The sequence below is a fragment of the Bacteroidota bacterium genome (assembly GCA_016720935.1).
In the GTDB taxonomy this organism is placed as follows: domain Bacteria; phylum Bacteroidota; class Bacteroidia; order AKYH767-A; family 2013-40CM-41-45; genus JADKJP01.
Map to the genome: position 1 here is coordinate 1 of JADKJP010000004.1, position 57671 is coordinate 57671.

Annotated in this window: 45 protein-coding genes; 29 read left to right on the forward strand and 16 right to left on the reverse strand. The window is 39.4% G+C overall.

Annotated features, from left to right (window positions below; genetic code table 11):
* Nucleotides 1-547 precede the first annotated feature (547 nt).
* Together IPP86_04260 and IPP86_04265 are read right to left on the reverse strand one after the other, a co-directional pair.
* On the reverse strand, nucleotides 548-805 hold the full coding sequence (locus IPP86_04260) for a T9SS type A sorting domain-containing protein (GenBank protein ID MBL0137728.1): 258 nt from the start codon (nucleotides 803-805) through the stop codon (nucleotides 548-550).
* A gap of 326 nt (nucleotides 806-1131) precedes the next feature.
* Nucleotides 1132-1302, reverse strand: a complete 171-nt coding sequence (locus tag IPP86_04265) for a hypothetical protein (protein ID MBL0137729.1) — start codon at nucleotides 1300-1302, stop codon at nucleotides 1132-1134.
* Between the two features lie 2046 nt (nucleotides 1303-3348).
* On the opposite strand from IPP86_04265, the gene IPP86_04270 reads away from it, so the two are divergent.
* The 8 genes from IPP86_04270 to IPP86_04305 all read left to right on the forward strand — a co-directional run bounded on the left by IPP86_04270 (nucleotide 3349) and on the right by IPP86_04305 (nucleotide 9186).
* A complete protein-coding gene (locus IPP86_04270) occupies nucleotides 3349-3588 on the forward strand; it encodes a hypothetical protein (protein ID MBL0137730.1) in 240 nt (79 codons plus the stop codon).
* A gap of 185 nt (nucleotides 3589-3773) precedes the next feature.
* Entirely contained in the window at nucleotides 3774-4100 is a 327-nt protein-coding gene (locus IPP86_04275; GenBank protein MBL0137731.1) for a hypothetical protein, read from the forward strand.
* Complete coding sequence (locus IPP86_04280; protein MBL0137732.1) at nucleotides 4097-4276, forward strand: hypothetical protein; 180 nt, start codon at nucleotides 4097-4099, stop codon at nucleotides 4274-4276. Before IPP86_04275 ends, IPP86_04280 begins: the two co-directional genes overlap by 4 nt.
* 563 nt (nucleotides 4277-4839) lie before the next feature.
* Nucleotides 4840-5232, forward strand: a complete 393-nt coding sequence (locus tag IPP86_04285; GenBank protein MBL0137733.1) for a hypothetical protein — start codon at nucleotides 4840-4842, stop codon at nucleotides 5230-5232.
* Nucleotides 5233-6684: 1452 nt separating this feature from the next.
* Complete coding sequence (locus IPP86_04290) at nucleotides 6685-7578, forward strand: delta-60 repeat domain-containing protein (GenBank protein ID MBL0137734.1); 894 nt, start codon at nucleotides 6685-6687, stop codon at nucleotides 7576-7578.
* 16 nt (nucleotides 7579-7594) lie between these two features.
* Nucleotides 7595-8353, forward strand: a complete 759-nt coding sequence (locus IPP86_04295; protein ID MBL0137735.1) for a delta-60 repeat domain-containing protein — start codon at nucleotides 7595-7597, stop codon at nucleotides 8351-8353.
* A 4-nt stretch (nucleotides 8354-8357) separates the two neighbouring features.
* Nucleotides 8358-8753, forward strand: coding sequence for a delta-60 repeat domain-containing protein (locus tag IPP86_04300; GenBank protein MBL0137736.1), 396 nt, complete (start codon nucleotides 8358-8360; stop codon nucleotides 8751-8753).
* Nucleotides 8695-9186, forward strand: a complete 492-nt coding sequence (locus IPP86_04305; GenBank protein ID MBL0137737.1) for a T9SS type A sorting domain-containing protein — start codon at nucleotides 8695-8697, stop codon at nucleotides 9184-9186. The genes IPP86_04300 and IPP86_04305 overlap by 59 nt, the downstream gene beginning before the upstream one ends.
* Nucleotides 9187-9577: 391 nt before the next feature.
* On the opposite strand, the gene IPP86_04310 is transcribed toward IPP86_04305, so the two are convergent.
* Nucleotides 9578-11149 (reverse strand): T9SS type A sorting domain-containing protein, encoded by a 1572-nt coding sequence (locus tag IPP86_04310; protein ID MBL0137738.1) that lies wholly within the window; start codon nucleotides 11147-11149, stop codon nucleotides 9578-9580.
* 462 nt (nucleotides 11150-11611) lie between these two features.
* Here IPP86_04310 and IPP86_04315 point away from each other — a divergent pair, with 462 nt between their 5' ends.
* Nucleotides 11612-11977 carry a cupin domain-containing protein gene (locus tag IPP86_04315; protein ID MBL0137739.1) on the forward strand — a complete coding sequence of 122 codons (366 nt, stop codon included), beginning with the start codon at nucleotides 11612-11614 and terminating at the stop codon, nucleotides 11975-11977.
* An 821-nt stretch (nucleotides 11978-12798) separates the two neighbouring features.
* Nucleotides 12799-13131, forward strand: a complete 333-nt coding sequence (locus IPP86_04320; protein MBL0137740.1) for a hypothetical protein — start codon at nucleotides 12799-12801, stop codon at nucleotides 13129-13131.
* A gap of 644 nt (nucleotides 13132-13775) precedes the next feature.
* Here IPP86_04320 and IPP86_04325 read toward each other — a convergent pair.
* From IPP86_04325 to IPP86_04350, 6 genes are all read right to left on the reverse strand, one after another.
* Complete coding sequence (locus IPP86_04325) at nucleotides 13776-14672, reverse strand: hypothetical protein (protein ID MBL0137741.1); 897 nt, start codon at nucleotides 14670-14672, stop codon at nucleotides 13776-13778.
* A 172-nt stretch (nucleotides 14673-14844) separates the two neighbouring features.
* Nucleotides 14845-20118, reverse strand: coding sequence for a hypothetical protein (locus IPP86_04330; GenBank protein ID MBL0137742.1), 5274 nt, complete (start codon nucleotides 20116-20118; stop codon nucleotides 14845-14847).
* Between the two features lie 118 nt (nucleotides 20119-20236).
* A complete protein-coding gene (locus IPP86_04335) occupies nucleotides 20237-21316 on the reverse strand; it encodes a hypothetical protein (GenBank protein ID MBL0137743.1) in 1080 nt (359 codons plus the stop codon).
* Nucleotides 21317-21433: 117 nt separating this feature from the next.
* Nucleotides 21434-22480 (reverse strand): hypothetical protein, encoded by a 1047-nt coding sequence (locus IPP86_04340; protein MBL0137744.1) that lies wholly within the window; start codon nucleotides 22478-22480, stop codon nucleotides 21434-21436.
* A 1150-nt stretch (nucleotides 22481-23630) separates the two neighbouring features.
* Entirely contained in the window at nucleotides 23631-24944 is a 1314-nt protein-coding gene (locus tag IPP86_04345; protein MBL0137745.1) for an APC family permease, read from the reverse strand.
* Nucleotides 24945-25015: 71 nt separating this feature from the next.
* Complete coding sequence (locus tag IPP86_04350; protein ID MBL0137746.1) at nucleotides 25016-26101, reverse strand: aromatic ring-hydroxylating dioxygenase subunit alpha; 1086 nt, start codon at nucleotides 26099-26101, stop codon at nucleotides 25016-25018.
* Nucleotides 26102-26378: 277 nt separating this feature from the next.
* Here IPP86_04350 and IPP86_04355 point away from each other — a divergent pair, with 277 nt between their 5' ends.
* The 5 genes from IPP86_04355 to IPP86_04375 all read left to right on the forward strand — a co-directional run bounded on the left by IPP86_04355 (nucleotide 26379) and on the right by IPP86_04375 (nucleotide 32184).
* Nucleotides 26379-27593 carry a T9SS type A sorting domain-containing protein gene (locus tag IPP86_04355; protein ID MBL0137747.1) on the forward strand — a complete coding sequence of 405 codons (1215 nt, stop codon included), beginning with the start codon at nucleotides 26379-26381 and terminating at the stop codon, nucleotides 27591-27593.
* Between the two features lie 152 nt (nucleotides 27594-27745).
* Nucleotides 27746-28150 carry a hypothetical protein gene (locus IPP86_04360; GenBank protein MBL0137748.1) on the forward strand — a complete coding sequence of 135 codons (405 nt, stop codon included), beginning with the start codon at nucleotides 27746-27748 and terminating at the stop codon, nucleotides 28148-28150.
* A 297-nt stretch (nucleotides 28151-28447) separates the two neighbouring features.
* Nucleotides 28448-29551, forward strand: coding sequence for a Fic family protein (locus IPP86_04365; protein ID MBL0137749.1), 1104 nt, complete (start codon nucleotides 28448-28450; stop codon nucleotides 29549-29551).
* Nucleotides 29552-29773: 222 nt separating this feature from the next.
* Nucleotides 29774-30331: a BatD family protein gene (locus tag IPP86_04370; GenBank protein ID MBL0137750.1), complete on the forward strand. Its 558-nt coding sequence runs from the start codon at nucleotides 29774-29776 to the stop codon at nucleotides 30329-30331.
* A gap of 143 nt (nucleotides 30332-30474) precedes the next feature.
* The gene (locus IPP86_04375; GenBank protein ID MBL0137751.1) at nucleotides 30475-32184 is read left to right on the forward strand and encodes a glycosyltransferase family 39 protein; all 1710 of its coding nucleotides are present in this window, start codon (nucleotides 30475-30477) and stop codon (nucleotides 32182-32184) included.
* A gap of 161 nt (nucleotides 32185-32345) precedes the next feature.
* Here the strand turns inward: IPP86_04375 and IPP86_04380 are convergent, their stop codons facing one another.
* Complete coding sequence (locus IPP86_04380; GenBank protein MBL0137752.1) at nucleotides 32346-33242, reverse strand: alpha/beta fold hydrolase; 897 nt, start codon at nucleotides 33240-33242, stop codon at nucleotides 32346-32348.
* A gap of 52 nt (nucleotides 33243-33294) precedes the next feature.
* Nucleotides 33295-33954, reverse strand: coding sequence for a hypothetical protein (locus IPP86_04385; GenBank protein ID MBL0137753.1), 660 nt, complete (start codon nucleotides 33952-33954; stop codon nucleotides 33295-33297).
* Between the two features lie 376 nt (nucleotides 33955-34330).
* Between IPP86_04385 and IPP86_04390 the strand changes: the two genes are divergently transcribed.
* From IPP86_04390 to IPP86_04405, 4 genes are all read left to right on the forward strand, one after another.
* Complete coding sequence (locus tag IPP86_04390) at nucleotides 34331-35710, forward strand: T9SS type A sorting domain-containing protein (GenBank protein ID MBL0137754.1); 1380 nt, start codon at nucleotides 34331-34333, stop codon at nucleotides 35708-35710.
* Between the two features lie 62 nt (nucleotides 35711-35772).
* Nucleotides 35773-36921: a cytochrome-c peroxidase gene (locus IPP86_04395; protein ID MBL0137755.1), complete on the forward strand. Its 1149-nt coding sequence runs from the start codon at nucleotides 35773-35775 to the stop codon at nucleotides 36919-36921.
* The gene (locus IPP86_04400; GenBank protein MBL0137756.1) at nucleotides 36872-37189 is read left to right on the forward strand and encodes a T9SS type A sorting domain-containing protein; all 318 of its coding nucleotides are present in this window, start codon (nucleotides 36872-36874) and stop codon (nucleotides 37187-37189) included. The genes IPP86_04395 and IPP86_04400 overlap by 50 nt, the downstream gene beginning before the upstream one ends.
* A 312-nt stretch (nucleotides 37190-37501) precedes the next feature.
* A complete protein-coding gene (locus IPP86_04405) occupies nucleotides 37502-38848 on the forward strand; it encodes a T9SS type A sorting domain-containing protein (GenBank protein ID MBL0137757.1) in 1347 nt (448 codons plus the stop codon).
* A 98-nt stretch (nucleotides 38849-38946) separates the two neighbouring features.
* Here the strand turns inward: IPP86_04405 and IPP86_04410 are convergent, their stop codons facing one another.
* The 3 genes from IPP86_04410 to IPP86_04420 form a co-directional block, all read right to left on the reverse strand.
* Nucleotides 38947-40116, reverse strand: coding sequence for a hypothetical protein (locus IPP86_04410; protein MBL0137758.1), 1170 nt, complete (start codon nucleotides 40114-40116; stop codon nucleotides 38947-38949).
* Entirely contained in the window at nucleotides 40098-40484 is a 387-nt protein-coding gene (locus IPP86_04415; protein MBL0137759.1) for a hypothetical protein, read from the reverse strand. The genes IPP86_04410 and IPP86_04415 overlap by 19 nt, the downstream gene beginning before the upstream one ends.
* 416 nt (nucleotides 40485-40900) lie before the next feature.
* Nucleotides 40901-41515, reverse strand: coding sequence for a hypothetical protein (locus IPP86_04420; GenBank protein ID MBL0137760.1), 615 nt, complete (start codon nucleotides 41513-41515; stop codon nucleotides 40901-40903).
* A gap of 361 nt (nucleotides 41516-41876) precedes the next feature.
* Between IPP86_04420 and IPP86_04425 the strand changes: the two genes are divergently transcribed.
* The 9 genes from IPP86_04425 to IPP86_04465 all read left to right on the forward strand — a co-directional run bounded on the left by IPP86_04425 (nucleotide 41877) and on the right by IPP86_04465 (nucleotide 51855).
* The gene (locus tag IPP86_04425; GenBank protein MBL0137761.1) at nucleotides 41877-43490 is read left to right on the forward strand and encodes an exo-alpha-sialidase; all 1614 of its coding nucleotides are present in this window, start codon (nucleotides 41877-41879) and stop codon (nucleotides 43488-43490) included.
* Between the two features lie 17 nt (nucleotides 43491-43507).
* Nucleotides 43508-43825: a T9SS type A sorting domain-containing protein gene (locus IPP86_04430; GenBank protein ID MBL0137762.1), complete on the forward strand. Its 318-nt coding sequence runs from the start codon at nucleotides 43508-43510 to the stop codon at nucleotides 43823-43825.
* Nucleotides 43826-44024: 199 nt separating this feature from the next.
* The gene (locus tag IPP86_04435; protein MBL0137763.1) at nucleotides 44025-44609 is read left to right on the forward strand and encodes a hypothetical protein; all 585 of its coding nucleotides are present in this window, start codon (nucleotides 44025-44027) and stop codon (nucleotides 44607-44609) included.
* 216 nt (nucleotides 44610-44825) lie between these two features.
* Nucleotides 44826-44975 (forward strand): hypothetical protein, encoded by a 150-nt coding sequence (locus IPP86_04440; protein ID MBL0137764.1) that lies wholly within the window; start codon nucleotides 44826-44828, stop codon nucleotides 44973-44975.
* 295 nt (nucleotides 44976-45270) lie between these two features.
* Nucleotides 45271-46830, forward strand: a complete 1560-nt coding sequence (locus IPP86_04445) for a hypothetical protein (GenBank protein ID MBL0137765.1) — start codon at nucleotides 45271-45273, stop codon at nucleotides 46828-46830.
* A gap of 325 nt (nucleotides 46831-47155) precedes the next feature.
* On the forward strand, nucleotides 47156-48118 hold the full coding sequence (locus tag IPP86_04450) for a hypothetical protein (GenBank protein MBL0137766.1): 963 nt from the start codon (nucleotides 47156-47158) through the stop codon (nucleotides 48116-48118).
* Nucleotides 48119-48162: 44 nt separating this feature from the next.
* On the forward strand, nucleotides 48163-49431 hold the full coding sequence (locus tag IPP86_04455; GenBank protein MBL0137767.1) for a hypothetical protein: 1269 nt from the start codon (nucleotides 48163-48165) through the stop codon (nucleotides 49429-49431).
* 69 nt (nucleotides 49432-49500) lie between these two features.
* Nucleotides 49501-50478, forward strand: coding sequence for a hypothetical protein (locus IPP86_04460; GenBank protein MBL0137768.1), 978 nt, complete (start codon nucleotides 49501-49503; stop codon nucleotides 50476-50478).
* 156 nt (nucleotides 50479-50634) lie between these two features.
* Nucleotides 50635-51855: a hypothetical protein gene (locus IPP86_04465; GenBank protein ID MBL0137769.1), complete on the forward strand. Its 1221-nt coding sequence runs from the start codon at nucleotides 50635-50637 to the stop codon at nucleotides 51853-51855.
* 255 nt (nucleotides 51856-52110) lie between these two features.
* Here the strand turns inward: IPP86_04465 and IPP86_04470 are convergent, their stop codons facing one another.
* A complete protein-coding gene (locus IPP86_04470; protein ID MBL0137770.1) occupies nucleotides 52111-52917 on the reverse strand; it encodes a class I SAM-dependent methyltransferase in 807 nt (268 codons plus the stop codon).
* Nucleotides 52918-53012: 95 nt separating this feature from the next.
* A complete protein-coding gene (locus IPP86_04475; GenBank protein MBL0137771.1) occupies nucleotides 53013-53873 on the reverse strand; it encodes a helix-turn-helix domain-containing protein in 861 nt (286 codons plus the stop codon).
* Nucleotides 53874-54399: 526 nt separating this feature from the next.
* On the opposite strand from IPP86_04475, the gene IPP86_04480 reads away from it, so the two are divergent.
* Nucleotides 54400-57621 (forward strand): T9SS type A sorting domain-containing protein, encoded by a 3222-nt coding sequence (locus IPP86_04480; protein MBL0137772.1) that lies wholly within the window; start codon nucleotides 54400-54402, stop codon nucleotides 57619-57621.
* Nucleotides 57622-57671: the final 50 nt, after the last annotated feature.

Sequence of the window (57671 nt, forward strand, 5' to 3'; positions counted from 1 at the left end):
TCAATTTAAACCGGCGGTGTATCCTCTAACCATTTCCCGCACATCTTTTCTACAATACTTTCACTCCTCCGGAGTTTTCGAGCGAATGGATATCTGAGAAACAGGCGACCACAGCCAGCCATGTCTTTAACGAAAGCCAGTGCACTGGCTGAATACTTGCTCCTTATTTCAATGTACACTGTCGGACATCTCTGTCGGAATATTTCAATAAAACGATCTTTTCTCTGTTGATTGTCTTTTACCACCGGCAATTACATTAAACACACCCGTTTCTTTTTTCAATCCTCTAATCTGAAGTCTCCAAAATTCTAATCTGAAAGACTAGAAAAGAAAATAAATATCGAAAAGTATAAAGGTAAACTCTTACTCAAAATTGTCCAATTTCAAATATTGCTAAAAGCCATATTGGATAGCAAATAAACCCGGCAGACGGTTAACAAGATTCGCATTGCTCATTCCTTATTTATTGCTTCCATATCAGTAGCTTCAAAATATTCCATACTGCAGACAAACCCTGATTTGAATTATTAAGCACGAATTAAAACTGCTACAAAGGATTATCGAAAAAATATTCCTGTAGTTTCCTTCTTACATTTTGTAATTCGGAAATACGTTGGTATGTTGTAAGTTGCAAAATCACAACCCGCTTCACGACAGATTTTTCACCGAGAACGATGTGCACGAAATAAACGCCATCCGCCAAAGAATGCGTATCCGGTATCAATGAGAACGAATCTGAATGTTGTAATAAAATCGCTTGTCCGATCGCATCATACAATCCCAACTCCATTTTCATCCCCGCCACTACCGGCAAATCAGATGACCCCGTTGGCGGGATTCGGATAAAGAAAGTTCATATTGGTTTCAGCATTGTTTTTAAAACAGCTGTAATCACATGCGTTGAACTGTTGATGCAGCCCGATGCATTTAAGAAATTTCCACCGAATAAGACGCAACCTGAGTAGCAATATAAAACGAATCTGTAGCTCCCGGAATTATATGTCCATCCATAAACCATTGATAATTGCTCCCACCAGTTTAATGGCATATCTCCAGAACGGTAAGGATCGGTTGTGGCGGGACTAGCTTAAATCGTAATCGGTGAATCAATTTGTTAGTGTATCATTGCCGTTAGTACCGCTGGTGATCAGCGTAACCGGATATACTCCGGGTATACTGCTGAATATGAGCAGGATTTTGAGCAGTAGGCAAAGCCGGACTACCTCCCGGAAATGACCAGGACCATCCTGTAGGGTTATTGGTAGAAAGATCAGTAAAATCGGTACAATTCTCCGCGCACAAGACCTGTTCCGTTGTGCTGAAAGGAATCCCTGGTTACGGTTGCACAAAACCAATCTGAATCGTGTCGCTCTGTGCGCAGACCATTGCTGATTTGAAGCCAATATGTCCCCGGACTACTCACGAGTATCGCGTTTGAAGTTTGACCGTCGGACCACAAATGAGAGGAAGCACTGATGTTGCCCCCAGCTGAATGTATTGTCCGTGCAAAGCTGTGGTATCATTACCCAGATTGAGAGGAGTTGTTGAAAATGGCACAATTTGAGGGTGGCAATGCAAGATTAGCCAGAATATTTTCCATTAGGGAAGACAGATGTATATAGCTGGACCCGGTGCGATCTGATGTTCGTAATCAATCGGCCGTATCCGTTTAAGGGAGGACAAAAGATATGAATCCAGAAATAATCGCCCAAGTATTCGAGGAAAGGTTCCACATAATTGCATCCTGTAATACCCCTTGCATCCATACCAGAAATATGAAATGTTTGGAACCAAATTCGGGTAGTACCCATGGAGCCCAGTACACTTCAAAGGCGCGAGAGTACCGGAAATAATTCCAACTTGGCCAGAGGGTTCACCCATATCCGTGACCATTGCCTGATAAACGGAATCACTTTGGAATATGCTCACAATCGTATTCAGTTTGCGGGTAAACCACTTTTTCCTGTGGCTAAAAATTGTTTGATGTTATTTATCCTGTTGGCATTATACAAAACATCAAAACCAGACAAAGGAGAATATCCGTATTTGCAAAAAAGCCTGTATTATCAGAATTGTTTCAGGCTGAATACTCAATTCATACCCATTCCCCTGGCAACAGAATCCCAAACAATATCACAAGTGTAAAGTACACTGAGTAGTGGTAACATTTAATGGCTGAACGTTTAGTAAGCAGTCGAATAAAAATAAAGATAAAACAAATGGGTTTGTCAAGTTGGTATTTAAGACCAATATAATGAATTTACCGGACCTTCATAGAAAACCGTCAATCCATTCAAAAACCCTGAAAGCAATAAACATTTGGAAAGTCAATATCCCTTATTCACATTCAGCTTCATTCAGCATTACCAGACTGGCAATCACCCCTGCACTGAACACCCGCTGTGCAGGAAATAGCCTGTTTTAAAAGCTCACCGCTGCGAAGGACCCGACTGCTGCGAAGGATTTCTTCAAATCCTTTGCCCTTAAACTGTGCGATATTCATCCACCGATCTGTACTTTTCAGCTTTCAAATTTAGGTTGTCAATTACTGGAAGAGAAACGGATATACATGGCGTCACTTTGGAACCTGTCCACTGGAGTGTTTTGCTACCGACCTATTTTCTTTACCGAGGGCCTAAGTCATCTTGTGGCTTTACGAAGTACAGCTCTATATATCTTGTGTGTTTTCGATCAAATATACGGCCAACTTGCCGATATGATACTTTGTACGTTTGATACAGTCGTGTCCCGCTGGGCCCAGTCTTTAACGCAAGCCCCGTGCCACCGGGGGACTTGGCCCTCTATCAGCTAATAATACAATTGCATAAACCCTGCCGCTCAACGGGTTGTTTTTATTGATCAATTTTGGTTCACAACAACTTTACCCCTATTTACAGTAGATTCTTTGATATCTGTCAAACTCTTGTTTTACGTATTTGAAAAAGCGATACTTTGAGTCACCTTTCCTTATTAATGGCACCTCCTGAATATTCTCTAATCTAACCATAATTTTCTCTGATGGAAAAAAATTATACTCTTCCCTCTTTTCTGATTTCTACACGAACCCATGGACAACAAATTCCACACGCAATTGGATGGCGAAATACGATTGGCGGTTCGGTAGTGACTTTCTTTATTCATTACAACGAAAACTCAGGATGGAGGCTACATTCTTGGCGGCGGTTCTGTTTCCAACGAAGCTAGTGGCGATAAAACGAAAACAGCAGAGGAACCTCAGATTTCAGGTTGTAAGATCGATTCTTCCGGAACTATTACCACTCAAAAACCTTTGGCGGAGCAGGTACAGATGCACTTCGGGGTTAGACAACAAGTGATGGCGGATATATTTTGCGGGAGAATCTGATTCTGATATTTCAGGAGAAAAAACAGAAAATAGCATGGGAAGTACCGATAACTGGATCATCAAGACAGATTCCTTGTTCAACATTCAGTGGCAAACTACTAGGCGGCGCAGGTCTCGACTACATGCAAAACATAGAACAAACTGCTGATGGAATTATATCGTTTCAGGAACATCAAACTCTTCTCAGTCAGCAGATAAAAGTGAGAATAGCATGGGTGGATTAGATTTCTGGATCATACGATTGGATGAAAGTGGTAATGTGATTTGGGAAAATACAATCGGAGGAAAAGCGGTGATGAATATCATGCCTTCATAGAACCTACAAAGAGGGAGGATATATTCTTGGAGGAAGATCTGGTTCAGATATTTCAGGAGATAAAACAGATAGCTCTAATAGCAATTGGGACTATTGGATTTTGAAATTGGATTCATCAGAAGTATACAATGGCAAAATTCCATTGGCAGATCGAATTTAGAAGATTTGTACAATGTGTTTCAGACGTTTGATGGTGGATATATTCTTGGTGGAATGTCAAAATCTGGAATTTCAGGTGATAAAACAGAAGACCGTCATGGAAATTCCGATTACTGGATCGTAAAAACTGATTCATTAGGAAATATTGAATGGCAAATACAATTGGAGGAAAATAATGAAGAATGTTTGATTTCAATAAAACAAACTGCAGATAGCGGCTTTGTCATGGGTGGATTTTCGTCATCGCCAATATCCGGGTGACAAAACCGAGCACAGTAATTACCGCGACTTCTTTTGTGTTGAAAGTAGATAAGAATGGCATTGATGAATGGCAGAAGAATACGATATGGGCAAATGGAGAAAGATGGATACAGGAATTACAGCAGACTAATGTCGAGTTATATTCTCGAAGTGGATATTCGAGTGCAAATATTTAAGGAGACAAAACAGAAGATTGTGTCGGATGGTATGACCTACTGGGTGGTGAAATTAACAGAGATACCTATAATAGCATTACAGGAAAACTTTTTATTGACCTGAATAACAATGGTGTTTATGATTCAGGAGATCATAGTATTTCCAATAATCGTTTAAGTGAAACACAAACCAGGAGAACAACTTACTCTGATCGGTTTGGGAACTATCTTCTCCAGGTACTTAATGCCGGAAATTTTCTATCCTTCCACCCACGTTAAATTATTATTCGCCTGTTCCTGCTGTTCCGAAATGTATTATTTGCAAATGTTCATCTCACCGATACTGCAAACGACTTTGCTTATCAGCCTGCAGGTGTATTTAATGATCTTTGTGTAACTATTACACCACTTCAGAACTTTCGCCCTGGTTTTGATGCTTCCTATATGATAAGCTATGAAAATATCAGTACAACTACTATTTCTCCGACTGTTATTTTTATCCCGACAGCGGATTAACATTTGTATCATCATCTCCAATTGCATCGTCTGTTACTTTAGATTCTGTTGTATGGAACTTAGGCGCATTGTCACCTTATCAAACCGGAAATATTACGGTTACAGAAAATGTAGATCCATCAATTGCATTGGGCAATGTTATAACATCAACAGCAGTTATTGAACCCGTGCAGGGCGATGCAAATCCTTCATGCAATACTTCAATTTGTGAAGTGCTGGTAAGCGGCAAGTTTGATCCTAATAAAGTAATTGTAGATACACATATCATTTCTGTCCTGGATCTTGTTAATCCACCTACCTGGAATACACGATCTATTTTTCAGAATACAGGAACTGATACAGCATTTAATGTAATAGTATTGGATTCGATCGATGCGGCAAAACTGGATTTATCAACATTAGAATTTATCGCAAGTTCTGATCCGATGAACATGCAGTACAAAGACTGGAAAATAATTTAGAATTTAAATTTCAGAACATATTACTTCCTGATAGTGGTATCAATGAACCGGAATGCCATGGCTTTGTTAAATTCAGAATAAAACCAAGAACACTTTGGCAGTGGGTGATACCATATTAAATCTAGCATCTATTTATTTTGATTTTAACCAGCCGGTTCACACCAACATAAATTAACAAGTGTTGTTTGCCGGTAATGGTTGAAATGATTGATCCATCAATCAATTTAATGCTATATCCCAATCCGGTTGAAAGTGAATTAAATATTGTAATTCATTCTTCAATGAATATAATAACTTTAAGAATTGTAAACATGATTGGGTGAACATATATATTCAAATACGGTCACTAATAATTCAGATAAAGTGCCACTAAAATTGACGTGAATTCACTTCCTGAAGGTGTTTATATTCTGGAAGCAGACGATACTAAAGTAATCACTCATAAGAAATTTGTTAAGCATGGAAAATAAAAGGCAAAAAATCCAATAATTTCTGAAATAGAGTTTACTAGTCTCTTACACAGGATAGAGCCCATGTTAAAAGCTAATCACTGAGAAAGATGGAAACTGGTACAAAGGATCTGTCCCAAATTAAAAAATTACCTGCTTCCCCCGTTGGAGCAGTTATCCAACAAAACAATTCCTTTAAATGCCGGTGCGCCGGCTTGACAATTGGATCTGCCCGATCTTTCATTCCGGAATGTATGTGGGTCGATGCTCGGACAGAGCATGGAAACGCGACAAGGATTCAGTGGTGGAACCTGAGTTTATCCTCTGACCATAAAGCACACTTTTTTTCTACAATGCAACTCACCAAGCACAAAGTGATTGCCTAACAATATTTCGTTGGACAATCGCTTATTTTGAGAATTAAAATTCTGATGGAATTCATTTTGAATTCCCCTTGCATTTTATTCACCCTGCTTTACCAACAACACTTTTGCCGGAACAAGACCATGCGCTTCAGTATGGGTCTTGATGACATCGCTTGAATCAGCAGCTTCTGAAAGACATATGACCAATCCTACTTTTTCATCAACCAGTAATTGACGAAGTTAACGCCGAATTTCGATTGAGTTGCAAGATCCTTCGTATGAGCATTGGCCACATCTTTGACCGTTGATATTTATTCATTCCTATTCGATGAGAACAACCCGGAAATTATTATTACCAAGAATCCCTGGAAATCCATTATTTTCAATTTACTGTATGTTATCTGATAAAAGGCTATATTTCAAGGGATGCAGTATTTTTTTTTTTCCATTCAATAACAGTAAACCGGAATCTAAACATAATATGCCTGAAGAAAGATCCAATTTCGAAGGGTTCAAATGAAAAGCAATTTTCGATTTTTTCGCGTAAGAAACTAAAAATAGCTCTTGTATTACCAAATGAAGATATTTCTCATTACATTTAGTACAAGATTTCCTTTTATAAGAATACTCTAAAGATCATGAAATATTTCACGCTTTCTATTCTGCTATTCTTTCTTTTCAACTTCAAAGCAATCTCTCAACCGGCCGGCAGCATTGACCCATCATTTGGTTTTCCTCAAATAACGCAAGGCGATTCATCAAGATTTAATGCTGCTGTGAAATCAATACTTATTCAACCGGATCAAAAAATTATTGCCGGAGGAGCATTCACCAGCTATAATGGAGAAACCTACAATTATATTGTACGCTTGAATAATGACGGCACAATTGACACTTCATTTCATGTTGGAACGGGATTCGATGGTCAGTTAACCTACCTGGGCATGCAATCAACCGGGAAGATTATTGGCACAGGCGACTTCACGACTTATGATGGACAGTCCTGCAAAGGAATTACCAGATTAAATCCAAATGGTTCAATTGACAATTCATTTTCTGTTGGTAACGGATTCAATAATTCCGTATATGCTTTCTGCATACAACCCGATGACAAGGTAATTGTATGTGGAAATTTCACTGATTATAATGGAACCGCATTAAACAATATTGCCAGATTGAATCCGGATGGTCAGATTGACACTTCATTTCATATGGGAAGTGGTTTTGACGATTTCACCTACAGTGTATCATTTGATAGTATAAACAATAAAATTTATATCGGCGGAAATTTCATAAACTACAATGGTAGTTACTTCAGTAAATTAATTCGTTTAAACATTGACGGAACGGTTGATAACTCTTTCAATATATCCATCGGTTTTGATTATACAGTAGCAAAGATTCTAATTCAACCTGACAGTAAAATAATTGCCGGGGTACTTTATAAACTTTGGAGGTATCAGCAAAGAAAGAATAATCCGGCTCAGCTACAGTGGTGCTGCGGATGCCTCTTTCAATGTTCAGGGTTTTAATAATCCTGTTAAGGATATGGCATTGGACCACAATGGAAATATTTTGGTATGTGGTGAATTTACATTTTATGGAACAGTGAGACAAAACTATTTTACCCGCCTGACACCAAACGGGAATATTGACCCCACTTTCCAGAATGGAACATCAGCATTATCTGCTGTATACTCTATAAAAATACAATCTGACGATAAAATTGTTGCCGGTGGGAATTTTCAAAGGTACAATGGCTCCAAGCGTTCATTTATACTCCGCATATACGACAACGGGATTGTTGATAACAGCTTCAAAGTAGAAATCGGTTTTAACAGTGATGTAAGAGTAATTACTGTACAACCCGACGGGAAGATATTAATTGGAGGCAATTTTAATTATTTTAATAGTTCCTATTACAAAGGCTTAATCAGACTGGATCTAACCGGGGATGCAGACACTTCATTTCATTCTTATTCCACCGGCTCGGTATATGCAATAGCTTTGGATACAATTCGCGACAAGATGTACATAGGAGGTTATTTTTCATTATATCAGGGTTATTCCCGAAATAGGTTCGCAAGAATTAATATGGATGGCAGCCTTGATACAACGTATAGTATAGGAAGTGGTTTTGATGGAGACATTTATAACATAATTGTGCAGCCCAATGGATTTACAATTATTGCCGGTGCATTTACATCCTACAATGGAACCCTTGTGAAGTATCTTACTCGATTGGATAATCAGGGAGTGATCGACCCAACCTTTAACACTGGGAAGTGGATTCGGGGCATCCGTTGAGACAATGAGCTTACTGCCAAATGGTAAAATTGTAGTTGGCGGCGATTTTCAATCGATTGATGGGATTAGCAAAAATCATATTGTTCGTCTCAATGCAAATGGAACTATAGATTCAACATTTAATATTGGCACCGGCTTTTCAGGAAAAGTAACAACACTTTCCTTGCAACCCGACGGAAAGGCAATTGCTGGCGGGGCTTTTGCGAGTTACAATTCACTCAGCGCGAATAACATCATTCGATTAAATACAGATGGTTCCGTTGATAGCACGTTTAACTTTGGAAATGGATTTAACCAGCAAGTGAATGCTATAACTCTTCAACACAATGGAAAAATGGTAATTGGCGGCAACTTTACAACCTACAATACCACTAGTACCAATTTTTTTAATACGTATTAATAGTGACGGAAGCACTGACAATTCATTTTCCATTGGCAATGGATTTAACTCAAACATTTTTGCACTAGCCATACAAAATGATGGAAATATTCTCGCAGGAGGATCATTTAATCAATTTGAAAATTATCATATCCACAATCTCGTTCGGCTTTATGGAGATCTGATAACATCTGTTGGAACAATTTCCTCAGACGAAGTATTTTCAATATCCCCTAATCCTGCAAGTTCAAGTGCAACAATCATTCTGACAAACCCATATTCCGAACCGATATTGATTCTACTTTTTAACCTACAGGGACAAATAATCCAGAAACAAATATCTTACGGAAAGTTTGCTGAAATCAATTTTAGACAACCGGCAGGTGTATATATAGTAGGTATAAAAACAACCCACAGTTTTATCAGCAAAAAAATTGTAATTCTAAACGAATAATATAATCCGGATAGCAGCAATTTGAACTATTTAGCATAAATAAATTGCTATTAAAAAACATACGCCAAATTCTAAATGACATTTCTAACATTAAGTTGATCACGAATAATTCAATAAATGTTTCCATGACCCCACACTGGTAGCCTTGCTCAATGAACGAATACCTACGGTTAAAATAAAAGAATTTCACGTATTTTTTCATCTCGAGTGTTATCCATTGACTCTCTGTGAACTTTCCACAAAACCTTTGTGAACTTTACGTGAAACCAGGATGGAATGAATAGAACACCTTCACTCAAAACATCAAAAACAAAATTCCCGGCAGAGAGAGCCACAAAATATCTGCTCTCCATCAACTAATCAGTTCATTCTTATTTGAATCGTATTTCAGCTACTCCGCCTTCACCAATCGAATTAACTTATTATCGATCCGTAGAAAATAAATCCCTCTAGTCAATGCAGGCAATTTGATTTCACCTTTCGTTGCGAATTGCTCATGCACTAAACAACCCAAAACATCCAGGATTTCGACCTTGACTTCTCCCCTAAAACCATCCAGTACCAAACGATCACTAAATGGATTTGGATATGCAATGAATGATGCATCCTCCACAGAATGAACTCCTGTCGTACTGTTGTTGTCATCAAAATGAATAAGTGCTGCCGAGAGTGAGCCGGCAAGTCCCGTTGTCAAAGAATCAAAAATGGCTTCTCCTCCGATCGTTGCCTGAACATAGCCTTTTCCAATTCCACTTACCCGAAGGTCCTGAGGGTAGTTTGAATTCATCGCCCCGCCCAATTTTAGTGATACGACCTGTCCGCTGCCGTCCAGTTTTAAGATACCTAAATTATAAGTCGCAGGCAATCCGCTATTCACTACCAGTGTAGGTGTAAAATGAATAGTACCCTGAATAGTACCTGTTACATAAATATTATCGCTTGCATCCACATCAAAAAAATGACCGCTTCCAACAGAGTAATAACCTGTGTCATTCAACGGCAAACCATAACCCCAGAGAAAATTCGCGTTGCTGTCAACCCTGGTCAGGAAAAAATTCGTTCCAAAAAAATTATCCGGAAAAACAAGATTACCCCAACTGGTAGAGTCAAAATTATTACCACCAAGAATAGCATCACCATTTGGCAATGCCACCACCTGAGGTGTCTGAAAAGTAATGTCAATCCCAAAGCGAATCCAGGATGTCTGTCCAAAATTATTAATTCGTGAAACGAACATCATGTAGGATTCAGGAACGGTCTCACTCAGACCGTTGATATTGATTGTACCGCTTTCTGTTGCTCCCGCCAGATAGAGATTGTTCGCGGCATCAAAACTGATGCTGTTACACAAACGCGTCCGGGTAGTAGTATAAGTGAGCAATTCATTTCCAATATTATCCAACTGAATTATCTCATGGCTAAAAGACAATAAATGCTGGTAAACATACCATATATATCCATTGGCATCTTTTTCAAGAGTTGTTATTTGCTGAATGTCGTTATTGGTCAGGGACAAATTTTTCTTCCATCTCAAAACACCTTGAGGAGAAAAACTCATCAGAAAATAATTTTGATCAAATCCGGAACCGGTATTCGTCAAAGAATCAACTCCATTAATCAGTATGGTTTCAATATATTCACCACCAAGGTAAATATCCTCCGCGCCATCAACAGCCAATGCCGTAACCAACACTTTGCCTGATAAATCAACACTCCACAAAAGTGAACCGGAACTATCGAGACTGGCCACTGTGTAATCTCCTAAAATATCGCTCCCGAACAATTGATGAGAGGCACTGAGCTTTGCGACAACCACTCCCTGGTTTGTCACTGCCAGTTTATGCAAGGGAAACTGCGGGTTGGAGTTGTAGCCCATGGTATCACTTTGCAACCAGGAGATTTGTTGAGCTCCGGTAAAATGATGAATAAAAAGAAAAACAAGAAGTAGTATTGGTTTTTTCATTGACGGAAATATTTAATTGCTTAGTAAAGAAAGCAATTTCAGGTGAGTTCACAAAGCTGATTATCCGGATTAAACCAAGAACATGAAGGATGTTTACCAAATTTTAAAAGGACATCTAATGGCGCCTCAAAAAATCTCTTTCCGGTAGGGATAATTTATTTCATGGATTAGATCAATCATTTACAATTCTTGATCTTTTTGGTAATAATTCTTTATTCATCAGTCTGATACTTCGCTTCCGTATGCTCCTTCTCCACGCTTCATACAGCAAATAAAATCTCAGCGTACATCACCTAAAATGGGCTTTTAGAGAAACCCTCTAAATAATCTGTAAATCATGTAACTCTTTTCCGGTATTTTGTAATACTTCTCAGGTAAATATTTCTCAAATTTACATTCGGTTTAAACTGCACTAAAATTCAAAAGATAATGATCAACAATTCTGATTCCTCAAAACAAGATATGGATACACCAAAAAGTTCAGGCAGCACTGTTTCGGAAATGGAAAAATCCAAAACGCATATTATTGTCGAAATTATCGAATATGTTCCAAACTCTGTCGTGAGTAAAACAATTATAAAGAAAACAACCGGAAATGTAACAGTATCCTCATTTGACGAGGGTGAAGAATTGGCTGAAAAAAAATCACCATACGACAACTACATTCAAATAATTGACGGAGAAGCAGAAGTGATCATCAATGAAAAATCGTACAAGCTTAAATTAGGTGAAGGAATCGTTATTCCCGCGAATGCACCACATTGCTTCAATGCCAATGAACAATTTAAAATGATTTCAACTGTTATCAAAAGTGAAACGGAAGATTGAAAGAAGTCTGATTGATCAATCGCACTACATTAAGAACCTTTGAAGCTTTTCTCTATTATTAATTCTATAAGCGGCAATCAGATAAATTAGTCGCTACAGTTTTAATTTAAGAACTCGTCTTCTTAAACTTTTTTTCATGAACCATGGACTTGTTCATTTTTACATCTAATGTGTCCATTTGCATCAAACAAATAAAAGCCGTTCATAGGCTTTATAATTGATGCAGGTATGAATTATGTAACTCTTTTAGAAAATTGTGTAACGCAGCACTTTGAAAAAGTCGGGATCTTTGCAGCGTAATAATTCCGTTACAACTTAATTCTAAACAAAATGGCCGAAAATCAAAAAGACTCGCGCAATCAGCAATCTGACAGCAAGTCACACCAGGAAAAAACACAAGAAGGCAAAAAACGGAAGAAACCAATCCTAATAACCCTAAAGCGAACCAAAACAACAGTCAGGGTTCACAACAGGGAAATCCGAAACGTCAGGATGCTCCGAAATCCGAATCGACTACAGACGTTGAGGACAATGAAGAAGAAACTTCCGAAGAAACAGTAACTGCAAACAAATCGGAAGATTCCGGTTCTAAATCCAAAGAAAGTACTACAGGAAATCAATCCGGTAGAAAAGGAAGTTTGTAAAATCATCTTCCAGATATATTAAAAAAACGGGGAGCAAATGCTTCCCGTTTTTTTTTAATGCTTCCAATGAAAATAAAATTCATTTTACTTTTACTTTTAATTTCATTTCTAAGCTCGTGCTTGGTTCAGTCACCAAAATATACATCTATAGATCAGGTGATGTCATTGGAACCGGGAATGACAAAGGTCCAGGTAGAAGAACGATTGGGCGTCAAACCATATGATTTGAGGTTGCTAACAGATTCGAGTAAAGTATACATCTATGTATACAGAGTCAGTGACAGAAAAACGCTTTCCTTCAATACCAAGCCGGTGAACGGAAAAAAAACGACGGGAAAATATGTTCAGTTGGATGTCACTTATTCGATCCAGGATTCACTGATCAGCATTGAAACCTGCAGGATGTGTCCCGACAATCTTACCACAACAAGTAAGATAAACGTGGAGAAAATGGTTTTGTTTGTGACAGTAACATTACCTGTATTGCTGATTTATTTTGGATTAAAATAAACAAGAATTCATACAATTGATTATCATATCCATCATGAAATCAAATTCCCTGAATGATCTCCTGGCAAAATCAATTTTCATCAACTTTTAATTTTCTCATCACCCAGTAAATCACACACACAACACCCACAAACCCAAAGATTGATAATATTTCATTCCGGCTTAGATTCGAAAATACATACAGGATAGCAGCTATTGAAATACCCGGAATGAGTAAACCGGCGGGTGCTTTGAAAGGTTTTTCAGCGCCTTCCTCCTCCTTTTAAATCGAAGTTTGATTGTTGCCATGACTACAGCGAGATAAATCAACAGCAGTGCTCCGCTTGCAAGTACAGCCAGCTGCGAAGGATATGACTAAAACAACTGCGAAGATTTTCAAAAATAATTTCCTGCTGCGCAGAATATGAAAAAAACTGTTGCGAAGGAATTTTCAATCCCTCGCAGCCGATATTTAAGTGTCTTGAATTGATAAGGTCATAGTCTGATGATGCAAATAAACTCAATGAGAATTTCTGCGCCAGTCAACTGACTAGTGCAATCACGTCCCACTCCCGACATGTCATTGCCGTCAGGACTGAAACCAATAAAAAGTCCCTGTGACATCCTCTTGCAAAATAAGTTTTATTTTCCGAAAGTTTTTTTGGCTAAGGACTAACCGTGATAATAAAAAGCTGGCTATTGTTTTCAATTAAACCGTAGTCCGCTGATTCCACCAAGTTGTCACCTGTGAGATCCTCTGAAAAATAACCAAAAAGAAATTGCTGCGAAGCATTTTCGATGGCGCTGTAGTCGGAAGATTCGACAAATCCATCCTGGTTTACGTCACCGCTCCATATTGCAAAACTACCATCTCCCTGATCCACTTCGTTCAAACCATAAGCTTGAGTTGTGGCAGTTGTAAAATTGTAATCCGTGGACGCGGAAAATAAAACCGTAGCAGCACTCCATGTCTCCAGAGCATTACGTGTCCGAAGTACAACATAATAATGTCCCCCGGAAACATTGGTTGGGAATTCTGATGTAGGCGAAATGTCATACGTAATCGTTCCGTCTGTCTTCAACACAACCGTATCGAGCCTGACCAGAGACAGATCCGGTGCATCGCGCAATTCTACAATTACCGAATCACAATCTGTCGGATCCATACTGATACCTGCATTGTATAATACCGGCTGCATGAGACCTCCTCCAAGATAAAATCCCTGGATAAACGCATGCAGTTGAACATTGACGCCACATGATCCTGCATTTTGTGCGGTCACTATAGCACTGGTCATTGAACAGCCCAAAGCATTGGTTACAGTTACGGAATAATCATCCCCAACTTGCGCTCCAATAGCCGCTGTAATTTCAGAAGTCGACCATAGATAGGAACTGTAACTATTAATCGGCGCAGTGGACGGAACATTAAATTGCGGACCATTAAACAAGGTTCCATCATGTCCATTGGATGTTAAGTCGTGAATTACATTTCCTCCTGTTTCATCCAACTTGTAATAGGCAACCAAATGACGTGTGGACGCTGGGATTGAATATCCCATTGATTGCTGAATCTGCACTTGCGAGAGGGGAGAATCGAACATTCGTATTTCATCAAGCTCTCCATTCCAGTATCGGTCAGAATAATTCCCATACTTACTCAGGCGAAGCTCGGGGTTTAGGTAATTAATGACAAAATTAGCAGGTAAATTAAACGATGTTACCAAAACCCCATTAATATAAGCCTCTATTTTCGAGGGTGATTTTACCAGTGCGAGATGCTGCCAGACACCGGCAGTCAGCTGAATTCCTGATGTGGATTGACCACATATATAAAAAAAAGTACATATTCGTGTTGCCGGGCCATTGCTGCAAAACCCAGTTCGCACCATACGCATGGTTGTTTTCAATAATATCCGTGAAGGGTAATTGGGTCGCACCTGGTTTTACCCACATCTCAATCGTGAAATTCTGGTAGTTAAACCAATTTCCAAACTCCGCATATTGATCCGTACCATTCAGCTGCAAACTATTTCCAACGGTGGACAAGGTTGCCATGCCTGGCGTGCAGGGTGTATAATCAGTGGAAAATATTTCCGGCGTCGGAATGGCCGCGGGATTCAGTCCCGGGTTATCCGCTACAACCAGATCGCTGGTCATACTGCAGCCAATGACATTAGTTACTGTCACAGAATACGAAGTCCCTACCTGACCGGTTATTGTTGAAGTTGTTTCTCCGGTTGACCATAAGTACGAACTGAAATAGTTAATGGGAGCCGTGGAGGGAATGTTGAATACCGGGTCGTTATACAAGAGTCCATTGTGCGCATTGGAAGATATATCATGAATGGACATTCCATCCATTTCGTCCATGCGGTAATACGCCTTCAAATGAACATTGGAGGCAGGAACGGAATAGTACATCTCATATAGTATTTCACTTTGAGCCCGTGGATAATCATACATCCTGACTTCATCATACAAACCATTCCAAAAACGATCGGATGAAGAAGTCAAACGCCCCAGGTGTAGCAAAGGGTTCGAATAATTAATTGTGAAATTTGCAGGAAGCGCATAATCAATCGCTATAGATCCATTGATGTACACCCTGATCTTACTTTGTGATTTTACAATTGCAAGATGTTGCCATGTATTCGCCGCCAGTTGAAAGCCCGGAGTGTTTTGACCGCTCAGATAGAAATAATAATTATTCGCAGTCGTTCCGCTTTGCTGTAATACCCAGTTCTGGTTGAGCCCATGATTATTATCAAGGATATCAGCATAAGGCATCTGCGTACTTCCCGGTTTTACCCACATCTCTATGGTAAAATTTTGGTAATTGAACCAGTTTCCCAGATTCGCAAACTGGCTGGAGCCATTTAATTGCAAACTGTTTCCAACAGTCGTTAAGGATACCTGGGAGTTGTTACATGGTGCGGTAAGTGCGGTAAACAGCACGGGAGCGGGGATTTGAGCCATATCTATTTCCATATCCATGGAAGCTGATGCCGTGCAACCATTTCCACTGCTCACGGTCACACTATATGTACCCGTCACAGGAGTAATGATGCTGTTCATAGTTTCTCCGGTTGACCAAAGAATATTCGTGTAGGAATTCACCGGAGCTGTACTTGGAAATTCCATTTGCGTAACGACGCTAAACATAAGGTGATGACCAAATGGACCATCGTCACCCTGAACACTGGTACTTGTAAAATCCATTTTGTAATAAGCACGCATATCCGAAACATTAGGGTCAACGGAAGAATACATTTCACTCAAAATCCGTCCCGAAGAAATCGCTCCTTCATACACCCTCAGTTCATCCACCGCTCCGTTCCAATAAGAATTCGTGTTGTTGACAGGATCCAATCCAAGGATGAACTGACTGTCGTGATTCGGGTAATGAAAAGAATAATTGGACGGAACAGTTCCTGAAACAATTAATGTTCCATCAACAAAAATAGAAAGATCAGAATTATTTTTTGTCAACGCGATATGCTGCCAGACATTGGGAGTGAGCACAAAGGTATCCAACGTGAGCCCATCTACATTTATGAAATAGGTGTTAGCAGGAAGGATCCCGGTAGTGTTCTGTTGCAAAGACCATTTCAAGCCGGTAGGAGAATAAACTGAAACCAATGTAGCCAGGTCGGACTGAACAGTTTCCGGCTTTACCCACATCTCAACAGTGAAGTTGGAGAAATCAAACCAGTTCCCTGAAGTTCCACTCTGACCCGGTCCATGAAGAATTAATGCGGCTCCCTTGACGGTCATGCGGCCCAGATCATCCCTACAGTCAACAACTGTTCTGTCTTGAGAAATAGAAACAATGGGATTTTCATTCACCATAGTCGTTAAAACGGAGCTCGTGCCCGAACATCCATCAGAATTTGTGACCACTACAGAATAGGTTCCTGTTGCACTTACACTCAGCATAGCTTCAGTTGAGCCTGTACTCCAGAGATACGAATAACCAGTTCCGGATGCTCCTATCAAACCTGAAGGAATGGATAAATACTGCGGGCCATTTTGTATGGTCCCATTGATGCCATTTGGCGTAGCATCGATGGCGGTCGTCCCGGTGCCCGAAGCAAAATTGTAATACATCAGCAGGCCGGAACTTGTGGGGGAAACGTTGTGATTGTAATTAGAAGATATTTCAGACGCGCTTCTTGCCACACTCCACACTCTGAACTCCGCCAGATCCACTTGAGCGTATTCTCCATTTCCGCCCCATCGGCCTCCCAGGTTCCAATGCGGATTTAATGGAGTTTGGTTACAAGGAGCGGAGAAGACCTGAATGCCATTTTGGTAAACTGAGAAGACATTGCCATTCCTGACATAGGCCATGTGCGTCCATGTATTCGGACTGGCGGAAGCTACCGTAGTCCATCCAAACCCAAACTGTCCGCCGTATACTTTGAAATCTGTACCACTGGTTGCTGTTTCAAAAGCATCATTGTCTTCTGAAGTAATTCGTTCATAACCCGCCTGAGAAAAAGTCCGTACCCAGTACTCAAGTGTAAAATCCTGGAGGGCCAAGAGTGGATTGGATGGGATCGCAACATAATCATTCACCCCATCGAATGAAAGAGCATTAGAATTGCTGTAATTCGTATATAGATTCACATTGCCTCCTGCGCAAAACGTGGTTGACCCGGAAGGTGTAATTACCGGAGCAGGCACGACACCATCTTCTACAGTAACGGAAGCTGATGCGGAGCAACCCGCAGAAGTCATCACCTCCAGCGTATAAACACCGGAAACGGAAACTGTAGTGGTCGAAGTCGTATCTCCGGTAGACCATGAATAGGATGCGTATTCAATCGGCGCGGTGGAAGGAACAGACCAGCTTCCACTTCCAAATTGCAAATATCCGTTATACCCGTTCCCCGACACGTCATTCACATGCTGAGAAGCAAAACTCTCTGCATTGTAATACACTTTTAAATCGCTGCTGCTATAAGGGACAGCTTTGTTATAATTAGAGCTGATATCATTCGCTGTTCTCACATATTTCCAGAGACGGAATTCATCCATACGGCCATGAAAAGCAGTAACGTTATCGCCGTTACCTATAGCCTGCGATACAAATGAACCACTTGAATAGGTTCCCGTACGGACTGTCGAACTCTCCATAACTCCATTGACATACATCTTCATTTCACCGGTACTGTTCGCATACGTCACTGCCACATGATACCATGTACCGGCAGACCAGTTATTACGAACGGAGAGTAAGGCGGTACGGTCCAGAAAATTATTTTGAATTTTAAAAATCAAATGTCCTCCAGGATAGTTTTGATTATCAAAATAAATTTGAGTACCCGCACCTGAATTTTCGCTCCTTTCATACAGATACATTGCTGTGGTATTCGAAGCATTGTAATCGGCATCCGGATTAAACCAAAATTCAATGGTATATGAATTTATATTCGCAACATCCGGCATTGAAACATAACCCATACCGGAAAATGACAATGCGTTCCCCCCGTCATAACTTGATCCCAAAATTACAGTAGAACCGGAGCAAATTTTACCCTGACCCACAGCACTTATTTGTACCGTTGTATTGTCAATCAGTCCATCGCAATCATCATCAACGCCGTTTCCGCAGATTTCTGTTGCACCCGGGTGAGCATACGGATTCGTATCATAACAGTCCGTGTTGTTAGTTACATACCCTGAAGGAGGGGAACAGGCCAATACCGATGACAGCGGATTTCCGTAACCGTCACCGTCGACATCAGCGTAATAGGTCTGGGCAGTACCAGCAGCCATTGTTGCCGTGACAACAGAAGAGGTTAGCACTTCAATCCCGGAGGTTGCTGTTACTGAATAATCACCTGCTTGAGAAATCAACAAACTGGGTGACGTTTCTCCTGTTATTGGGCTACCATTCAAAAGCCATTGAAATGAGACGCCAACTTCCGGGACAACTGAAAGTGTAATTGATAAACCCTGGCAAAGCGTAAAAGGTCCTGCAGGAGTGATGACCGGTACGGAAATACTATTTTCAATGTTCAGGGAATTTCTTTCAATAATGCTCCATCTGCCCGCATTGTCCTTCGCCCGGATATAAACAATGTGTGAACCCTTGGTCAAACCTGTCGTCGACAGATTCGTCGTAATGTTAAGATCAGAAGAAGCAGTAACAGGAATATCCATACCATTTCCAACTCCCGGATCATTGTCGTAATAATACTCGAGTGCCACCACCTGTTGCGAAGTGTTGTTTTCTCCCACGTAAAACAAACTTCGTTCGATAATGCTCCAGTGACCTGTCCCATCCTGCGTGCGTACATACAGGTTGTGAAATCCTCCGGCAAGGGAATTAGGAATGAGAATGCTAATATTTTGTTCGTAGGAAGTCGTCGGACTAACAGAAACAACATTCCCGTTTCCAGCAATTCCTACTCCGGGATCTGTATCAAAATAATATTGATAGGCGACAATTGGATTTCCAGAACTCGTTGTGCGAACATAAAACAAACTTCGCTCTGTGATACTCCATTGACCATTGACATTTCTCGTTCGCATGTAGAGGTTATGATACCCATCCGTAAGCGTACCAGGAACTGAGATGGTCAAGGGCTGATTAAACACAGAGGCCGGATTCATCGAAACGACACTCCCGTTTCCGGAAACGCCTACACCCGGATCAGTATCAAAATAATACTGGTACGTGTCCATGTCAATCGCAAGTCCGGGTGTTGTAACATAAAACAAACTTCTTTCCGCAATGCTCCAGCGTCCAGACTGGTCTTTGGCACGTACATATAGGTTATTAAATCCGGAAAGCGATCCCGGCACCGGAATGGAAAGCGTAGCTGAATAATTCCGCACAGGGCCTACATTGAGTATACTTCCATTGCCTGCCACACCCACTCCCGGATCCGTATTAAAATAATATTGAACAGCTGTAATCTGAGTGGAATTTTGCGCATAGCTGAATTGATACAATACACTTAAAATAATCAGCCAAATAAAGTATCTTGAATTCATGATGTGTAAAATTTAATAAGCCCTTGGAATCGTGCGGGTTTTGCCGGTTGGCGAACAGCTGCCTGGCTCTTTATCCTATCTTCTCCAAACGACGTTGAATATTTTTTCTCTCTTCGAATCAATTGTCTTTGGGATTGGTCGCATTGATCTGAATATCCAAGGTGCCACTTGGAGTAACATTCGGATTGGAAATAATCAGCGATCGAACAATCGGATTGATCAGCACTTCTCCGGATTCATTGAAATGCGTAGTACTCCCGTGCGGCCCAAGGTCACCGCCATCCAACCCTGCACCTCTTGCATGAGAAATTGGCAACAGATGGTAGTCATCAGTTGGTGAATACAAATTACCGGCAGTATAGTTTGCAAGTTTGGGATCTACATTATCAATATTATTCATGACAATATTATTAAACTGTTGCAAATTTGAACTGCTCGACAACCTTGAAATGTTGTTGTAAAAGACTACGAAATAACAAGAGGAACATGGGCTGGAGGAATTCATAAATATTGAATTCTTAAAAATGCCATGGTGCACTAAATTGATAAAACTATTCGGACTTAGAAAAAGACAATGATCTACAGTAAATGCATTGTCATTGTTACCCGAAATAGTGCCGTTAAAGACGCAACTAACTATTGATATGTTTTCTATCAATACTGAATTACCGGAACCGGGAAGTATAATATTTCCCAATGAGCTTTCAAATATTGAATTTATAAAAGAGAAAGACTGAACCTCAGCACCCAGCTGGCCATTTATTTGAAAACGGGCATGGAAGAAACAATTATAAAATGACACATTGCTGTAATGAGCGCCCGTTAGCGTATTCGTTTCTACGTTAGTTTCAAAAGCCAATCCATAAAATCTCGACCCGCTCGCGTTGGGTCCCAAATAAAATGAAAACGAGCCACGGCCTTTAACAATTGATCTTTTTGAAACTCCGTTTTGAGGGTTAATCCCAATTCCAATTACTACCAGTGATTTATTCCAGGGATCTAAATCTCCTCCAAACTCATAAGGTATATCTGTTCCTTCCAACAGCAAGGTATCACCGATTGATGCATCACTATATGCCTGAACAAGCGTTGAATCCTGCGAACCCATCATCGGGTGATTGCTCACCGTAATGACCCGACCAAACGAGCAAAAGGTGAAAAGCAGAAATAGAACAGATAGTGTAAGTAATTTATTCATTGGATTATTTTTTATTAATTAATATTTTCAGTTTAACTTTTCTGCTTATGTCGAATTTATAAATTGCTTCGTAAATCTCTACTTGGGATTTCTCAATCTTCCATTAAAAAAATACTCTTAATGATCATTCGGATTGGTTGCATGAATCTCAATATTCAGAGTTCCACCGGGAGCAATATTCGGAGTGCTGTTAATCAAGGAACGAACAATGGGATTGATCAGAACTTCTCCGGTTTCACTGAAGTTAGTAGCACTTCCGTGCGGGCCAATATCTACACCGCCTACCCCTGCTCCTTTGGCGGGCGAGGTGGGGTAAATGTGGTAGTCGTCAGTAGGAGAATATAAATTTCCAGGTGTATAGTTTACGAAATTGGGGTTGGTGTTGTCAAGGTTACTTATTAACTGACAACCTGAACAATTGCTTGTTAGATTTACGGCTAACCTGAAAATATTATGGGAAATTGTATTCACATGTCCGGCGAACGGATCTGAACTATTCATGAATATTGAATTCTCAATAGTAGAATTAACCAATAAAGTAGAAACACACCTGCCAGAAAATAAAAACAAGCAACTTTCAATGGACCAAGGATGATCCTCAGGATAAAGATTATAATCCACAATGCTTCCATTAACAATACAACTTATTAATGATATCGGACTTTGCGCATCAGATACAACCTGAATATCATCATCAGTACTTTCAAATACGGAATTGACAAATGAACAATTCGGGCCAGGACTTTGAAAAACAACGGGCTGCTTGAACAGGCAATTATAGAAAGATAAATTAGAACTATTCCTTCCATCAATTACTGTTTCAAAAACAATTCCATAAAACCGAGACCCCAAACCCGATATTTTAAATGTTCCACTCCAGGTGCCATGAATAATGGACTTTTTGTAGTTGTCCTTTTGTGAATTTATTCCAATCCCAATTACAGTAAGATTTTTGGTCCAATACTGTGAGCCGCTTCCATACTCATAGGGAATATCCGTTCCCTCCAAAAGCAAGGTATCGCCATCTGCAGCAGCAGTGTATGCTGCAAGCAAAGTGGAATATTGTGAACCTAGAGCAGAATGATTACTCACCGTCCGAACGGTTCCGAATGTGTGAAGTGCAGAACAAAGAAACAAGAATGACAGTGTATAGAATTTTTTCATGGCTCCTTTTAAGATGATTCAATTACCAATTATAGATAACGTTAGTAGTGAAAACACAGTTGCAATACAGTGAGCTCCCTACGGAACAATTATATAAATTATACTAACCAGACGATATTTCAAAAATCAGAATACTTCAATTCGAAATTTTATCCAGTTTAGTGTATTAAACAGTGGTTTAATTAGCTTACCCTATTTTCAAAAAATAAAACAATTTGCTTTACCAAAAATCCGGTCTTAAATGGAAGACCACTGTACAACTCAGCAATGACGGGCTATTCAGCTTATATTCGATACAATACAAATATATAATAATTCGAATATGTACAAAACAATAATGCTTGAAATTTCACTTAAATCAGTTCATTTCTGATTAATTACCCGGTTGAAGGGGTAAATCAAATTCTACAAGGGGAATATTTCAAGTTATCAATAGTAAATTCCCATTAAGCTTAAAAGCACTTGCTCTTTTAGTCCGACATTTAACACTAGATAAAATTCGGAAATGTCCTAAGCATTAAAACAGCCACCCATCAGAACCTGATCTCTACAACGTCAGAGAACAAGCCCTTTTGGTGGTTTTTAGGCGTTTTTCTTTAGTCCGGACCTTTAACTCCCTCCGATCAACATGTGTTCTTCCTGTATTCGACCCTACAAGCCGACTTCGCCTCAACTGCCCCGCTGCGAAGGATATGACCAAAACCGGTACGAAGATTTTCAAAAATCATTTCCTGCTGCTCAGGATATGTTTCCTGTTAAAAGTTTATTTCTATGATGGTTGCTACCGCTTCGAAGAATTTCTCAAAAATACCTTACCCATAATCTGTGCGAATTAAAAGTTTCTGAACTTTTATTTAATTGATTTTCGGATTGCCCTGAAGTGGTAATGCAAACCAAAAGAAGGTGAAATTGGGCCTTCCATTACATCGGTATGAAAAAATATGATTATGAACATTAAGAATACAACAATATGTAAAATCAAAAAATCAGGTAAATCTCAGTTCAGACGATGTCATCTGAACTCTGATCTACCTGATTTGAGGATTACGTTGAACGGGCGATCGCTCGTGCTTTTTACCTGAGTTTTGCTTTCCAGGTAAGTGAATAACATTCTTTGTCGACTGGGATTTGAATTTTATATACTATTAATTCAAGTCGATTCCGGTTTGAATCTCCTCATCACCCAATAAATCACACACACAACACCCACAAACCCAAAGATTGACAATAATTCATTCCGGCTTAGATTAGAAAATACATACAGGATAGCAACTATTGCAATACCCGGAATGAGTAAACCGGCGGGTGCTTTGAAAGGTTTTTCAGCGCCTTCCTCCTCCTTCTTACCACGAAGTTTTATTGTTGCCAGGACTACAGCGAGATAAATCAACAGCAGTGCTCCGCTTGCAAGTACAGCCAGTTGTTTGAATCCACCGGAAACAGCGAAAACAAATATCAGGACAGCAAAAGTGATGACCGCCAGATGCGGCGTGGCAAATTTTGGGTGTACTTTTCCTAAGTACTTTGGAAATAAACCGTCTTTTGATCCTGCAAATAATAGTCGGGGTGTTGCCAATACATCACCATTTACAGCACCTAAACCGGACAGAGAAGCCGCAAAGAGCATAATGGTTACACCGGTTGTTCCTGCAATCCTGCCTGCGATACCGGCAAGAGGAGTGTCTTTGTAAGTGCTCATTTCAGCACCCAAAACTCCCTGTGTAATGATTTGAATCAGGACATAAATACTGAACATAGCTAATCCACCCAGCAAAATACCTCGCGGGACAGTTCGCTTCGGATCCTTGATTTCGCCGCTAACACTAAGTGAAGATTCAAATCCGGCCAATGCAAAAAACAAAATGAGTGCGGTATCATTAAATGCTTTTAATGAAGGAAAATGTTCCATGTGCAGATTACTCATTTGTATATGTGTAAAACCAAAAAGTATTATGGCCAGCAAGGGTAATAGTTTTATTACCATCACCAGTTCTACAAACCGAACGCTATTCTTCGCATCACGAACGTTCACGAAAATCATCAGTCCAAGTAGAACTGCGAACAATAATGCACGCATGAGACTTCCGGTAAAAACAGGAAATAGAACCGATAAAGAATCCGCGACAATATTCATTAAAGCAGCGTCTGATAAGATACTCCATCCAAAAAAGAAAAGCCAGTTCACAATAAAACCCGCGAAGGGACCAAATGCATTTTCTACGTATGCATAAGAGCCGCCGGAAGTTTTAACACGACTTCCGATTTCCACATAACAAAACATGATAGCGGCGAACATGATTCCGCAAAGTACATATCCCAGAACAGAAGCGATTCCTAATTGTAATCCTATTAGTGCGGGAAGAGCATAAATTCCGGCACCAATGGAAAAGTTAATGACAGTCGCTGCCAAACCGGGCACACCAATGACACGTTTTAATCCTTCATTGCTACTATCGTGGGACATAAATTCAAATTATAAAATAAAAATCAACAAAGAGGCAATCAAAAACTCATCACAAAATTCATTTCAAAAATTCATTTCAAAAATTCACCTAGTATTCGGTGAAAATGATGCGTTCCCAATTCTTTGCTCGCGGAATATCTTCCCTGCGTATAAAACCTTGACCGAACACCTTTCTGAACATTCTCTACAATTTCTTCGTCTTCCAGCTCAACCTTATCGAGAGCAGAGCCGGCACCGGTATTCAATTTTGAAGCATCCCAAACGAAACTAAGGAAGGTAACTTTACTTTCATTTACACTCAAAGGACTTACAATATTGACCGACAGCCCCCAGGGATAAAAATTAAACATCATGTTCGGGAAGACCCAAAAATAATAAGCCGCGACATGCTTTCCGTATTCAGGTGAAGTTGGTGGCAAATCAAAACATCCTTCACCTTTGCGGGCCAATCCGATTTGCAAACTGGAATAGGGGAAAAACAGTTCAGTTGTATACCCTTCGTAGTCGATCAATGCATTCAAAGCAGGATGAACGTATGGAATGTGAAAACCTTCGAGGTAGTTTTCACAATACAAAGCCCAGTTCGCCTTTACATGAAATTCACGGGTAAGATCGGGGCGATAAACAAAATCATCGACTGGCATCCAGCTGACACGCTTCATCATGTCTGCAAAAAACACTTCAGGAGAAAATTTATTCTCCAGGGATGTAAACAACCATTTGCCCCATTGAAACAAAGGCAGAGTTGGCAAATCATCTTCTTTTGAAGGGAAATTTTTTACTTCAGAAAATTCCGGCATAGACTGAAGTTTTCCATCAAGGGAAAATGTCCGGCCATGGTATCTGCATCTCAACTTAGGAACTGAACATGATTTTTCTGTTACCAGATTAGCACGATGTGTACAAACATTCGAAAGCAAGTGAACTTTATCCTCCTTATCGCGTGTCAGAGCCAGTGGTTCATCCAGGTAGCCCGGCAACAGAATGAAGGGATGCACATCGTTCGGACGGTTAACCAGCTCGGTGCTGCCAACAAACTGCCAGGAAGGAGCAAATATATTCTCCCGGCAGCGAGAAAACACTTTCTTACTTGTGTAAACATCTGAATGGATCGTTTTGGCCCTGGTGATATCGGGATCCACATTGAAATCGTGCATAAAACTTGCTTGAGGAGGGCAATTTAAGAAAGAAAATGAAAGTGCTACTGTTCCATTCCTTCAGAATCAATAATTTTGAACTCATCAGAATAAATCTTCCCCTACACTTCTTTTGTACAGCAACATGTTCATGCCGAAGGAATGTGCGTTTGGATTATAAAAACGGAAAAAGAATGTCAACTTTTAGCACAAACTCAATGAATTCCGGATAATTGGTTCGTCCAAATGAATTGTCTACATTAGTATTAGGATCACGAAGTACAACCTCATTTTTTATATGAAAAAATTATTAATCACACTTGTCATTACTTTCCTATACGTATTACCATGTATGGCCCAATGGATACCACAAAATTCCGGTGGTAATGGATTTTTAACACAAGTTTTCTTTCCATCACAAGATACCGGCTATGTAGTAGATTGGAATATGCCGGATTCACTATTGAAAACGACTAATGGAGGAAATGATTGGAATAGAATACCGTCAATATTTCCAATCGTATTCTTCTATTTTACATCGTCTGATACAGGTTATGCGATAACAGCAAATCAAGAAATCATTCAGACCACAAATGGCGGTTTGAACTGGTCCGTCCAAAAACATTTTACAAACTTCACGTTTCTTGGCGCCATTTCCTTTTCAGATAAAAATACAGGCTACACATGTGGATTTCATACTACTGAGAATGACACCTTGTTTTTTATCAGAACTACAGATGGCGGGATTACCTGGAATGAAGTTTCCTGGGTCTATGATCCATTTATGGGAGCCCCACACTCTTCATGTATTTCGTTTCCAGGCAGAGATGTTGGATTTATTGTCGGCTACGATGGACTGAATATTTACAGAACATCTAACGGATGTTCCACTGTTCAACAGTTGTGTTTTGGTGGCCCTTTCACTTCCATTCACTTTCCAACAAGGGCTGTTGGATATGCCGGAGCATATCCTGACAAACTCTATAAAACAACAGATTATGGAAATTCATGGGGAATAATTAGTCTTCCCACAACCGATGAAATAATTCAAAGTATGTATTTCACTTCAAAAGACACCGGTTATATTTCTACATTTCAAAGTTCATTTTCTCCGGGAAAAATACTGCATACAACAGACGGAGGAAGCAGCTGGATTACACAAGATGCAGGTGCAACAATCTATTCAATTCATTTCGCTAATGATACGGTAGGTTATGCTGTTGGGGCTGGAGGAAGAATATTAAAATATACAGGACGGAGTGGTGGTGGCATCATATCACCTGAAATGCTCATTACCTATCCTAATCCAACAAAGGGAGAACTTTCCTTTCATATGAATAAATTCATTCAGAACGGTGAAATAAATATGTTTAATACCATCGGACAAAAAGTATTTTCCACATCGTTTACAGGAACTGAGCACACATTTACTCCCTTGTTAAATGCAGGGATGTACTTTTTACTAGTGAATGAGGGCGAGGATTCATGGTCAACAAAAGTTTTGATTGAGTAATGTCGATACCGGAAATAAAATCCAATTCACAAGAAATTCAAGATTAACTATAAAATACTTTTAGTTCGTCACTGAGCGGCAGACCTTCAGGTACCTGTCTAATTTTTTTAATCGATAAGAAAGCACCAAAACAATTTCCAAACCTATTCAACATGAAACAAATATGGATTTTTCTTATGCTATTCGGCACATTGTGTTCTTCCAAAGCAGAGCTCCCGTATAAAATACAAAAAGCACTTATCACTTCCGACAAATTAATTACTAAGTCAGCGCTTACAAAAGATGAAGCCATCACAGCAAACGCCTTAGTAGTATTTGTTATTGACGAACATAAAAATATCATTGATGTCACTATCAATACATTTGAATTGTACATCGTTGAAAAGGGTGATACGATAAAGCATCTTTGTAAAGGCAACCTGATTACCCCTGAAATTAAGAGTAGAATTGCCGCATTAAGTCCGGGGAGCCAATTGTATTTTGCAAATATTTTGGGGACGGAATCAAGGGATAATACGAATTTACAATGCGGGTATGTGATTTATGGAATTGAGTAAATTATAGTACTGTATAGAATCCGCTCATTCTTAGTTGAAAGGAAAAAGAAATGGATTTCGCTAAATCACTGTTATCCCATCTTTCATATTCAGCTTTCAAATGAATCCGGAATTTAGTCTCCGGCAAAAACTCTAATCAAACGATTTCTACAACAAGAAAATATTGATATCGACTTTCCAATCAATTTTAAGCATTTGCGGAGATTAACCCTCCTAATCACCGCATATTATACGGTGATTAATTTGACAATGCGGAGAATATGACTTATATTCGCCGTATATTTTGCGGAGATTAATATGTATATCTACGAACGAAAAGGCTGGCCCAACTTTCAATGGGATCAGCTAAAAATTGCAGAACACCTCGCCCCTATCCGGTATCGTGCGGGCAGATTGATTGGCAAAATGGAAAGCCTCGGTTTTTCATTACAGTCGGAAGCGGTTCTTCAAACGATGATTGTTGAAGCTCTAAAAACGAGCGAGATCGAAGGTGAATTTCTTGACAAGGAGCAGGTGCGTTCATCAATAGCAAGACAGTTGGGTATGGATGTATCCGGATTGATTGCAAGCGACAGAAATGTCGACGGGTTGGTAGAAATTTTAATTGATGCGACAAAGAATTATAAAAGCCGGCTGACTAAAGAGCGGCTTTTCTCCTGGCATGCAGCTCTATTCCCAACAGGAAGAAATGGATTGAAAAAAATACGTGTCGGGCAATGGCGTACAAACGACAAAGAACCAATGCAGGTTGTATCCGGTGCGGTTGGCCGTGAGAAAATACATTTTGAAGCACCTATCTCAAAAGATGTCCCGAAAGAAATGCTCCTTTTTCTGAAGTGGTTCAACACCGAAAATGAAACCGACCCGGTGATAAAAGCAGCGATAGCCCATCTATGGTTTTTAACCATCCATCCTTTTGAAGATGGCAATGGTCGTTTGGCAAGAACGATTGCCGACCTGCAACTCTCCCGGGCGGATGGAATTTCCCAACGATTCTATGGCATGTCGGCGCAAATTCGATTCGAGCGCAAATCCTATTACAATGCTCTTGAAAAAACACAGAAAGGCTCCCTGGACATTTCAGATTGGATTGAATGGTTTCTTCTTTGCTATGACAAATCATTGACATCTGCCGAGATAACTCTAGCAGGTGTGATCAGGAAAGCACGTTATTGGGAATTTCTTGGTACAAAAATTCTGAACGAACGACAGAAGCTCCTACTCAATAAACTACTTGACAAATTTGAAGGAAAATTAAATACTTCCAAATGGGCGAAAATTGCTAAATGTTCGCAGGATACAGCACTGCGCGATATACAGAATCTCGTTGAGCAAGGTGTTTTATTGAAAAACGAAAGTGGTGGCAGGAGTACGAGTTACCTATTGAAAGAGTTGGAGTAATAAACTCATTGCAGTAAACAGGATAACCAGATATAAAGCATAACATTCATACTGCTATAGGTTAGGAACATCTGATGCTCTGGCATCGGGAGTATTCATAATCAAGACCCAGAGTCAGAATTTCCGCTACCCTGGGAAGATCATTAAATTATAAATTTGCCTCTTAACTATAAATTCTCTTTATCCGGACTGATTAGAATATCCATAAAATAAAACGATGACATGAATTCGAAGACTCTCTGCTCTTTAATTATTCTCGCCTTCTCTTTCACCATGGTTTATGGGCAAAAGGTAACTTCCTTTACTGAAAAGAAAGACTACAAAATCGAAGAAAAAATTACAGTCGAATTTGAAGTGAAGGCGGAAGTTGATTCCAACACAAATCTAATTTGCAATGGATTTACAATTATAAAAGGACCATCCAAAAGCACTTCTTATTCAATCAACAACGGGAAGATTGAAAACAGTTATCGTCTCACATATATACTCAAAGCGAACCGTGTTGGTGAAATCTGGGTTCCCTCACCTTATTTTTACATAAAGGGAAAACCGGAGATGGGACCAATCATTGTTTTGAAAATTTCCGGCGAAAATCTGAGTGAGGAAGAATTAAAGAAACTTCAGATCGACAGTTTCCGTGAGAGTTTTGTAAAACCAAGTGGCACACTCCGTTATGTTGTTGGTGACAGTCTGGGCTATATAGAAGTATACAATGTGCCCAATTGGGATTTTGTGAGGGGATTGACAAAGGAAGAGGTCACTCAATTGAAGTTGAAGTAATTAAAAAAACTCTGACAAAACTATTCAATCAAGGAAAAGAAATCACTTAACAGATACTGAGAAATAACAATAATCCCTACTTTCGAGAAAGAAACTCAGAAGGATTATTCAAATTCTTCGTTTTACCGGGTACAGAATATTCTATGACCAAACAAACTTCATCGGAAAAACGATCGGTTAAAAACAAAACTGCATCTCATTCAAAAATCAATACCACTTATGAAAAATGGGGACTTGCACTCATTCTTTTTGTCACATTCCTAATTTATTCAGGTTCACTTTCAAACGGATTTTGCTGGGACGATTCACAGAATATCATTAGTAATCCGGAATTGAGAGAACACAGTGGGTCTTCATTTCTAAAATTAATATCAACGCCTTATGTGAATGCTTACACACCCATTTCGCAAGTAACATATTGGTTGAACTACCAGATCACTCAGCTGAACCCTGCTTCTTATCATTTTACAGATCTGTTATTACATTTAATCGCCATCATACTATTTTACAGATTTGTTCAGCTTTTGACAAAAGATCGGATGTCAGCATTTTTTGCTGCGGCAATTTTTGCAATTCACCCGATTCAGGTTGAAACTGTCGCCTGGGTTTCAGCACGCAGTACAACATTCAGTATAATTTTCATCTTGTTGACACTTACAATGTATGTCCGTTATCTACGGAGTACCGAAATTAAAATGATCTGGCTGGCGTTTGCCTGGTTTCTTTTAGCTTGCTTTTCCAAACAAAGTGCAATTGTTCTCCCGATGCTTCTTTTTGTCATTGATTTTTTCGAAAAGCGAAAACTCACAACCCGAACAATTCTGGAGAAAATACCCTTCTTTGTTGTGTCGATTATTTTTGCCTGGCTGACCTTTCATTTTCGCAGAGAAGATGCATCAATTGCGAATTTACAGGATGCATACAGTGCTGGTCAAAAAATACTGATCAGCATCTTCAGTGCCGGCTACTACGTATATAATTTTATTTTTCCTTTCCGCCTGACTCCTGCCTATGGTATACCAAACCTGGAACGTGATTCATTTCCCGGAGAAATATATCCGGCAATCATCACGCTTTTGCTTTTACTCTTTTTCGCGATCAAGCCAGGGCCATATCGACGCTATTTTCTTTTCGCTCTGGCGTTTTATTTGATATCACTCAGCCCTGTATTACAAATTATCCCATTTGGGAGAGACCTGGTTGCAGATCGTTACGCCTACATGCCAATGATTGGACTGTGTTTATTGGCGGGCGTTTTAATCAAAGAACTGATTCACACTTTCAGGAGTAAATTTACTACCCTAATCGTTCTTATCTTTTTGGTTCTTGCATATTTGAGTCATTCCATGACCGAAATCTGGAAAAACGATTTATCATTATTCGAATACGCGATTTCAAAACGTCCGGAAAACTTTTTTTCATACTATTTTCTGGGAAGTTATTATACTGATGCAGGAGATACAAAAAAAGCAATGGAATATTTTGATGTATCCTTGAAATTAAAACCTGATTACGCCGATACATATATTAACCGTGCCAAAGCAATCAGTCAAAGCGGCAATTTTGATCTTGCATTGGCAGATCTTGAAAAAGCAAGAATTTTATCCCCGGGAAATGCACTGGTTTATTATAGTCGAGGCACATTAAAAGGAATGAAAGGTGATTTTGCAGGAGCTCATCAGGATCTGGATTCAGCAATCATCCTGAAACCGGACTATGCAGATGCAATGTTTAACCGTGGAATGTCAAGTATGAGTTTAAAGGATACAACCTCTGCCTGCGCCGACTGGAAAAATGCATTTTCATTGGGAAGCAAACCTGCCGGGCAAATGCTACAAGAATATTGTCGTTAAGTTGCTCAGAGGTTCGCATATTTATTTGAATTTAATTCTGTGCATAATCGAATTCAACAGCACGAAGTCACTTTCCTGATGAAGATTCATTAAGATCCTTTGGATCAACAATTTTTTTTTCAAATCAAAATTTCCTACGAATTGTGTCCTTCACCCCTCTTCTACCTTGTCACGAACGCTTTCACTGCTTCCAGATAGGAACTAAATCCCATTGTTGTTTCAATGGTACTGTGTCCGGCAGATGGAATGCGATGAGCTTCTTTGTAAGATCCATTGTAGTTTGCAAATACGATAGCTCCATGCGTATCGATGTTCAGAAAATCATCGTCTTCTCCATGGATCCAGAAAAAAGGTTGAGAGACATATTTAATTTCTTCCGCATTGTTGATTTGCAAATCTGTAACGGTAGAACCCGGCAAAGCCAGTCCTGAACCATCCTGAACCATTGTTTCAGCATTGGCGAAGGGAGCTTCAAGCATAAGCTTAGATGCACTCATACTGCGCGGCTCAGCAGTAAGTTTGGTCGCAGGTGCACTGCCCATACTGAAGCCATAAATAACAAGACGGTTGTTGCTTAGTCCGTTTGATTTCAACCATTGCAAGGCCGCATCTACATCAGCATATAGTCCATCTTCGGTTGGTTTACCTTCAGACATTCCGAAGCCTCTGTAATCAATCATCATGACTCCAAACCGGTTTTTCCCTCCGGTATTGGCAAGCAGTTTGGCGCGTGGCCAGTAGAAATCCATGTGATCTCTGTTACCATGACAATACATGATAACAGTATCAGTAGCAATTCGTGCAATTTCACCAATATATACAGCGTAGATAGCGGTGCCCTGGGACTCATCCGGACCTTTGGAATTCAACGTGAAAAGATGAACAAGACTATCGGGAATAGCATAATCTGACGAAAGCGTAAAGTCTACCTCACCGGTATATTTATCCAGATCATAATGAGACAATTTATTTTGATTAAAAAGATTATCATCCAGACGCAGACAAGAAGTCAGTCCAATTACGAGGAAAAGGAGACTGAACTGCAATAATCTTCTCATTACATTTATTTTCATCCTAAATCTCATTTATACACTGTTTCATTTTTCCGAATTAAAACTTTCTGCTACACCCAATGTATACACCGAATGCTCCATTATTTTTCAATGGAGTCTGATATTCCACCACTAATTTCTCATTCGATAAATTCGGAGCAAGGATTTTCGTCTCGAGAAGAATATCCCATTTCTTTCCTGTGAAACAATGACCAACCACAGGAAAGAACAGCCAGTGATTTTTTTGCTTTTCATCCAAAGTCCTTTTAGAAGAAAGTTCAAACCAGTTGCCAAAACCGAGGTAAAAATAATTTTTGTGTTTTCCATACTCCCAAAAAGCGTTTACATCCAGTTGTGGGTACAATTTAAACGGAGCCTTCGGGCGGGCAATGATAGTGAAGACTGGTGTAACACTAACAGCCGGTATATACGCTTGCTGCTTCAGTACCTGTCGTGTTGCTCCAAGATCCAGCTGAACATTCCCGAAGAGTGCGGAAGTGATATTTACAGCGCCAAATGTTGTGAGAGCACTATCGATACCATATCCATAATTTGCGGTGAGAAATGGCATCGGAATGGTATTCTCTCCAAATTTAAAGAGCGGACCACCCAGAGAAACACCGACAGCCTGCTGCTTTGGTGCGAGTGGTTTTACATAGCGTTCAGGAGCGCAGGAAACAATAAACAGAGGGATTAGAAAAAACAGATATTTCTTCATTGCAGATTAGCCTCTACAAAAGTAGATGTTTTAAAATTCAGCAGTATTGACGGAAATCATTTAAGAGAAAGAAAATATTGAAAATTGCATGCAGCAACCTCTGATTCCCTGAAATTCCGGTTATACGAATCAGGCCCAAGTATTGGTGAATGACACCTGGGCTTAGGTCAATTTTCAGAAACCAAAACAACCTCTTTTGCACTTCTCCCTCTCAATATTTTTTTGTAATTATGAGTCCGAGTAAATACCCAAATTCAAATAAACAGGCCTGCTTATGAAGCAAACCAACAATCTTCAAATCATATTTTTCACTCTTCTATTTTTTTGATTTCAGGAAAACAAGTTTTTGCACAGCCGGCAAACGACGACCCATGCAATGCAATCTTTTATATCAATAGGTCCGGGACCTTTATATGCTACTACACAAGCTGATAATAATTTAGCTACTGTCAGTACAGGTATTCCAGATCCTTATTGTGGTGATCCAAACTATCAGGACATCTGGTATAGATTTCTTGTCCCTCCTTCAGGTGCATTTACCATTGATCTTGCACCGGGTACTGTAACGGATGCAGCGATGGCATTGTATTCAGGATTTTGTTCTTCGCTGGTACTTCTTGATTGTAACGATGATGGAAGCTATAACGGAGACATGCCTTTTATTAATGAAACAGGACTTACGCCAAACGACACAATATGGCTCAGGGTTTGGTCCGAAAGCCCTTCTCCAACAGGAACATTTTCAATATATACTGAAGTTTGCGGACTCAATCCACTTTTTCAACAGGATTGTGATGGAGGAATCGGAGTTTGCTCAATGGTTAACACGTATAGTACAGGATTCCAGGGAACAGGTTCTGTGACGAATGAGATCAATACAACTTTGAGTTGCTTAGGAAGCGGTGAAAAAAACTCAACCTGGTTCCAATTGAATACGCAAACAGCCGGTGATCTCAATTTTTTACTTCAGGCTTATGATTCTATTTCTGATTTTGATTTTGCTGTGTTCAATATTACCAATCACGGTTGTGATGAGATCTTTACGGATAGTAGTTTCATGTCAAGATGTAATTACTCAACATCCGTAGGAGGATCTACAGGAATCACCCCTTCAGGTAGTTCAACTGGAACATATTCTCCATCATTACCGGTCCTGGCCGGAGAAACCTTTGCAATTCTGGTAAACAATTTTTCTTTTGGTTCAACTTCAGGCTTCACCCTTGATTTCAGTGCTTCTACTGCCATTATTGATGCTCCACAAGTGAATGCCGGTTTTACTTACGTTGCCTCCGGTTCAACAGTAGAATTTACAAATACTTCACAACACGGCGGTCCATGTACCTGGGATTTCGGAGATGGTGTAATCGACCAAAGTGGCATTTCCAATCCAAGGCACACCTACCCAATTGACGGGACGTACAATGTTTGTATGATCGCCTGCAACGGCTGTTCATCGGATACAGTTTGTCAAACCATCACTATTTCAGTTGGAATTTCTCCCATACAAAATCAGGAGTTTAGTATTTTTCCTAACCCGGCATCAGATAAAGCGACCATTCATTCAAATCATTTCACAGAACAATATACATTTCAACTAACAGATGCATCAGGCAGAATCGTTCTATCACGTCAGATTACCAGTGGCAATCAGGAAATCGCTCTGAATTCCATTTCACAGGGATTATATTTCTATCAGTGCATCGATGATAAAAACATGAAATGTGCATCAGGTAAAATGGTAGTCCTGAAGCAATAATTCCGTTCTTGCTGAAACAAAAACACTCAGGACATTATTTTTAACAATTAAATTTTTCGGAAATGAATAAAATCTACATCAAAGTCTTTTTCATGCTGGCAATAGTCCTGTCGCTGATGAGTCTGGCTATTCCTGTTTTACCGCCTGTTCCCTATGACTATGTGAACCTTAACTTACCCGCTCATTTTACAAATCCCAATTTTGATATTACTTTTTGGGACAATACTCCGGCAAACAATCCACTTACTGATGACGGCGCGACATTGGGAAGGGTATTGTTTTATGACAAAGTATTAAGTCAGAACGATTCAATTTCCTGTGGATCCTGTCACAAACAGGAATTTTCATTCTCTGATAGTTCCATGCGCAGTCAGGGTTTTCATGGCGGTTTGACCAGGAGGAATACCATGACTATTACCAATGCACGTTGGCATTTTGGGGGAGAAATGTTCTGGGACCACAGAGCCTCTTCCATGGAAGTCGCGGTACTGATGCCCATTCAGGATTCAGTTGAAATGGGATTATCCCTGACACAATTGGTACAGAAGGTAGAACAACAACCATACTATGCTGCTTTGTTCACCAATGCTTTTGGAGATTCATCTGTCACAACATCACGCATCGCGATGGCATTATCACAGTTCATTCGCAGCATTGTGAGCCATACCAGTCAATACGACATTGGAAGGGCACAAGTGAATGTACGGGAAGATCCTTTTCCGAATTTCAGCAACTCTGAAAATCAAGGGAAAGCCATTTTCTTCAACACGCAGCTGAATGGTGGTGGAGATTGTTCAATTTGTCACACCGCGGAAGCCTTTGTAAACACTCCGGCAGCTGTCACCTGCAATGGCCTGGACCTGGTCTCCACAACTGATTTAGGCCTCTATGAAACAACAGGCATGCAATCTGATATTGGAAGATTTAAAGTTCCTAGTCTGCGTAATATCGAACTGACAGCTCCTTACATGCATGATGGACGATTTGCCAGCCTTGAGGAAGTCGTCGATTTTTACAGTACAGGAATTCAGCTCCACATGAATTTAGCTCCCGGTTTAATTGACACCATCGGAGGTACGCCTGTAGCAAGACAATTCAATTTTTTCTCAAACCCAGAAAAACGACCTTGTCAATTTTCTGATAACCCTAACCGATCACACCATGACTACCGAAATCAAATGGAGCGATCCCTTTTCAATATCACCTACTGAACTAAATCCTGAGTTTTCCAGCCCGGAAATTTCACTCTTCCCGAATCCCGCGAACAACTATGCTTATATTTATCCTGACAAAGTTTTCCAGGATAAGATAGTCGATCTGGAAATACTTAATTCATCCGGCGCAAGAATTTATTTTCAAAAAATATTTTTCAATGGAAAATATCGGATGGATATTTCTACTTATGATCCGGGAATTTATTTTATAAATCTTAGCTTGGGTGGCAGAAGCAAGACATTAAAACTGGTGAAGACTTTATAAGTGAAGCAAAAAACGAATCACTTATGATTGAAATTTATAACACTTGATAAACACATAAATCAATCCGGCACGAATAATTTGTTGATCGCCCGGAATCGATGCTAATAAGAAAACACACATGCACGACATTCAAATTTCATTATTAAAGTTTGAATTCAATGTTGCGGCTATGAAATGTCCATCTTCAAGAGCATCTTTCAAAACAAAAATTGAACAAGCCTGAGGCTAAAAAATATTTGCGTAATTTGATTCTTTGCAAAACTTTCTTTTATCCGAATTGTTCAGATTTGGGAATCCGTCAAAATCCTTCCTATGAAAACTCTTATATTCTCTTGTATTGTTCTTATTTCCGCCCTCACAAGCAGCGCATTTTCAAATCCTGAACTCTTCGGGATCGTCCGTCAAAACTATTATTCAACATTTATTGACCCCATTGATTCTACAATTATCTATCAGCAATTGGATTCTACCACTATTCGATTGGGAAATGCCGATCCTGTTCTTGGGTTTGTAAATAACATTGGTAATTACACTTACAATGATGCGGTAAATTTAACCGGTGCAGCTCTGAATCCTTATGAAAATACTTACATTTTTATGGGAGCCACAAATATGAATACGCTTGATTTAAACACTGGTCAGCTGATCAATCAGGTTCCTCTCAACAATCCAATCGCCGCCAGCTATTTCGACAACTTCAGATTTAACAATGCGGATAGCACCATGTATGGTCTTGCAAGAAGAAACTATTATGATTCGATTACCATGAACTATGTGGGTGAAGTATTTCTGGCGAGCGCCAATACAAACACCGGATTAATCACTCAGATTTCTTCTAACTCTGTTTCTCAGGGTTATGCATTAGCGGGCAGCGCGATTGACCCTTATCAGATGGTATATTATTTTTCAACCGGCTCAAACCTTTTAGGGCTCGACATTTACAATGGATCAATCTATAGCAATGTTCCATTCCAGATTAGCGATGGACAATATTTCGACAATTTCACATACAGCTGTGCGGATACAGCCCTCTATGGTTTGATTCGTAAATTGTATTATTCCTATTATGTGGATTCTCTATTTCCGGGTGACACTTTACAGTTCCTGGATTCAGTTGACATTAAACTCGGAAAGGTGGATCCGAATACAGGAATTGTCACAACGGTATCGCCGGTGAAAGTTACAGATGGAGGGTATTCATTGAATGCCGGTTCTGCTATAGATCCAAATTCAATGACATACTTTTTTAGCACGGGGAGTTCTATCATTGGTGTTTCTCTGATCACCGGATTAGTAACAAGCAATTCACCATTTACATTCGCGGCAGGAGAATACTTTGACCTGATGCGAAATTTCGAAAACTGTGCTTCTGCAAGTGCAATACGATCCAATCCTACCACACTTGGTATTCAGGGTATCGATCAAAATGATCTTGTCACCTTGTATCCAAATCCTTCTGAAAATAATTTATTTCTGAAAAGCAAAGCAACTATCCGTGGAATTGAAATTAAATCAGTTGAAGGCAAAATGATTAAATACATTTCTGTTGCTGATCAGAAGAATTCAATAAATATTCAGGATCTAATTCCAGGCATTTATTTTCTCAATCTGGAATTTGCAGATAACTCAATTGTGATAAAAAAAATCGTAAAGCAATAAACACGGGGTAGAAAATCAAAAAAGTCAGGGTTAAGTAGATAAGGAAATATTATTAGGGTTTTATCAGCATCCGGATGATTAACCTCATCTTTCAATCATCATTTCGCAATAGCGATTTTAAAAGGGGAAACAGTTCCAACCTTTACAATATAAATTCCTTTTGAGTAATTAAGAAACAGATCCGGACCAGAAATCTTACCGGTCTCCAGTAATTTCCCGTTGATATCAAAGACGGTGATTTCCAAATCCCGGATCTGACCAATATCTTTAAAGTACAATCTGTTCGAACCGGAATCAAAGAAGTATTTAACAGCCATTCCATTGTTTTCACGTACAGAAAGCAAATATGAACTTTCAATCGCGCCTAAGTCCACTACTCCCTGTTGAATCCTGGAATTACCGGAATAGTCAAAAAGGAAAGATGTAACAAATAGATTATCTCCCCGGTTCACAGCAGGTGAATTGCTTTGAAGAGAATAATCGAACGCTGAGCCATCAAAAGGAGCAGAAGCCAAATCAGAAGGATTGACAAACAATGGATCCAAATTATAAATATTGATCCCGGAAGCATATCCGTTTTCAATAATACAATTCACTACATTATTTCCTGAATTAACCTGTGCGTTTACATCTGACATACTATTTCCATACATTATACAATTGAAAATATTTGCAGAAGAATTTGATTTGTATATAGCCTCATCAGCTATGGCGAAAGATGTACTATTTCTATTATGACAAATAGTAACATTCACCAAATTAGTAGAATTCGACTGGATGGAATAGGAACTGATTACGCTAGCGCTATAATTATTTTGCACCAAATTCCCAACAATAAGAGAATTACTTATTGTGAAATCATTCGCATCACTCACCTGGATAATACTTCCGGACGTGGCAGTATTATTTGAAATCAAACATCTGTCAAGTTTTAGTGTATAACCATCAAATTGGATAGCACCACCGCTGCGGGATGTATTACCAATCAGCTTAGAATTATTCAAAGTAATATTTGAATTGGACACATTCGCTGAATAGATCGCGCCTCCACCATAATTGTAAGAAGAATTATAATAAAACTCGCAGTTGTTGAACGTGATGTTTGTTTCATCAATTGAAACAGCTCCTCCTTTATAATAGGAATAATTATTATAAAACACACAATTGTCAATTTCAATATCTCCTCCGGAATTATTATAGATATAGGCACCGGCACCCTCCCCCGATGATGAACCATCAAAACCGGAAACTATTTTAAATCCATCCAAAATAAAATTAGTAGCGATGTTCTGAATTTTAATGATCTTTTGGTATTGTCCGAATTGTCCCCCGGAGCACCTATATCTCCGGATAAGAATGTTGGAAATAAAGTAATATCCCGTTGAGTTATACTAGTTTCAATTCCTGAAAAACTCCCATACACGTTTACCCCATTTTTCATTACAAATGAAATATCCCGGTCGTTCGTATCAGAAGTGAAATAAGTACCTGCTGCAACCCAGATTTCGTCATTGTAAATTGCGACACTCAAAGCTGATTGTAAATTCGTAAAAGCATCTGTCCAGGACAAACCATTGTTTGTTCCAAAAGCATTCACATTTACATAATAGCGTGTTGCATAGGACTGAAACGACAAAAAACAAGCAATACAATCGCAGATCTCACTTTCATTTTGATGATTTTATTGATTCGGAAACTAATGAATGAGTTCATTTGACAATATGTCTTACAAAACAAACCAAACATCATTTACAAAAATATGAAAATTCAACTGATATTAGAAAAATCTGTTATCAATAGAGCCTTCAAAAACTGTTAAACCACAAGTTTGATTCGCCTTAAGTGGACGCTATGATCTTTTACAGATTTTAAAAACTGTGTAACAACCGATCCGGCATATATTTCTGAATTAATCGCGGTATCGAATGACCTACTAATACACTGGCTATAAATTTTCCTGAAATGAATAATACTTAAGGCAATGAATGAAAAGTGCGATAAGAAAGACAGGCCAACTCACCTTTTAAAAGTGACATACAATGCTTTTGATGTCTACACATTTGCAAATTTCCAATAATAATCATAGCAAATCGGGCATATCGAATGACTTACATTCTCGGGCATTTTTTTTACAAATGCAGGTACCCAATCCCAAAATTTTAAGTCAGAAACACGTTGCGTTTTCCTGCAATTTGAGCATTGGGCAATAAATCCGTTTGCGTCCAGATATTCACTGATTGGATGCTTCGATGTTGGTCTGAAATCTTCATCAAAAGGTTTTTCAATCCGAATTCCATTTACAATAATTATCCCATCTCCATTTTTTAAGGGATAAACATTTTGATAAAATAAACGGTAGATACTTGCACTTGAACATTCATATTCGTGATTCCAGATTCTGAGATCCCGGAGAACTCTCGAATAATTGTCTATATAAAAATCCTTTATACCTCCTGCCAGAGCCTTTTCAATCGGTGTACCAATCGGAAAACGGGAAGAAATGTCTGGTTCACCATTATTCATTGTGGCAAATTCTAACCAGGCCGAATTGAAGTAATTTAGCTTTAACTCTTTTGACAATCCATAAATTGTGTGAGGAAAATTTTCAATGGTATCAAAGTCAAGCCCAACCAATCTATCCTTAAAATCTTCTTCGAATCTTTTCACTGCCTGTTTTAGCTATATGTCCTGAACTCTATCTGCCATTTAAATGTAAGAAATAAAACGCATACATTCCTACTGTTATTCTGAATTTTATCTCATTTCTAAACAGCAGTTTAAGTTCTTTTATGAAAGGATCTATAAAAGCGGGAAAGCATTATTAAAATTATCCCACTGAGCCGGATATAACGGATTGAAGTGTGAATTCGAAAATTTCAGCCCTTTAAATCTAAAACCATTTTATTATCTTGGTCCTTTCCGGAAAGTTTATGTTTGTTTCCGTTTTAAACTATTGGTATCTCAAATGAAGGTTTTTCCATTCACTTTTCTTTGCCTGCTGACATTATTTGCAAACGGGCAATCAGTCATGATAACAGATTCATTCAGCTCCAATGAACCTGCCATCTGCATTGATCGCATCAATCCTGCAAATGTTTACATGGCTTGTAACCGTTCCAATGGAGGAAAATATGTTGGCGCATATTATTCACATGATTTCGGTGCGACCTGGGACAGCAGCATTTTAAACAGTGTAATTGTTCCCTATGGAGATCCTTGCATCCTTACAGATGACAGCGGGTATGTTTATTTCATCCATGATTCAAAGGGTTCGGGGTTTACAATCAACCTTGACCGGCTTATCTGTAACAAATCCACAGATCATGGCATTCACTATTCGACTGAAACATATATTGATTTTGACACTACATACGCGCATGACAAATCCTTTGCATGTATCGACCAAAATCCAGGAGTCCATACAAAAAACAATATCTATGTTGGATTCCTGGCGTATTACATCAATAATCGTTTTCAACTCGCCTTTTGCAAGTCAACCGACAGAGGACAAACATGGACACCGAAACAATTTCTGCTCGATTCGGGGTTTGTGAGTACCTATCCGTACAGTGCTTTAACGACCGGGCCTAATGGAGAAGTGTATGTCATTTGCAATTCTGATTCAGGAATTCTTTTTAACAAGTCAATGGATGGTGGAGATACATGGTTGAACGCGGCGATAAATATCGATTCAACCAATAGTCGGCTCCAGTCCATTCCTGAATCATTTTACACCAATGCTATTGGCTCACTGATTCAGATTGCATGTGACAAAGGCAGTGGTCCCGGACGCGGAAATATTTATGTCACTTACGGACGAAACAAAACGAATCTCTATTATGAATCTGATGTTTGGTTTCTGAAATCAACGGATGGCGGAAACACATGGACCAGTTCCCAAAAACTGAACGACGATGATCCCGGTTACATGCAATTCTTACCTGCTATTGCAGTAGATGACAGCACCGGAGTAATTTTTATATCTTACTATGATACGCGAGATTACACTAAACTAAGAAATGTGTACCTGGCTTATTCCGCTGATCAGGGTAATTCATTTAACAATGTAAAAATTACTGACAGCCGCTCACTCTATTTCAACGCCTCCGGTTCTTTCAACGGGCATTACATGATGATGGATGCTTTTGATCATTATATCCGTCCCTCCTGGAGTCAATCGTCGAAATATGGGAACCAGATCAGAACGTCTATTCATACCAACCTGATTTCATACCCTCTTAATATTGTCACTCACGACACCATCAACTATTGTGAAAACAATGATTTCTTTACTGAATTAAAAGCATCCGGAGATTTCAACTATACCTGGACTCCTACAGCCGGATTAAGCACCACAACAGGAAACAGAGTTTATGCCTTCCCATCCGCAACAACCACCTATACAGCTCATGGTACGGATGCTTATGGTAATCAGAATACTGAACTTTTCCATTTGATTTATCATCCCTATAGCTATCCCGGATTGCCCGGGATAGTCTATCAAAGCTCCACCAATACAATGGGATGTTACGGCGGTTCTTCCCTTACAGTTACCTGTGGCACCTGGATGGATTTCCATTACCCTATTTTACGCAGGGAATTAATGCGAATGGTGTCGGTGGAGATTATGATGCGTGTGTAATCAATACATCCGGATGCATGGCTTGCAGTAACGCTATAACGGTCACCGGATTTGATGAAATTGCGAAGGTGGATATAAATATCTTTCCCAATCCCGTAAATGACAAACTAATTATTTCTTCGAAAGAAGATATCGATGCACGAATCAGGATCTGTAATCTAAATGGAATGGAAGTAATGCACGATGACCTATTTGGAAAAGAAAAAGTTCTCCTGACAGAAGGTCTAAAGTCCGGTTTCTATATTTTGTCTTTGGATACGGAGAAAGGAATTATTTTTCAAAAAAAGATTATATTGATTCAGGGCAATCGACCTGAACAAGAAGATTCAAAGTGATCTTATCACATGAGAAGAAATTCCAAATTTCATTTCAGCGTGGATGTAAACGTACCTATCTCAAATGTAAAAGATTTACAAGATATCAATAAAGACCTCAATTAAATATAAAGACTATCAGGTTTAAAAATAACGCTCCACGTGAAAAATAATTCTTAACCTTTTTTTTCATTAAGTCAAAAATCAAATAACAAGATATATGAAAACAATTTCAAGTTTATTCCTACTGATATCAATCGCATTGCTGGCAAATGGCCAGGCTAAAAAAGTCGAATTGTTCGAAATCATCAAAAGCCTTGCACCAGATTCATTAGAAGCCGGAGTAATTCCTTTGTGGGCTCACGCTGCACGTCCTGCCAACCCTCTAATCCTAAAAGGAAATCCGGAAATGAATAAAGTAACGAGAAAATATCTGCTTACGCAGGAAGTAACAATTGCGATTAACGGAAAAACCTTTGTTTGTGGCAGCAACACAAATTCATGTACCTGGTCCATTTCATTGGAAGGCAACAACACGAGTTATTCCCAGCTCAGCATCAGTCCTGATTTATCACAAGATGTATCCTACCAAACCACAATTGAGTATCTATTTGGAAAAAATAAATACAAGGCGAAATTGCTGAAGAAGTGCGACGACACGAGTGACATGACCAGCTATGAAATAAAAATCCCGGGAAAGAAACCATTCTGGATTCAAAGCTATATGAGTGGAGGCACCGAAGGTTCAGCAATTTACATCAACTGTTACTTTGATCGTAAGGAGCTAAATATTGAATGTCTGTAAATCCGGGCCAATAAATACCAAACTTGATACCATTCAAATATTTCCTGGTGTGCGAATGACGGAGTAAATTGTAGTGCAAAGCACAATGTCGTGACCGGAATGTTGACGTCAATTGAACAATCTTCGCCAAAAAATAACTACAGTGTAAAATACTTTTCCGACTCACATTTTCTTCAAATTTCTATACCAGAAAATGATCTCTTTAGAATTGAAATAATGAATGCAGAGAATAAGACGGCTTATCAAAACAATGCATGCTATACCACTATTTCCATTGACACTGAAAAATTCAAAACCGGAGTATCTTTTACAAGAATTACGGATGCTCAGAGACAACAAGTGGTAAAACAGGTGGTCGTACAATAACCTGATCAGGAAAACCATTACCTATTTTAAACCATTTGCATCTATTGTTTATCCCATCCACTTTCAATGATCTCTTCTACATTTTTTTTGATCATGCAATAATACCCTGATATTTTTCAAATCATTCCCCTTGCCATTTTCCGGAAACCTCTTAAATTGCAGCGCTGACAAGGTATTGCGGGATGCCCCTCTTAAAGCTTTAGCAATACCTCACTCTCTTTCAAATCTCTCTTTAATCACCTAAACAGTACTTTATTACAGTGCCATTCATTCACCTATTTAATTAAACCAAAAGATGAAATTCAAACATTTTCAGGGCATACTATTCTTTTGCCTTTTAATTTTAATAACAAATTCACATGCCCAGGATTTACAACTTAACAAGACATTTGTGGATCGTGAAGTGATTGCCAGTCCTGACATCAAATCCCGTCTGGCAACTCAACGTAAATTAATTTCTGATCAGAAGCTGGGTTTCTTAGTGGGAGCAACTGAAGTATCTTCTGTGAATCTGGAATTGCTTACCGGAGAACTGGAAGTACCTGCTTCAGAAGTTAAAAGACTTCAGGCGATTTATTCCAAAAAGGTAATTTCTTCTGCAACTACAAAGACTATCAACAAAATTTTAAAAGTTGTTTGTATGTCTTCTGCACCGAAATATGATTTAAGAGAGCATCAAACGGTTCCTCCTGCTCGTTATCAACAGTGCGGGAATTGCTGGGCTTATTGTGCTGTGGGAGCGATTGAATTTGCGGCTTACAGGACACGTCTTATTCCATCCAATCAGAATCTGAGTGAAGCTTTTCTTGTGAATTGTTCAGGAGGTGGATCCTGCACCGGAGGATACACATACAGAGCATACGAGTTCCTGAATAATACCCGTAGGAAAATGCGCTTGGAAACACAAATCGCTGACAATGGAGAGAATGCGCCATGTAATCTTGATTTAGGGCCTTTATCCCACACAGAACTGATGGATTGGGGAATTGTAGATCCTTCAGGTGATATTTCCAAGATACCAACTGTAACTCAAATTAAGGAAGCCCTTTGCCGGTATGGCGCCATTTCCTGCAGTATACAGGCTACACGCTTGTTCGGAGATTACGCCGGGGGTATTTTCAAGCAAACTCCAAGTAATTATACAAATCCCACCACCAACCATGCTGTTGTCATAATAGGTTGGGATGACTCCAAAAATGCATGGCTCGTACGAAATTCATGGGGGACTTATTGGGGTGATGACGGATATGCCTGGGTAGATTACAAAACAAACAATGTCGGTCGTCGTGCGACATGGGTAGTTGTTAAAGACGAAGCTCAATGCAACCGGAAGTACGATGTAAAACTCAAACTTGTGAAACTTACCGCCCCGAAAGTGATCGACACGGATGTTGACGAGGACTTATTCGGATCCTTGCGTCTAAAAACATATGAGAGCGAATACGGACAAATAAATTTAGGACATACATTCTGGTCAAGAACAGGCCGCACATATGATCCTGAAGACGTAACGAAAGCCCGCCAGGACGGCTACACACAGATTGGAGTTGAAGAAGTCATTGAAACAGGTATTAGTAATACTTCCCTTGGCGGTTCGATACTTACAGTTGAAGGAACACTGAAAGACAAAGAAATCATTTCAAATATTGATTACACATGCCGGGATTGCACAGATGGCACAAGGGATATCGTTATTGGACGTTATATGGATCAGATTGACGACCTGGAACCAGGAGAGAAAACAACACTCCGGATCGGTAACGATGAGTTTTTCGAAATGAACTTTTACGAAAATAACGATCCGAACAGTTCACATGTAAAGGTGTTGTGGAGTATTGAGGTGAAGGCGCTTTGAATCTTTAAGTTATCCCAGCTCCCGGCTTCGGCAAATTTTGCCGAAGCCGGGACTTTTCACTTTTTTTGATTATATTTTTTTTCTATATTCGGCTTTGATATTCCAAAGTTTTCGAAATGTCAATAGTCATTGCTATTAAATCAATAGTTCTGAACACATCTTAACAATTTCCATTTGTGGTTCTATTGATAATAGTCTGAATTTCCAATTAGTTAATAAAAGCAATGTTGGCTTGAAATTACATTCATCCCGCCATATATTCTAAAGTTTACTGTCCACGACTTCTTTGTAAACAAGACTAAATTAAACCTATTAACTCTTTCCCATGAAAACGAAAAACTTCCTGACTCTTGCAATTATCCTTACATTTTCACAAGCAAACCTTTGCTTTTCCCAGAAAAAAATTGATCCTGCTATTAACGAAATAAAAAGTGACATAGCGGTCGAGTTCACCAAAATTGAAGTGACATTAAAAAAGGATCCTAAATTATTCGAACGACTTTCAAAAGAGATTAGCGAAGCAAATGCCATTGAAGATTCTGTTGCCCGCAAAGCAGCTATAAATAAATACCTGTCTGCAAATGATGCCGCGTACGGGTCGATTGTAAAAAAAGCGGGAGTAGACTACAAAGTTGTGATTGAAACGCTTAGCAAAAAATACCCCGCATATAAATTTTCTGTGGTAAATAAATACGGAATTGTATTTGAGCGCGAAACAAACAATAGCGCAATTCAATCCTATAGTTCAACCAGCGCTACTACAACAGAAGATATCACCGGCTTTAATCATTCAGAGGATGAGGATAAAGATTGCTCAGCACATGTTAGTTTTCCAAAAAACAGAAGTCTGCATGTTAGCACTTCCGGTTTAAGTGCCACGTACTCATGTGAAGCGACAGGCAGCATGACAAAAACAAAAGCAATCTCTCCCACCAATCGACCAGTTGGATTAAATTTCACTTATCGCACCGACTTAAATGGAGAAGCCCTGGGAATCGGTGGAAGCGCAGTGAGTAGCTCATACATTTCTGTCCTAATTCAAGGATTGCCAGAAATGTATTCTGAAACATATTACAAGTCAGCGTGCGCACCTCTTTGCACCTACTCTTCTTTTGATGATGACAAAGTGCATCCTATTCAATTTAGTATGTATCAATCAAATTCTAACAACAGTTCACTCTATTTTGACATTTCATCTACCAGTAGGAGCACATCAATACTATGCTGTGGTACTCGCTCTCGTTCCAATGTTGCAATCACCAAATGCGAATTAATCTACAATCATTGATTTCCAAAATTTTCTCTGGCAACACCATTGATAAAATCGAAATTATGAAAAAAGCAAATCCAATACTTTTCGCTCTCCCTTTTCTACTAAATTCATTTTTTGCAAACGCTCAAAAACCCGGAACGATTAATAGCGCTATAACTCCAATTGAAGTAAAAGTTAATTTCGAAGATGAATACGCATTTGTTTCCAAATTTTCTTCCTATGGTTTTAAAACACCGGAACAAATCGACTTAAACAGGAATGCGACAAGCATTGGGTTTAAAAATGTATATGGTTTCAATATTCCTGCTGATAAAAACCCTATTGGTTTTAAATGGAACAATGGTGATGAAGAAACAAATGAGTGGAGGCCTCAGGGTATAGCGGGATTTCAGAAAGGGTCTAAAAGATATTTAATTGTTACCTGGTATGCTATTGACGCTTCTAAAATTGAAAATGTTTACAACGAATTCAAAGGTGCACGAATTTCACTTGTTGATATAAGCAACATGAATAATATTAAATATCGCCACATACTGCTTGTTCAAGAGGCCTCAAATAAAATTGACACGGATCTATTTGATCAGGATCTTCCGAAATACAAGCAGTTAAAAGATTTCATTCCAGTGACCACCCATGCCGGTGGGGTAACCTGTTTCGCCGGCAAAATATACATTGCTGATACAAATTTAGGAATCCGTGTATTCGAGTTAAATAAAATTGTTGGTGTCGAATCTAATCCAACTGAAGACAGCATCGGTAATAATATGGGAAGAATTTGCGCGTTTAATTATGATTATATTCTTCCTCAATCAGGCTATTACAAGCTTCCAATGGCTACCCCCTTCTCCTCCGTTGAAATTGGCGAAGGAGAATCTTCAGATGATAAAATTATGTGGACCGGACAATACTTTACAGAATCCGAAGCTAAAAAAGAAAACCGAACACCAAAGATTTATGGATTTAGTATTAACGCTCAAGGAATCCTGACGAATCTGGTAACCAGGATCATACCCAAAGACAAAGAAACTGATGTTGTGTATGGGATGCAGGGAGTTTATCGTGAAGGAAACAAAACCTACATGACAATTACAGGAACAGACAACTTTGATGGTTCCACGGCGCGTTTGTTAACCTATGTAGATGGCGCCGATCATGCAACAAGATACCGTTGGCCTCATGGTGCCGAAGACCTATACCTTGAAAAAATAGTTGATTCGCAAAAAAAATTGATATATGAAAATTTGTGGTGCCTGACAGAATACGAAACAGAGAAAAACAATAAAGACAATCGTTGTGTTTTCGCAGTAAAACTCTCCGATTATCCTTAAACCTATACATATATTATTATGAATTTGTGCCTAAAAAAGTATTCGGACCACCTTAAAACAACTAAGACCATGAAAGTTTTTAAATTTTCTTTATCGTTGCTCTTAACCTTATCAGCTATTGAATCGTTTGGCCAGCTGAAGCCTGCACCTGTTATTAAACCAAAAACTCTTGACATACAGTATTTGCAAAAACTCCCTGTATTTACAAAACAGATAAGCGATACTTCCAGCACATTTACCATGATGGCAAGCGGAACAAGGAGCTATGCTACGGGACATGCTTTTGTGCAAATAAATGGAGCAAGCTCTGCACATCTGACTCAATTAGATTACAAAGACACACTCATAGGAAGCACAGTGAAACACTTCACTACTATTGTCTCAAGAATGTCTGCACATTCTTTTTTGGATGCAATCGCTAAGAATCTGAACAAATGTAAATTAGCGCCTGAAGATTATACTATGACCACCATTCTTACAAATTTTAGTTATGAAAATATCGAACAGAGAGATTATTCAGAATGCACAACGAATGAGATTTCCCTTCCTGCATTAAACAGGTCTGACAGAACTCCATTTGAAGTGAAGATCAACATAGCATCTAACAATGTTCAAACTGAAAATAACACCGGGAATAGAATAAATTCACTGTTACCTAAATCAAAGCCTGCCTTCTGCAGTAACTTCAAATTTAGCTTAGGAAATCTGCCTGCTCAAAGAATTTTATCTGTCAGTTCTATTAACATCGAGAAAACCCGGGCAGCAAACGGAAGGAGAGATTCCATTAGCATCAGTGACTTTACTATTGAAATCCCGGTTGCAGATTCCGGACCCTGGAACGACTGGTTTGAATCTCCAAACCGGGCAACAGATTTAAGAGAAGGGGAAATCACAATTTTAGGGACTGACCTGAAAGAAATATTGATGACCATCCGTTTAATGAATGTTGAAATCATTTCCTATTCCGCTTCAGCCGGAGCAACTGCATCGACAAAAAGAATTGGACTGCGCGCTAAGGATATAGACATTCAGATGAAAACAAAATAATAAAATCAATTTATATGACTTACAATTTTACCTGAACTGAATCAAAATAAATTTATGTCTTGATTGTATTTCAGATTAATATTTCCAAATTAAGGTAATTGTCAATGAATGAATAATACTATGCTTCGATTAATATTCCTAGTACCCTTTCTCTTTGTGATAACCGCAATTTCCCTTGCCCAGGAATCACCTGTAGAAATTCCCAAATCGACGGAAATATCCATTCCTGCATCACCCGCATTTCAGATGCTTGACGCGAGCTCTTCCCTTGTATCTACACCGGGAGCGATCCGTGACTTTAAGGTTGACTGGTCTTTCAAATCATACAGGCTCTCCCCTAACCTGGCTATTGAAGCACAGCCGGTTTGGGCTGTCTTCTACAATCGCCCGACACCAGAGAAATATCAAAACGCGGGGAAATTCCTGCAAACCCTTTCCACACTGAATATATCTGCCGGCTCCCTGGATTTTAATGATTCTATTCGACTATTCTCCTATGCCGGAAAAATTACACTGTATCGACGTTACGATCCATTGGTAACAAATAAATTTTCATTCCAGGATTTGCAAGACGACTTCAAAGCACAACAAGCCTTGCTTGATAGCGATTTCATTCAACTGAAACAACAATTCCTCCTTGCTAAAACAAGAGAAGAAAAAGATTCACTGGAAAGGCTTGTATATGCCAAGGCCGATGAACGTGATGCCCTAAAGGCAAACCAAAAACAACGCATGCAAGAGAGACTTGAGGAACTGAAAGGAAGATACTGGAACGCTACAAGTATTGACCTTGCTGCAGGGAGATCTTTCTCTTTCAACCGGTTCACGTCTGAAAGAATAGACAGTATTAAATTCGAGCCCCGAAGCAATGTATGCTGGTTAAATGCAGGAATTGGCATGGGCCGAAAATGGCTCCTAACTGCCCAGATCAGGTGCGAATTTTTAAAAGTCACCCTCCCGGATAGTAACAACATTGTTCTTACCGACAGCATTTTTGATTTCGACGGAACTTTCATTGAAACAACGCAAAGGGATTCCCTGTCCATCATATTCGACAAAGGCGAAGAATGGATTTTTTCTTATGGTTTAAATCTACGATACGGCTCTCCCCGTTACAACTTCTTCGTAGAAGGATTCTATACCAAAAACCGCATCCCGACATTCGAAGAAGTAAAATGGACCTTTGAAAATGGTGCCCGTAAGAAGAAAACATCCATCATTAAGGAGGAATTTATCTTCGCTTTCGGTGGCGAATGGAAAATCAGCAACAGTGTAGTGTTAAGCTACGGTATCCGTTGTGTTTTAAATGAAAAAGAAAAGAATTTGCAATTAAGACAAGTAATACCGATAGCAAGTATCAGTTGCCTTATGAGGTAAGTGAATTTTCAAAAAAAGGATATATATTTTCTTAACAATTCACAATTTTCATTTTTCATATCCTGCATGCAAAGGAAATAAAATAAGCATCAATACTCAGACCAAATCATAAACAACTATCAAAATACACGAACAATTACTATTCTTTCTGTCAATTCACCAATGTAAATTATCATTTATAAATTTTCAGCATGTTTTCTTTTTATAAAGTATTATAAAAAGAAAACATGCTGAAATTTATCTGAAATAGGAGCCTTACTTCATGCAGGTTATCACCTTTGCATTTAAAGGCACTTTTAAAGATTCCATAGAGAATTGTGTTGCGATTTGATTCTCCAGACGCTCCAGAATCAAAGGCAATTGATCAGCATCACGATCTTCAATGGCGGTTACAGTAGGCGTACCATTGATCAACCCTTTCGCTGCATTGGAAGCGGATTTGCTATAGCCGGTTTGCTGAACCTTTTCAATTGTAAAAGTATTGAAACCAGCCTCGCGCAAATCTTTCGCAATTAATTTTTCATCAAAATACGAAAATGGCACACTGTAAAATGCAGGAGTGTTCACCGGAAAAAAATGTTGCAGTGTATCATTTGTAATCTTTGCCATGGGATTATTATCAATTTCATCCCAGCAATTGAAAATAAATACACCACCCGGTTTTAGCACGCGCAATGCTTCTTTAAAAGCTTTGGGGCGATTGCTGTAAAACATGACTCCGAATTGCGCTACGACACAATCAAATGTTTCGTCATGGAATGGAAGTGTAACCGCATCCACTTCAAGCCATTTAACTTTATCACTTTTGACGGTTCTCATGGCGTAATTAATCATAGCTGGATTAATATCCGTTGCCATAATGTTCGCATCCTTAGCGGTTACTGCCGGGAGCAATTTTGTCAATCGACCTGTCCCGCAGGCCAGCTCCAATAAACCGGATGGCGTAAACCGACTTATGCGATCTGCCATGTCAAGCGCATAAGGTTCAAAAAACATGGGTCCCAGATATGAATCATAGTTCACCGGGATGTTGCCTGAAAAGGCAATTGGGGTTGTTTGCATCTGCATAGTTTTTTAATTTTTACAAGACAAAAGTAGTTTCACAACCTTATCCGGATGTTTCTATAAAGCCCAATCACTTTGCCTAAAAGTTCAGCTTACTTTTGACGGTAATTTGCGGGAGATTTACCGTAGCGCTGACGAAACGATCTGCTGAAATGTGATGCATTTTCAAAACCACAATCAAATGCAATTTCACTGACAGATTTTGAGGATGTATCGAGTAATAATTGTGCCTGTTGTAATCTACGTTCCAATAACCAACGCCCCGGGGTAGTTTTGAAATGCTCTTCAAAATCTCTTTTAAATGCCGACAAACTTCGTCCGCACATTTTTGCATACTCATTCAGTCCCAGGTTGTAATGAAAATTTTCTTCCAGAATTTTACGTATAGATTCCGGGAATGAATCCGTCAGCAGAGAACAGAAATAATCCCCGATAGCGCGATTGCGGGGATTATGAACAACATTCAGAATTAATTCTTTGAATTTTAACTGGAGCAGTGCCTTATTGGTCTCTTTCTGACTTAAAAAATAGGGTACAACAGAATTAAAAAAAGCATGAAGTGAATCATCAGCATCTACGGGCATTACCGGCAATGTGGGTTCTTTTTTACCCTTTACATTCACAACCATTTTGTGATCCCGGATCGTTTCGCAAATAAATTCATCTGAAAGAAAGAATACCACCACACAAAAGCGAACGTCAAAAAACTGTTCCACAATATGAGCACCCTTCTTAACAAACAAACATTCACCCTGATTCAATTCAAATGAATGCCCGGGAATATGCCAGATTTTTTTACCCTCCAATACATATACAAAGTAACCCTGACTTGCCCAAAGCGTGAGCATTTTTGTATCGATAGGGCAATTGTATTCCGTGATGAGTTGATCATCTACCGAAAGTTGTTTATAAAACGCAGGGCTTTCCCTGACTTTCTCTAAAAAATAAAGCATGACAGAAGGGGTAAAACAGGAATAGAGACTGCAAATTTATATTAAAAAATAAAATATGGTCCGAATCATACATCCAACCCTACTGCACATTCCAAAATACCAAAATTTACACTCACAAGGCGGATTTTTGTGTCCAAAAAAATCCCTTCGAAGTACAATTAAAGTGCGCATTTCCTATAAAATTTGTCCCAAAACCAAAACATTTTATTTGATTTCACCCCTTCGGGAATATTCCATGAATGGGAAAAATAAATCGTAGCAGAAATCATTCTAAAATATTACCGCAATAAAATCAGCATTGAAAAAACTGTAAGACAAATTCGATTTGTTCAATATTTCATCAATTCACATCACTTTATTTCAATTTTATTACAGCACAAATAAGAGTCCAAGTGACAACTCAATCCCCTTTTTCCATTTGATTGCATCTTTTTCTTTTTCATTTTTCTAAATACAGACATGAACCTTTCAATCGTGGAACCAATGGACTTTAACAAGGTTTAATCATTCAAAAATAACAAAACTTATGATTAGATATTGTTACCTCTTTGTGATCATGTTGACTATTTCGACATTTTCAAATGGACAACATGCAAATGTACACAAGACCCGAATGGGTACAAGTACACTGATCAGAAATGGAAACGGAAACGGCAATTCATCAAATTCTGTTGGCGACCCTTCTATTTTTGGTCAGAATGTCTGGAATGTGTACGCGTGGAATTCTACCGGTTCTGACAGCTGGGATATTGGTTATGCAGGTTACTATGTAGACACTGCATTAACAATGAACACGCTTGATTATTGGGATGGCGGTCTGAGTCCATCATATGCATTGAATTATCAGGGAGACACGGTGACTGATGAATATCACTCGTTCTCCGGCAAACGAAGAGGCTTTCCTTTTGGACGCTATCAGATTAACATCCCTGCACACGATGACTACGCCTATGTGTTGATTGATGGTGTTGAAGTCTGGAATCACGAAGGTTGCTGTGACGCGCACAATGATGTGTGGGAAGGTGTACTGAATGACTCTTCTACAATTGAATTCAGAGTGATGGAATTTGGTGGTGGATCCTATGGTATTATTGAAGTGATTCCGTTGGTACTCACCGGTCATGCAGCAGCAGCTTTTATTCAGTGTCCGAACGGAACAACTGATCTGACCATTTCAGCCACAGGTGGTTTTCCTCCATATACCGGTTTAGGAACCTTTACTGTAAGCGCAGGAACATATAGTTATAACATCGTTGACAGTTTAGGTAATACAGCTTTGTTTACAGTTGAAGTACCGGACGCTCAACCCGATTCGATAATCACTACAAGTGCGCCTGCGAATTTCTGTGAAGGTGATACTATCACACTGACCGGACCAGCCTATGGTTCCGCGCTCAATTTCACAGGAGGATCACAACGCGTGGTAATTCCATTCAATTCACCCGAGACAGATTATACTTATGAATTGGATTTCAAAACTACTGAACCAAATATTGGCATTTCAAGTGTTCGTGACGGGGACCTGAGCGGAAATTTTGACCGTGACCTGTATCTTTCCAACGGACAGATCTTTCACCGCCTTTGGTCAGAGGAAACAATCAACTCATACAGTCAGAATTATGCTGACGGTCAGTGGCACCATGTTGCGGTTGTTGTAGAATCCGGCGTAGGACAAAGAATCTATGTAGATGGATTCCTGGTTGCAACAGGCGTGATGGATCACTCAGATTTTAACTGGGATAATACCATCAATGTTGGTTATGGCAATGGTTGGATGGATGGCAGTATCGACAATATCCGAATCTGGAATGTTGTGAGGACACCGGCTGAAATTATTCAGGATCAGACACTGCATGCTTCCGGTTCGATCGCAGGACTGATCGGCAACTGGAACTTTGATCAATCTGTAAACGATATCGTTGTAAATACAGTGGACAACTCTGAAGCGACACTTGTTGACGGAATGAGTTTAAGCTCTCATAACTCGAATACCTATTTGTGGAGTACCGGAGAAACTACTGAAAGTATCACTGCATTCGCAACCGGAAGTTTTTCTGTAACAGCAACAACCGTGAATGGTTGTGTTGTAAATTCTCCTGTAACAGAACTCACGATGTTCACCTATCCTACTGCACCAGTTATTTCAACTTCTTCTGCTCTTGCCTTTTGCGAAGGTGGAACAGCTGAATTCACCAGCAGTGTTTCACAGGGAAATCAATGGAACAAAAACGGAATTGCTCTGAGCAACGACACGAATGCAACATTGACTGTTTCAGAATCCGGAATCTATTCTGTGACTATCACTAATGGTGGTGGTTGTTCAAGAACATCGAATGAAGAAACAGTGGAAGTGTACGCGGCGCCATTGACTCCTGTTATTGATCCTGCAGGTGCTGCTCCATTTTGTGATGGAAGCAGCGTGGATTTGTCTGTACTCAATGGAATCGCGGACCGTCGATTTGCATCATCTGTCATTTCATTTAGTACAGAATACGATCCCTATGACTGGGGTATTGTCCAGGTTCTAGGTGCGCCCGATGTATATCCGGTTTATGGAGACATCGAAACCGCCTGGGCTCCTGCAGAAATGGATGAACCCGGAGAATTTCTGGAACTGGGCTTCAGTCATCCTGTACCCATTAACTTCATCGATATTTATGAAACGTTGGGACCCGGAACCATTGACAGTGTCTTTGTGAAAAATCCGGGAACAGGATTGTATGAAAATGTTTACACTGCGATTCCGGGGTATGCCGGAGACAGCGCTCGTATGCTGCACATTACTTTCCCGACAACAACCTTCCCTGTATCTGAAGTCAGAATTACGATGGATATGTCTGCAGTTGCCGACTGGAATGAAATCGACGCGGTGGCAATTGGAAACAGCACTCCATCCTCCTACTTATGGTCTACGGGAGAATCAACACCGATCATCAATGTATCAACAAGCGAGAACCTGACGGTGTCTATAACGAATGCATTGGGATGTACTTCTGTATCTGACCCGATCAGCACAACTATGAATCCAAATCCGGTTGTTTACGGTGGTCCTGATATGTATTCAGGGGAATGCAACACCACATTCACATTAAACGGAGGAACACCAACAGGTGGTATTTATAGCGGAACAGGAGTGAATGGAGCATATTTCACACCATCCATCGGTGCTGGAACCTATCTGATAAAATATTCTTATACAGATGCCAATGGCTGTAAAGGCAGCGCAATTACTCCAATGACAGTTGTGCCCGCACCGGTAGTAAGTCTGCCCGCATTTTCAAACATGTGTACAGACGATCAACCGCTCGTACTTAACGGTGGTCTACCTGCAGGTGGCGTATATTCCGGAACAGGAATTACCAACAACACCTTTGATCCGACTATTGGAGCAGGAACTTATGCTATTCATTATTCATACGAAGACGCATACGGATGCAGCCAGGAAGCAATACAAAATATCACAGTAGATATATGTACAGGTATCTCGTCTGCTGAACGAAACAAAATAGCATCCATATACCCGAACCCGGTGCATGGCAAAGCAAAGATCGAATTTAGCTCTGATGAAGAATTACTTTCACTTGAATTCTACAATGCTACAGGATCAATAGAATTGACTAAAGCATTTAATGAAATCAAATCGCTAAAACAATTCGAGATTGATTTAAGTGAATTCCCGGCAGGAGCATATTTGCTTCGAATAATAACTAAGAATGGCTATATAAACAAAAGGGTGATTGTTCAATAACACACAAACGGCTAAAACTAAAAGCGCCTGTGGTCTGAGATGACTGCAGG

Coding starts and splice junctions, on each gene's coding strand:
- IPP86_04290 (MBL0137734.1), top strand. CDS start 6,685: ATGAAATATTTCACGCTTTCTATTCTGCTATTCTTTCTTTTCAACTTC.
- IPP86_04295 (MBL0137735.1), top strand. CDS start 7,595: ATGGCATTGGACCACAATGGAAATATTTTGGTATGTGGTGAATTTACA.
- IPP86_04300 (MBL0137736.1), top strand. CDS start 8,358: ATGAGCTTACTGCCAAATGGTAAAATTGTAGTTGGCGGCGATTTTCAA.
- IPP86_04310 (MBL0137738.1), bottom strand. CDS start 11,149: ATGAAAAAACCAATACTACTTCTTGTTTTTCTTTTTATTCATCATTTT.
- IPP86_04315 (MBL0137739.1), top strand. CDS start 11,612: ATGGATACACCAAAAAGTTCAGGCAGCACTGTTTCGGAAATGGAAAAA.
- IPP86_04320 (MBL0137740.1), top strand. CDS start 12,799: ATGACAAAGGTCCAGGTAGAAGAACGATTGGGCGTCAAACCATATGAT.
- IPP86_04325 (MBL0137741.1), bottom strand. CDS start 14,672: ATGGGATATTCAATCCCAGCGTCCACACGTCATTTGGTTGCCTATTAC.
- IPP86_04330 (MBL0137742.1), bottom strand. CDS start 20,118: ATGAATTCAAGATACTTTATTTGGCTGATTATTTTAAGTGTATTGTAT.
- IPP86_04335 (MBL0137743.1), bottom strand. CDS start 21,316: ATGAATAAATTACTTACACTATCTGTTCTATTTCTGCTTTTCACCTTT.
- IPP86_04340 (MBL0137744.1), bottom strand. CDS start 22,480: ATGAAAAAATTCTATACACTGTCATTCTTGTTTCTTTGTTCTGCACTT.
- IPP86_04345 (MBL0137745.1), bottom strand. CDS start 24,944: ATGTCCCACGATAGTAGCAATGAAGGATTAAAACGTGTCATTGGTGTG.
- IPP86_04350 (MBL0137746.1), bottom strand. CDS start 26,101: ATGCACGATTTCAATGTGGATCCCGATATCACCAGGGCCAAAACGATC.
- IPP86_04355 (MBL0137747.1), top strand. CDS start 26,379: ATGAAAAAATTATTAATCACACTTGTCATTACTTTCCTATACGTATTA.
- IPP86_04360 (MBL0137748.1), top strand. CDS start 27,746: ATGAAACAAATATGGATTTTTCTTATGCTATTCGGCACATTGTGTTCT.
- IPP86_04365 (MBL0137749.1), top strand. CDS start 28,448: ATGTATATCTACGAACGAAAAGGCTGGCCCAACTTTCAATGGGATCAG.
- IPP86_04370 (MBL0137750.1), top strand. CDS start 29,774: ATGAATTCGAAGACTCTCTGCTCTTTAATTATTCTCGCCTTCTCTTTC.
- IPP86_04375 (MBL0137751.1), top strand. CDS start 30,475: ATGACCAAACAAACTTCATCGGAAAAACGATCGGTTAAAAACAAAACT.
- IPP86_04380 (MBL0137752.1), bottom strand. CDS start 33,242: ATGAGAAGATTATTGCAGTTCAGTCTCCTTTTCCTCGTAATTGGACTG.
- IPP86_04385 (MBL0137753.1), bottom strand. CDS start 33,954: ATGAAGAAATATCTGTTTTTTCTAATCCCTCTGTTTATTGTTTCCTGC.
- IPP86_04390 (MBL0137754.1), top strand. CDS start 34,331: ATGCAATCTTTTATATCAATAGGTCCGGGACCTTTATATGCTACTACA.
- IPP86_04395 (MBL0137755.1), top strand. CDS start 35,773: ATGAATAAAATCTACATCAAAGTCTTTTTCATGCTGGCAATAGTCCTG.
- IPP86_04400 (MBL0137756.1), top strand. CDS start 36,872: ATGACTACCGAAATCAAATGGAGCGATCCCTTTTCAATATCACCTACT.
- IPP86_04405 (MBL0137757.1), top strand. CDS start 37,502: ATGAAAACTCTTATATTCTCTTGTATTGTTCTTATTTCCGCCCTCACA.
- IPP86_04425 (MBL0137761.1), top strand. CDS start 41,877: ATGATAACAGATTCATTCAGCTCCAATGAACCTGCCATCTGCATTGAT.
- IPP86_04430 (MBL0137762.1), top strand. CDS start 43,508: ATGGCTTGCAGTAACGCTATAACGGTCACCGGATTTGATGAAATTGCG.
- IPP86_04435 (MBL0137763.1), top strand. CDS start 44,025: ATGAAAACAATTTCAAGTTTATTCCTACTGATATCAATCGCATTGCTG.
- IPP86_04440 (MBL0137764.1), top strand. CDS start 44,826: ATGAATGCAGAGAATAAGACGGCTTATCAAAACAATGCATGCTATACC.
- IPP86_04445 (MBL0137765.1), top strand. CDS start 45,271: ATGAAATTCAAACATTTTCAGGGCATACTATTCTTTTGCCTTTTAATT.
- IPP86_04450 (MBL0137766.1), top strand. CDS start 47,156: ATGAAAACGAAAAACTTCCTGACTCTTGCAATTATCCTTACATTTTCA.
- IPP86_04455 (MBL0137767.1), top strand. CDS start 48,163: ATGAAAAAAGCAAATCCAATACTTTTCGCTCTCCCTTTTCTACTAAAT.
- IPP86_04460 (MBL0137768.1), top strand. CDS start 49,501: ATGAAAGTTTTTAAATTTTCTTTATCGTTGCTCTTAACCTTATCAGCT.
- IPP86_04470 (MBL0137770.1), bottom strand. CDS start 52,917: ATGCAAACAACCCCAATTGCCTTTTCAGGCAACATCCCGGTGAACTAT.
- IPP86_04475 (MBL0137771.1), bottom strand. CDS start 53,873: ATGCTTTATTTTTTAGAGAAAGTCAGGGAAAGCCCTGCGTTTTATAAA.
- IPP86_04480 (MBL0137772.1), top strand. CDS start 54,400: ATGATTAGATATTGTTACCTCTTTGTGATCATGTTGACTATTTCGACA.